General features: G+C 69.6%; 48 protein-coding genes and 1 tRNA gene (1 of these 49 cut by a window edge). 31 read left to right on the top strand and 18 right to left on the bottom strand.

From position 1 onward, the window contains the following. The 10 genes from AC06FP_RS12075 to AC06FP_RS12030 all read left to right on the top strand — a co-directional run. Positions 1–512: the 3' portion of a helix-turn-helix domain-containing protein gene (locus tag AC06FP_RS12075; protein ID WP_478075665.1), read on the top strand. The gene continues 346 nt to the left of window position 1, outside the view; 512 of the gene's 858 nt are visible here — the last part of the coding sequence; its start codon lies off the left edge, out of view; the stop codon is at positions 510–512. A gap of 58 nt (positions 513–570) precedes the next feature. Then, complete coding sequence (locus tag AC06FP_RS12070) at positions 571–1,212, top strand: YfgM family protein (protein WP_478075664.1); 642 nt, start codon at positions 571–573, stop codon at positions 1,210–1,212. Then, positions 1,212–2,408: an outer membrane protein assembly factor BamB gene (bamB, locus tag AC06FP_RS12065; protein ID WP_456116325.1), complete on the top strand. Its 1,197-nt coding sequence runs from the start codon at positions 1,212–1,214 to the stop codon at positions 2,406–2,408. Before AC06FP_RS12070 ends, bamB begins: the two co-directional genes overlap by 1 nt. Positions 2,409–2,420: 12 nt before the next feature. Beyond that, positions 2,421–3,821 carry a ribosome biogenesis GTPase Der gene (der, locus tag AC06FP_RS12060; protein WP_456116324.1) on the top strand — a complete coding sequence of 467 codons (1,401 nt, stop codon included), beginning with the start codon at positions 2,421–2,423 and terminating at the stop codon, positions 3,819–3,821. A 90-nt stretch (positions 3,822–3,911) separates the two neighbouring features. Next, a complete protein-coding gene (gene moeB / locus AC06FP_RS12055) occupies positions 3,912–5,051 on the top strand; it encodes a molybdopterin-synthase adenylyltransferase MoeB (protein WP_478075663.1) in 1,140 nt (379 codons plus the stop codon). Positions 5,052–5,132: 81 nt separating this feature from the next. Beyond that, positions 5,133–6,017, top strand: a complete 885-nt coding sequence (gene folD, locus AC06FP_RS12050) for a bifunctional methylenetetrahydrofolate dehydrogenase/methenyltetrahydrofolate cyclohydrolase FolD (RefSeq protein WP_456116322.1) — start codon at positions 5,133–5,135, stop codon at positions 6,015–6,017. 196 nt (positions 6,018–6,213) lie between these two features. Further along, positions 6,214–7,671, top strand: a complete 1,458-nt coding sequence (gene guaB, locus AC06FP_RS12045) for an IMP dehydrogenase (RefSeq protein WP_456116321.1) — start codon at positions 6,214–6,216, stop codon at positions 7,669–7,671. Between the two features lie 106 nt (positions 7,672–7,777). Beyond that, complete coding sequence (gene guaA, locus AC06FP_RS12040) at positions 7,778–9,343, top strand: glutamine-hydrolyzing GMP synthase (protein WP_478075662.1); 1,566 nt, start codon at positions 7,778–7,780, stop codon at positions 9,341–9,343. Positions 9,344–9,645: 302 nt separating this feature from the next. Then, a complete protein-coding gene (locus tag AC06FP_RS12035; RefSeq protein ID WP_478075661.1) occupies positions 9,646–9,795 on the top strand; it encodes a hypothetical protein in 150 nt (49 codons plus the stop codon). A 635-nt stretch (positions 9,796–10,430) separates the two neighbouring features. After that, on the top strand, positions 10,431–12,152 hold the full coding sequence (locus AC06FP_RS12030) for a 3-ketosteroid-delta-1-dehydrogenase (protein WP_478075660.1): 1,722 nt from the start codon (positions 10,431–10,433) through the stop codon (positions 12,150–12,152). A gap of 45 nt (positions 12,153–12,197) precedes the next feature. Here the strand turns inward: AC06FP_RS12030 and AC06FP_RS12025 are convergent, their stop codons facing one another. The 6 genes from AC06FP_RS12025 to amaB form a co-directional block, all read right to left on the bottom strand. Next, a complete protein-coding gene (locus AC06FP_RS12025; protein ID WP_478075750.1) occupies positions 12,198–13,061 on the bottom strand; it encodes a DMT family transporter in 864 nt (287 codons plus the stop codon). A 32-nt stretch (positions 13,062–13,093) separates the two neighbouring features. Beyond that, positions 13,094–14,134 carry a UDP-N-acetylmuramate dehydrogenase gene (gene murB, locus AC06FP_RS12020; protein ID WP_478075659.1) on the bottom strand — a complete coding sequence of 347 codons (1,041 nt, stop codon included), beginning with the start codon at positions 14,132–14,134 and terminating at the stop codon, positions 13,094–13,096. Further along, the gene (locus tag AC06FP_RS12015; protein WP_478075658.1) at positions 14,131–15,186 is read right to left on the bottom strand and encodes a quinone-dependent dihydroorotate dehydrogenase; all 1,056 of its coding nucleotides are present in this window, start codon (positions 15,184–15,186) and stop codon (positions 14,131–14,133) included. The genes murB and AC06FP_RS12015 overlap by 4 nt, the downstream gene beginning before the upstream one ends. 6 nt (positions 15,187–15,192) lie before the next feature. Beyond that, entirely contained in the window at positions 15,193–15,963 is a 771-nt protein-coding gene (locus AC06FP_RS12010) for a class I SAM-dependent methyltransferase (protein WP_456116314.1), read from the bottom strand. A gap of 7 nt (positions 15,964–15,970) precedes the next feature. Beyond that, a complete protein-coding gene (locus tag AC06FP_RS12005; RefSeq protein ID WP_456116313.1) occupies positions 15,971–16,258 on the bottom strand; it encodes a DUF4190 domain-containing protein in 288 nt (95 codons plus the stop codon). Positions 16,259–16,355: 97 nt separating this feature from the next. After that, positions 16,356–17,888 carry an L-piperidine-6-carboxylate dehydrogenase gene (amaB, locus tag AC06FP_RS12000; RefSeq protein WP_478075657.1) on the bottom strand — a complete coding sequence of 511 codons (1,533 nt, stop codon included), beginning with the start codon at positions 17,886–17,888 and terminating at the stop codon, positions 16,356–16,358. 152 nt (positions 17,889–18,040) lie between these two features. Between amaB and AC06FP_RS11995 the strand changes: the two genes are divergently transcribed. The 6 genes from AC06FP_RS11995 (at position 18,041) to thrC (ending at position 25,342) form a co-directional block, all read left to right on the top strand. Next, a tRNA-Arg gene (locus tag AC06FP_RS11995) sits at positions 18,041–18,117 on the top strand. 60 nt (positions 18,118–18,177) lie between these two features. After that, a complete protein-coding gene (locus tag AC06FP_RS11990) occupies positions 18,178–18,873 on the top strand; it encodes a helix-turn-helix transcriptional regulator (protein WP_478075656.1) in 696 nt (231 codons plus the stop codon). 83 nt (positions 18,874–18,956) lie between these two features. Next, a complete protein-coding gene (locus tag AC06FP_RS11985) occupies positions 18,957–19,889 on the top strand; it encodes a DMT family transporter (protein ID WP_478075655.1) in 933 nt (310 codons plus the stop codon). A 490-nt stretch (positions 19,890–20,379) separates the two neighbouring features. After that, a complete protein-coding gene (thrA, locus tag AC06FP_RS11980; RefSeq protein WP_478075654.1) occupies positions 20,380–22,884 on the top strand; it encodes a bifunctional aspartate kinase/homoserine dehydrogenase I in 2,505 nt (834 codons plus the stop codon). An 11-nt stretch (positions 22,885–22,895) separates the two neighbouring features. Beyond that, the gene (locus tag AC06FP_RS11975; RefSeq protein ID WP_478075653.1) at positions 22,896–23,846 is read left to right on the top strand and encodes a homoserine kinase; all 951 of its coding nucleotides are present in this window, start codon (positions 22,896–22,898) and stop codon (positions 23,844–23,846) included. A gap of 197 nt (positions 23,847–24,043) precedes the next feature. Then, complete coding sequence (thrC, locus tag AC06FP_RS11970) at positions 24,044–25,342, top strand: threonine synthase (RefSeq protein ID WP_478075652.1); 1,299 nt, start codon at positions 24,044–24,046, stop codon at positions 25,340–25,342. 130 nt (positions 25,343–25,472) lie between these two features. Here the strand turns inward: thrC and AC06FP_RS11965 are convergent, their stop codons facing one another. Both AC06FP_RS11965 and AC06FP_RS11960 read right to left on the bottom strand, forming a co-directional pair. Further along, positions 25,473–25,907, bottom strand: coding sequence for a hypothetical protein (locus AC06FP_RS11965; RefSeq protein ID WP_478075651.1), 435 nt, complete (start codon positions 25,905–25,907; stop codon positions 25,473–25,475). Positions 25,908–25,997: 90 nt separating this feature from the next. Further along, positions 25,998–26,756 carry a Crp/Fnr family transcriptional regulator gene (locus tag AC06FP_RS11960; protein ID WP_478075650.1) on the bottom strand — a complete coding sequence of 253 codons (759 nt, stop codon included), beginning with the start codon at positions 26,754–26,756 and terminating at the stop codon, positions 25,998–26,000. Between the two features lie 109 nt (positions 26,757–26,865). On the opposite strand from AC06FP_RS11960, the gene hisS reads away from it, so the two are divergent. The 11 genes from hisS (at position 26,866) to AC06FP_RS11905 (ending at position 37,461) form a co-directional block, all read left to right on the top strand. Further along, the gene (gene hisS / locus AC06FP_RS11955; RefSeq protein ID WP_478075649.1) at positions 26,866–28,272 is read left to right on the top strand and encodes a histidine--tRNA ligase; all 1,407 of its coding nucleotides are present in this window, start codon (positions 26,866–26,868) and stop codon (positions 28,270–28,272) included. Between the two features lie 133 nt (positions 28,273–28,405). After that, a complete protein-coding gene (locus tag AC06FP_RS11950) occupies positions 28,406–28,732 on the top strand; it encodes a YerC/YecD family TrpR-related protein (RefSeq protein ID WP_433851714.1) in 327 nt (108 codons plus the stop codon). Positions 28,733–28,741: 9 nt separating this feature from the next. Beyond that, complete coding sequence (hisG, locus tag AC06FP_RS11945) at positions 28,742–29,653, top strand: ATP phosphoribosyltransferase (protein ID WP_478075648.1); 912 nt, start codon at positions 28,742–28,744, stop codon at positions 29,651–29,653. Continuing rightward, on the top strand, positions 29,650–30,945 hold the full coding sequence (hisD, locus tag AC06FP_RS11940) for a histidinol dehydrogenase (RefSeq protein ID WP_478075647.1): 1,296 nt from the start codon (positions 29,650–29,652) through the stop codon (positions 30,943–30,945). The genes hisG and hisD overlap by 4 nt, the downstream gene beginning before the upstream one ends. Beyond that, positions 30,942–32,024 (top strand): histidinol-phosphate transaminase, encoded by a 1,083-nt coding sequence (hisC, locus tag AC06FP_RS11935; protein WP_478075646.1) that lies wholly within the window; start codon positions 30,942–30,944, stop codon positions 32,022–32,024. Before hisD ends, hisC begins: the two co-directional genes overlap by 4 nt. Beyond that, positions 32,021–33,094, top strand: coding sequence for a bifunctional histidinol-phosphatase/imidazoleglycerol-phosphate dehydratase HisB (gene hisB, locus AC06FP_RS11930; RefSeq protein ID WP_478075645.1), 1,074 nt, complete (start codon positions 32,021–32,023; stop codon positions 33,092–33,094). Before hisC ends, hisB begins: the two co-directional genes overlap by 4 nt. Then, positions 33,091–33,693: an imidazole glycerol phosphate synthase subunit HisH gene (gene hisH, locus AC06FP_RS11925; RefSeq protein ID WP_478075644.1), complete on the top strand. Its 603-nt coding sequence runs from the start codon at positions 33,091–33,093 to the stop codon at positions 33,691–33,693. Before hisB ends, hisH begins: the two co-directional genes overlap by 4 nt. Continuing rightward, positions 33,690–34,424 (top strand): 1-(5-phosphoribosyl)-5-[(5-phosphoribosylamino)methylideneamino]imidazole-4-carboxamide isomerase, encoded by a 735-nt coding sequence (gene hisA, locus AC06FP_RS11920; RefSeq protein ID WP_478075643.1) that lies wholly within the window; start codon positions 33,690–33,692, stop codon positions 34,422–34,424. Before hisH ends, hisA begins: the two co-directional genes overlap by 4 nt. Next, positions 34,418–35,194 carry an imidazole glycerol phosphate synthase subunit HisF gene (gene hisF / locus AC06FP_RS11915; RefSeq protein ID WP_478075642.1) on the top strand — a complete coding sequence of 259 codons (777 nt, stop codon included), beginning with the start codon at positions 34,418–34,420 and terminating at the stop codon, positions 35,192–35,194. The genes hisA and hisF overlap by 7 nt, the downstream gene beginning before the upstream one ends. Further along, the gene (gene hisIE / locus AC06FP_RS11910) at positions 35,184–35,819 is read left to right on the top strand and encodes a bifunctional phosphoribosyl-AMP cyclohydrolase/phosphoribosyl-ATP diphosphatase HisIE (RefSeq protein WP_478075641.1); all 636 of its coding nucleotides are present in this window, start codon (positions 35,184–35,186) and stop codon (positions 35,817–35,819) included. Before hisF ends, hisIE begins: the two co-directional genes overlap by 11 nt. 115 nt (positions 35,820–35,934) lie before the next feature. Next, positions 35,935–37,461 carry a calcineurin-like phosphoesterase C-terminal domain-containing protein gene (locus tag AC06FP_RS11905; RefSeq protein ID WP_478075640.1) on the top strand — a complete coding sequence of 509 codons (1,527 nt, stop codon included), beginning with the start codon at positions 35,935–35,937 and terminating at the stop codon, positions 37,459–37,461. A gap of 545 nt (positions 37,462–38,006) precedes the next feature. On the opposite strand, the gene AC06FP_RS11900 is transcribed toward AC06FP_RS11905, so the two are convergent. The 3 genes from AC06FP_RS11900 to AC06FP_RS11890 all read right to left on the bottom strand — a co-directional run bounded on the left by AC06FP_RS11900 (position 38,007) and on the right by AC06FP_RS11890 (position 44,514). Continuing rightward, entirely contained in the window at positions 38,007–42,119 is a 4,113-nt protein-coding gene (locus tag AC06FP_RS11900; RefSeq protein WP_478075639.1) for a HigA family addiction module antitoxin, read from the bottom strand. Positions 42,120–42,347: 228 nt separating this feature from the next. Then, positions 42,348–43,319 carry a C13 family peptidase gene (locus AC06FP_RS11895; protein ID WP_478075638.1) on the bottom strand — a complete coding sequence of 324 codons (972 nt, stop codon included), beginning with the start codon at positions 43,317–43,319 and terminating at the stop codon, positions 42,348–42,350. 94 nt (positions 43,320–43,413) lie between these two features. Next, the gene (locus AC06FP_RS11890) at positions 43,414–44,514 is read right to left on the bottom strand and encodes a GNAT family N-acetyltransferase (RefSeq protein WP_478075637.1); all 1,101 of its coding nucleotides are present in this window, start codon (positions 44,512–44,514) and stop codon (positions 43,414–43,416) included. Positions 44,515–44,543: 29 nt separating this feature from the next. Between AC06FP_RS11890 and AC06FP_RS11885 the strand changes: the two genes are divergently transcribed. Then, complete coding sequence (locus AC06FP_RS11885; protein WP_478075636.1) at positions 44,544–45,068, top strand: MarR family winged helix-turn-helix transcriptional regulator; 525 nt, start codon at positions 44,544–44,546, stop codon at positions 45,066–45,068. Here AC06FP_RS11885 and AC06FP_RS11880 read toward each other — a convergent pair. Further along, positions 45,006–46,274 (bottom strand): amino acid permease, encoded by a 1,269-nt coding sequence (locus AC06FP_RS11880; protein ID WP_478075635.1) that lies wholly within the window; start codon positions 46,272–46,274, stop codon positions 45,006–45,008. The genes AC06FP_RS11885 and AC06FP_RS11880 overlap by 63 nt on opposite strands. 170 nt (positions 46,275–46,444) lie before the next feature. Between AC06FP_RS11880 and AC06FP_RS11875 the strand changes: the two genes are divergently transcribed. Both AC06FP_RS11875 and AC06FP_RS11870 read left to right on the top strand, forming a co-directional pair. Then, entirely contained in the window at positions 46,445–48,301 is a 1,857-nt protein-coding gene (locus tag AC06FP_RS11875) for a DUF885 domain-containing protein (RefSeq protein WP_478075749.1), read from the top strand. A 240-nt stretch (positions 48,302–48,541) separates the two neighbouring features. Further along, the gene (locus AC06FP_RS11870; RefSeq protein ID WP_478075634.1) at positions 48,542–49,708 is read left to right on the top strand and encodes a metallophosphoesterase; all 1,167 of its coding nucleotides are present in this window, start codon (positions 48,542–48,544) and stop codon (positions 49,706–49,708) included. Positions 49,709–49,723: 15 nt separating this feature from the next. On the opposite strand, the gene AC06FP_RS11865 is transcribed toward AC06FP_RS11870, so the two are convergent. The 6 genes from AC06FP_RS11865 to AC06FP_RS11840 form a co-directional block, all read right to left on the bottom strand. Continuing rightward, positions 49,724–50,221 (bottom strand): MgtC/SapB family protein, encoded by a 498-nt coding sequence (locus tag AC06FP_RS11865; protein WP_478075633.1) that lies wholly within the window; start codon positions 50,219–50,221, stop codon positions 49,724–49,726. A gap of 217 nt (positions 50,222–50,438) precedes the next feature. Continuing rightward, on the bottom strand, positions 50,439–51,137 hold the full coding sequence (gene mtnC, locus AC06FP_RS11860) for an acireductone synthase (RefSeq protein WP_478075632.1): 699 nt from the start codon (positions 51,135–51,137) through the stop codon (positions 50,439–50,441). Positions 51,138–51,344: 207 nt separating this feature from the next. After that, positions 51,345–51,899 (bottom strand): 1,2-dihydroxy-3-keto-5-methylthiopentene dioxygenase, encoded by a 555-nt coding sequence (locus AC06FP_RS11855; protein ID WP_478075631.1) that lies wholly within the window; start codon positions 51,897–51,899, stop codon positions 51,345–51,347. 50 nt (positions 51,900–51,949) lie between these two features. Then, positions 51,950–52,594 carry a methylthioribulose 1-phosphate dehydratase gene (locus AC06FP_RS11850; RefSeq protein WP_478075630.1) on the bottom strand — a complete coding sequence of 215 codons (645 nt, stop codon included), beginning with the start codon at positions 52,592–52,594 and terminating at the stop codon, positions 51,950–51,952. Positions 52,595–52,611: 17 nt separating this feature from the next. Next, on the bottom strand, positions 52,612–54,051 hold the full coding sequence (locus AC06FP_RS11845) for an amino acid permease (RefSeq protein ID WP_478075629.1): 1,440 nt from the start codon (positions 54,049–54,051) through the stop codon (positions 52,612–52,614). Between the two features lie 58 nt (positions 54,052–54,109). Beyond that, positions 54,110–55,588 carry an amino acid permease gene (locus AC06FP_RS11840; RefSeq protein WP_478075628.1) on the bottom strand — a complete coding sequence of 493 codons (1,479 nt, stop codon included), beginning with the start codon at positions 55,586–55,588 and terminating at the stop codon, positions 54,110–54,112. Between the two features lie 179 nt (positions 55,589–55,767). Between AC06FP_RS11840 and AC06FP_RS11835 the strand changes: the two genes are divergently transcribed. Then, positions 55,768–56,325, top strand: coding sequence for an NUDIX hydrolase (locus AC06FP_RS11835; RefSeq protein ID WP_478075627.1), 558 nt, complete (start codon positions 55,768–55,770; stop codon positions 56,323–56,325). Positions 56,326–56,887 lie beyond the last annotated feature (562 nt).

Here is a 56,887-nt window from a genome sequence, read left to right as displayed (position 1 = left end):
ACGTGGTGATCACCGCCGTGCTGGCGGTGCCGGTCTGGTACGCCTTCCAGAGCAAGTTCGGCGATGTCCCGCCCAGTACCGCGTCGCTGGACGTGGTGCCGGATGCGGCGTCGGTGGCGGCCGCGCAGCAGGCCGGTGGCGCGGCGGCGGAAGCCGCGGCGCGTCCGGCGCCCGAGCGCGCGCCGTACATCGCTTCGATGGCGCCGCTCGCGCGGCAGGCGGCCGAACCCCAGGCCACGGCGTCGCCCGGCATGACCCTGGATTTCCGCGGCGACAGCTGGGTGGAAGTCTCCGCGCCGGATGGCTCCATCGTCGAGAAGGCCCTGATCCGGGCCGGCGAGAAGCGCAGTTACGCGGCCGGTCAGGTGGCGCGCATGAAAGTAGGCAACGCCTCGGAGGTCGACTTCCACCAGGGTGGTGGCAGCGTCGACCTGGCACCGTATACAAGCGGTAATAATGTGGCCCGCTTTACGGTATCCTCTGACGGCTCCGTGGCGCCGGTTTCGCACTGAAACAAGCGCAGAACAAAACAACAAGGCTCCCCCGGCAGGATTGGAGCGAGAGTTACGCATGGCGATTGACGACCTGCTCGACGAGCATGAACAAGGCGAACGTGTCCGCACCTGGCTGCGCCAGAACGGCGCTGGAATCATTGGCGGGATAGTGCTTGCGCTGGCCTTGATCGGCGGCTGGAAGTGGTGGCAGAACGAGCAGGTGGGCAGGCTGGCCCAGGCCAACAGCCGCTACGACGCCGTTTCCCGCAGCCTGCAGTCCAAGAACCTGAACGAGGCGGCCAAGGAAGTGGCAGCGCTGGAAGGCAGCAAGGCCGGCATCTATGCCGACCTGGCGGCGCTGGAGCTGGCCAAGGCGCAGGTCGAGGCCGGCAAGAACGAGGACGCGATCAAGACCCTGCGCGGGTTGAAGGTCGAGGGCGAGTTCAAGACGCTGATCGACCAGCGCATCGCCCGCCTGCTGATCGAGACCGGCAAGCCTGCCGAAGCGCTGGCGCTGCTCGGCAACGCCGACGACAGCGCAGGCCTGGAAATCCGTGGCGATGCCCTGGTGGCGCAGGACAAGCGCGAACAGGCGCGCGACCTGTACTCACAATCGCTGGCCAAGCTCGACGTGGCCGCCCCGCAGCGCCGCCTGCTGGAAATCAAGCTGATGGATGCCGGCGGTACCGTCGCCGATCCTGCAGCGGAGAAGATCTGATGAAACTCAAGCATGTCGCGGGCATCGCGCTGGTCGCGGTGGCGCTGAGCGGTTGCTCGACGGTGAAGGGCTGGTTCGCCGGCAAGGATGCCGAAGCCAAGAAGGCGCTGGAACCGGCCGAACTGGTCAAGTTCGAACCCACGGTCAAGGTCAGCCGCATCTGGTCGGCCAACGTCGGCAAGGGCGAAGGCCGCATCGGCGTGCGCCAGGGCCCGGCCGTGGCCGATGGCCGCGTCTATGCCGCGGCGGTGGAGGGCGGCGTGCACGCGCTCGACCTGCAGACCGGCAAGCAGATCTGGGAATACAAGCCGGCCAAGGAAAAGAAGAAGGCCAGGCTGCGCCTGTCCGGCGGCCCGGGCGTGGGCGATGGGCTGGTCGTGATCGGTACGCTGGATGGCCAGGTGATCGCGCTCGACGCGGCCGATGGCAGCGAGAAGTGGCGCGCGCGCGTGCCGGGCGAGGTGATCACCGCGCCGGCGATCGCGCAGGGCCTGGTGTTCGTGCGCAGCAACGACGGCCGCACCACGGCGCTGGACGCCGCCAGCGGCGAGCGGCGCTGGTTCAACTCCCAGGAACTGCCCTCGCTGACCGTGCGTGGCAACGCGCCGGTGGTGGCGGGTCCGGGCGTGCTGTTCATCGGCAATGACGACGGCACGCTCAGCGCGCTGGCGATGCAGGACGGCCGCCCGCTGTGGGAGCAGACCATCGGCACGCCGGAAGGCCGCACCGAGCTGGAGCGCATGGCCGACGTGGACGGCGCCCCGGTGCTGGAAGGCAACAACCTGTACGTGACCAGCTTCAAGAACGAGACCATGGCCATCGAAGGCCCGAGCGGCCGTCCGCTGTGGTCGCGCGATCATGGCGGCGGCGGTGGCCTGGCGGTCTCCTCCGGCAATGTGGTGGTGACCGACGGCAAGGGCACGGTCTACGGCCTGGACAAGACCTCGGGTGCGGCGATGTGGTCGCAGCAGGCCCTGGCGCGGCGTTCGGTGACCGGCCCGGCGATCCACGGCGACTATGTCGTGGTGGGCGATTACAAGGGTTACCTGCACTGGCTGCACATGGGCGACGGCGCCCTGGCGGCCCGCGAAAAGAGCGGGGGCGACCGGGTGGTCGCGCAACCCATCGTCGCCGACGGCGTCCTGCTGGTGCAGAACGTGGACGGCAAGCTGACCGCCTGGCGGTTGGCGAACTAAGGAGTCCAAGCGATGCTGCCTTTGGTCGCCCTGGTTGGACGGCCGAATGTCGGCAAGTCGACCATCTTCAATGCCCTCACGCGCACGCGTGACGCCCTGGTCCACGACCAGCCCGGCGTCACCCGCGACCGCAACTACGGCGTCTGCCGGCTCGACGAGGACAATCCGTTCCTGATCGTCGATACCGGCGGCATCGCCGAAGAGGAAGAAGGGCTTGCCGGCGCCACCGCGCGCCAGGCCCGCGCCGCCGCCGCCGAAGCGGACCTGATCCTGTTCGTGGTCGATGCCCGCGACGGCACCTCGGCGCTGGACGACGAGATCCTGGCTTGGCTGCGCAAGCTGTCGCGCCCGACCCTGCTGCTGATCAACAAGATCGACGGTACCGACGAGCCGTCGGTGCGTTCGGAATTCGCGCGCTACGGTTTCGGCGAGATGCTCACGGTTTCGGCCGCGCACCGCCAGGGGCTGGACGACCTGCTGGTGGAAATCGTCGAACGCCTGCCCGAAGAGGGCACGACCGAGACCCTGGACGACGACCCGGCGCGCGTGCGCATCGCCTTCGTCGGCCGCCCCAACGTCGGCAAGTCCACGCTGGTGAACCGCCTGCTGGGCGAGGAGCGCATGATCGCTTCGGACGTGCCCGGCACCACCCGCGATTCGATCTCCGTGGACCTGGAGCGCGACGGGCGCCTGTACCGCCTGATCGACACCGCCGGGCTGCGCCGCAAGTCGCGCGTGGACGAGGTGGTGGAGAAGTTCTCGGTGGTCAAGACGCTGCGCTCGATCGAAGAGTGCCAGGTCGCTGTGCTGATGCTCGATGCCAGCGAAGGCGTCACCGACCAGGACGCCAGCGTGCTGGGCGCCGTGCTCGATGCCGGCCGCGCGCTGGTGATCGCGATCAACAAGTGGGACGGGCTCACCGACTACCAGCGCGAGCAGGCCGAGACCCTGCTGTCGCTCAAGCTCGGCTTCGTGCCGTGGGCCGAGGTGGTGCGCATTTCCGCCAAGCACGGCTCGGGCCTGCGCGAACTGTTCCGCGCGGTGCATCGCGCGCACGCTTCGGCCACGCACGAGTTCAGCACCAGCGAAGTGAACAAGGCGCTGGAAATCGCCTACGAGAGCAACCCGCCGCCGAGCATCCGTGGGCATGTTTCCAAGCTGCGCTACGTGCATCCGGGCGGCACCAACCCGCCGACCTTCATCGTGCACGGCACGCGCCTGAAGGAACTGCCGGATTCGTACAAGCGCTACCTGGAGAACTTCTTCCGCAAGCGCTTCAAGCTGGTGGGCACGCCGGTGACCTTCCTGTTCCGCGAGGGCGCCAATCCCTACGAGGGCAAGAAGAACGTGCTGACCGAGCGCCAGGTCAAGGCCAAGCGGCGCCTGATGAAGCACGTCAAAGGCCGGAAGTGACCACGCAGGGGCGGCCGCAGGGCCACCCTTCCTGCTTGTGCGGTGCGGGCGGACGCCGCGTCCAGGCAGGGCATGGCCGATAATCCCGCCATGAACATCCCTGAGCTGACTCCGGAACAGGCCCGGGCCCGCCAGCTGGCCGGCGCGGTGGTGATCGACGTGCGCGAGGCGCACGAACGCGCCGGGGGCATGGCCGAAGGCGCGCGCGGTGTGGCCAGGGGCGAGCTGCTGGCCGATCCCGCCGTTTTCCTGCCGCAGCCGGAACAGGAGATCGTCCTGCTGTGCCAGAGCGGCAGGCGTTCGGCCGACGCGGCCGCGGCGCTGCTGGCCGCCGGCTACACCGACGTGGCCTCGGTCGTGGGTGGAACGGTGGCGTGGCGGGCGGCGGGCTTGCCGCTGGTGCGGCCCGAGCTGGATGCGGGCGAGCGCGATTTCCAGGAGCGATATTCGCGGCACCTGCTGTTGCCGCAGGTGGGCGAGGCCGGGCAGCGGCGCCTGCAGCGCTCGCGCGTGCTGCTGGTCGGTGCCGGCGGCCTGGGCGCGCCGGCGGCGTTCTACCTGGCCGCGGCCGGGGTAGGGCGCCTGCGCATCGTCGACGGCGACGTGGTGGAACGCAGCAACCTGCACCGCCAGATCCTCCACACCGAAGCGGCGGTCGGCACGGCCAAGGTCAAATCGGCGCGGGCGCGGCTGCTGGCCCTGAATCCGCACGTCGAGGTGGAGGCGGTCGCGCAGCGGGTGACGTCGGCCAACGTCGATGCGTTGATGGAGGACGTGGACGTGGTGCTCGACGGCTCGGACAACTTCCCGCTGCGCTACCTGCTCAACGACGCCTGCATCAAACACGCGCGGCCGCTGGTGTACGCGGCGATCGAACGCTTCGACGGCCAGGTGAGCGTGTTCGACGCCGGCCGCCGGCGCGGGCAGGCGCCATGCTACCGCTGCCTGTTCCCCGAGCCGCCGCCGCCGGCGTTCGCGCCCAACTGCGCCGAGGCCGGCGTGCTCGGCGTGCTGCCGGGGCTGGCGGGAGTGCTGCAGGCCACCGAGGTGCTCAAGCTGCTGCTGGACATCGGCCAGCCGCTGGCCGGGCGCCTGCTGCGTTTCGATGCGTTGGGCATGCGCTTCCGCGAGACCCGCGTGCATCCGGATCCCGATTGCCCGGTCTGCGCGCCGGGCCGCGCGTTCCCCGGCTATATCGACTACGCCGCGTTCTGCGCCCATCGCGGCTGATCGCGGCCGCCGGGCGCGCGGCGGGATGTCGTGCCGCGCCGAATCGGGGACAATAGCCGGCCCGTTCCCGCCCCCACGCCCATGACCCTGCCTGCCGACGCCTCCGCGGCGACCTCCCGCATCCTCGACGGCCGCCGCATCGCCGAAGAACTGCTCGACGACCTGAAGCTGCGCGTGGACGCGCGCCTGGCGGCCGGGCGCGCGCGGCCGGGGCTGGCGGTGGTGCTGGTCGGCGGCGACCCGGCTTCGGCGGTATACGTGCGCAACAAGCGCCGCGCCGCGGAAAAGGTCGGCATCGAGGCGTTCGATTACGACCTGCCCGAAGGCACCACCGAGGCGCAGCTGCTGGAGCTGATCGACCAGCTCAACGCCGACCCGAAGATCCATGGCATCCTGATCCAGCTGCCGCTGCCGGGCATCCCCGACGCCAACCGGCTGATCCAGCGCATCGACCCGCGCAAGGACGTGGACGGCTTCCACCCGCAGAACGTGGGGCACCTGGCGCTGCGCGAATTCGGCCTGCGCCCGTGCACGCCGCGCGGCATCATCACCCTGCTGTCGCATACCGACCAGCCGGTGCGCGGCCGCAACGCCACCATCGTCGGGGTCAGCAACCATGTTGGCCGGCCGATGGGGCTGGAACTGCTCATCGCCGGCTGTACCGTCACCAGCTGCCACAAGTTCACCCCGCGCGACGAGCTGGAGCGTGCGGTGCGCAATGCCGACATCCTGGTGGTGGCGGTGGGCATCCCGCAGCTGGTGCCGGGCGAGTGGGTCAAGCCGGGCGCGGTGGTGATCGACGTCGGCATCAACCGCCTGGACGACGGCCGCCTGGTCGGCGACGTAGGCTTCGAGGCGGCGTCCCGCCGCGCCAGCTGGATCACCCCGGTGCCGGGCGGCGTCGGCCCGATGACGGTGGCCACGCTGATGCAGAACACCATCGAGGCGGCCGACGCGGCGGGCTGAGCCGTCTCCGGCGATGCCGGCCGCCAGCCGGCAACCGGCGGGCCATGCCGGCGTCCAGCGATGGCTGGTCGGCAACGGCTGCTCCCCGTACCCCTGAACGGCATATGCCGGCGCGACACTGCGTCGCACCGGCCCCCTGCCATCGGCGCCCGAACAAGGGTAAAATGACGCGCTTCCCCACATCTCGGGTATGCCGATGCTGCGCATCCAGGCTGAAGCACTGACCTACGACGACGTCTCGCTCGTCCCCGCCCACTCCACGATCCTGCCCAAGGATGTCGATCTCGGCACGCGGCTCACCCGCGGCCTGCGGCTGAAGCTGCCGATCGTCTCGGCGGCCATGGATACGGTCACCGAAGCGCGCCTGGCCATCGCCATGGCCCAGCTCGGCGGCATCGGCATCATCCACAAGAACCTGTCGCTGGAGCAGCAGGCGGCCGAAGTGGCCAAGGTCAAGAAGTTCGAGTCCGGCGTGATCCGCGACCCGATCACGGTCGGCCCGGAAACCAGCATCCGCGAGGTGCTGGCGCTGACCCGGGCGCACAACATCTCCGGCGTGCCGGTGGTGGGCAGCGACGGCCTGCTGGCCGGCATCGTCACCCACCGCGACATGCGCTTCGAGACCGAGCTGGACGACCCGGTCCGCCACATCATGACCAAGAAGGACCGCCTGGTCACGGTGAAGGAAGGCGCGGCTTCGGACGAAGTGCTGTCGCTGCTGCACAGGAACCGCATCGAGAAGGTGCTGGTGGTCAACGACGCGTTCGAACTGCGCGGCCTGATCACCGTCAAGGACATCCAGAAGAAGACCGACAACCCGAACGCGGCCAAGGACGCGGCCACGCGCCTGCTGGTCGGCGCGGCGGTGGGCGTGGGCGGCGATACCGATCGCCGCGTCGAGGCGCTGGTCGCCGCCGGCGTGGACGTGCTGGTGGTCGATACCGCGCATGGCCATTCGCAGGGCGTGCTGGACCGCGTGAGCTGGGTGAAGAAGCACTTCCCGCACGTGCAGGTCGTCGGCGGCAACATCTGCACCGGCGAAGCCGCGCTGGCGCTGCTGGACTGCGGCGCGGACGCGGTCAAGGTCGGCATCGGCCCGGGCTCGATCTGCACCACGCGCGTGGTCGCCGGCGTCGGCGTGCCGCAGGTCACCGCGATCGACCTGGTGGCCGAGGCGCTGCAGGACCGCATCCCGCTGATCGCCGACGGCGGCATCCGCTATTCCGGCGACATCGGCAAGGCGCTGGCCGCCGGCGCGTCGACGGTGATGATCGGCGGCCTGCTGGCCGGCACCGAGGAATCGCCGGGCGAGACCGAGCTGTTCCAGGGCCGTTCCTACAAGAGCTACCGTGGCATGGGTTCGCTGGCGGCGATGGAGAAGGGCTCCAAGGACCGCTACTTCCAGGACGCGGCCAGCGCCGACAAGCTGGTGCCCGAGGGCATCGAAGGCCGCGTGCCTTACCGTGGACCGGTCGGCGGCATCATCCACCAGCTGGTCGGCGGCCTGCGCGCGACCATGGGCTACGTGGGCTGCGGCACCATCGAGGAGATGCGCAGCAAGCCGAAGTTCGTGAAGATCAGCGGCGCCGGCCAGCGCGAGAGCCACGTCCACGACGTGCAGATCACCAAGGAACCGCCGAACTACCGCGCCTGACGCGGAACGAGCGAAGAGGAACGAGGACCGCTGTCCCGTTCCTCTTTCTCTATACGCCGCCGGCATCCGCATCGCCCCCGTTTTCCGACTCATCGTTCCAGGCCCCATGACCAACATCCACAACGACAAGATCCTCATCCTCGATTTCGGCGCCCAGTACACCCAGCTGATCGCGCGCCGCATCCGCGAGTTCGGCGTGTATTGCGAAATCTGGGCGTGGGACCACGATCCGGCCGAGATCGCCGCGTTCGGCGCCAAGGGCATCATCCTGTCCGGCGGCCCGGAATCGACCACCGAGGCCGGCGCGCCGGCCGCACCGCAGGAGGTGTTCGACAGCGGCCTGCCGCTGCTGGGCATCTGCTACGGCCTGCAGACCATGGCCAAGCAGCTGGGCGGCGGCACCGAGGCGGCCGACCAGCGCGAGTTCGGCCACGCCGAAGTGAAACTGCTGGGCAACGACGGCCTGCTGGGCGGGCTGTCCGACCACAACGGCGAGCCGCGCCTGGACGTGTGGATGAGCCATGGCGACCACGTCACCCACGTGCCGCCGGGCTTCGCCATCACCGCGGTGACCGACCGCATCCCGGTGGCGGCGATGGCCAACGAGGAAAAGCGCTGGTACGGCGTGCAGTTCCACCCGGAAGTGACCCACACCAAGCAGGGTTCGGCGCTGCTCAAGCGTTTCGTCACCGAAATCTGCGGCTGCGCCACGCTGTGGACCGCGGCCAACATCATCGATGACCAGATCGCCCGCGTGCGCGAGCAGGTCGGCAGCGACGAGGTGATCCTGGGCCTGTCCGGCGGCGTCGATTCGTCGGTGGTGGCCGCGCTGCTGCACAAGGCCATCGGCCAGCAGCTGACCTGCGTGTTCGTCGATACCGGCCTGCTGCGCTTCCAGGAAGGCGACCAGGTCATGCAGATGATGGCCGAGAACATGGGCGTGAAGGTGGTGCGCGTGAATGCCGCCGACCGCTATTTCAAGGCGCTGGAAGGCGTTGCCGACCCGGAAGCCAAGCGCAAGATCATCGGCAACCTGTTCGTCGAGATCTTCGACGAGGAATCGGCCAAGCTGAAGAACGCCAAGTGGCTGGCGCAGGGCACGATCTACCCGGACGTGATCGAGTCGGCCGGCAGCAAGACCGGCAAGGCGCATGTCATCAAGAGCCACCACAACGTGGGCGGCCTGCCGGAAGACATGAAGCTCAAGCTGGTCGAGCCGCTGCGCGAGCTGTTCAAGGACGAAGTACGCCGCCTCGGCGTGGAGCTCGGCCTGCCGCGCGCCATGGTCTACCGCCACCCGTTCCCGGGCCCGGGCCTGGGCGTGCGCATCCTCGGCGAAGTGAAGCGCGAGTACGCCGAACTGCTGGCCAGGGCCGACGCCATCTTCATCGAGGAACTGCGCGCGGCCGACCTGTACGACAGGACCTCGCAGGCCTTCGCGGTGTTCCTGCCGGTGAAGTCGGTGGGCGTGGTCGGCGACGCGCGCGCCTACGAATGGGTGATCGCGCTGCGCGCGGTGGAGACCATCGACTTCATGACCGCGCACTGGGCGCACCTGCCGTACGACTTCCTCGGCCGCGTGTCCAACCGCATCATCAACGAACTGCGCGGCGTCTCGCGCGTGGTCTACGACATTTCCGGCAAGCCGCCGGCGACGATCGAGTGGGAGTGAGTCGACGTCCTTCGCGGACTGTCGTCCGCTATCGAAGAACTGCCGTGGCGCTTTGACTGTTGGGTCAATCCGTCGCGGTAGCTGTCGGGGGCTATCCGGCAGCTATTGCCGGCCAGCAGGAAAGGTCGGCGGGAGAGCTGGTGGTAAAAGAGGCCAGACTAGGACACTCTCGTTCACTTCGGGCTTTTACCGCCTTTGACGGTAAAAGCCTTCCCGGAGAAGCCTGTTTTGTGGGGGCTTCCGGACATCAACAGGTCTCCGGGTCGCTGATGGTGTAACCGTCAAGGCCGGAGGAAACCTCGGTGCTGACCGACACCGCACTGCGCAATCTGAAGTTCAAGTCCCGGACATGGGAGGCTTCTGGCCGGGAGGGTACCTGCGCGACGGTATCGTCCAGCGGTACCGTCGCTTTCCGCTACGACTACCGGTTCAACGGCCGCCGCGAACGTTGACCCTCGGGTGCACAGGCTCGGGCGATATGCCTTGGGCGATGGCGCGCGGACTGCTGGTCGATGCGCGCGGGAGCGTTCTCAATCCACGTCCCCAGCTTCGCGCAAGAAGATGGCTTCCATCACGAGAAGCGATGTTTCGGCCCCGACAGCGAGATTAGGCTGTCACAGGTGCAGGATCAGCCCGTGCACGGCCCGCCGCTTCGCTTCATCGGCCGGCCAGCATGAGGTACCAGCTCCTGTCCAGGCCTGATGCGGCCTTCGGACAGTCGACGTCGAATTTCCGCAGGTGCAGGTAGTGCATGAGTGGTGACAGGAGAATGACTGCATGTGCGTCCGCGTCTTCGCCTGTGGGAACGACATGGGTTTCGATCAATGCCTGCGCACGGAGATCGGTGCCGGGCAGCGGACCGGGAACACCCGGATCGAGCGGTTCCGGATCGCCATCGATGCCTCGCGCACGCGCGCAGGGAGTTTTCGATCTGTGGCCACTCCCGCTTCCCTTGAACATCCCGGCCGTGAGTGCGGCTTCGTCCGGACGGCTGCCAATTCCCGGAGCTGGCCGCAAGGCCGCACGGGGTGCGTCGCTGCCCGGGACTTCGCGTGTTGTTGAATGCCAAGACCTGTGAGGCAACGCAATGAATGCATTGGAACACCAAGACAGCCCGCTGACCGTCGACGTGCTTGTCGTCGGCTCAGGAACTGGCATGGCGGCCGCGCTGGCGGCCCATGAGAAGGGACTGTCCGTACTGGTGGTCGAGAAAACGGACCTTGTCGGGGGCTCGACGGCGCGCTCGGGCGGTGCGTTCTGGATTCCCGGCAACGGGGTGCTGAAGCGCGATGGCGCTGTGCTACCTCGCGCACAGGCCGAGACCTACCTGGATTCGGTGGTCGGCGACAGCGCGCCGCGCGAGCGCTACCTTTCCTTTCTCGATCATGGCCCGGCAGCGGTGGAGATGCTGGAGCGCACCACCGCGCTGCGTTTCTTCTGGGACAAGGGCTACGCGGACTATTTCCCCGACGTACCCGGCGGCGACGACGAGGGCAGCACCTGCGAGGCCAGGCCGTTCGATCTGCGGCGGCTGGGCGAGGAGCAGGCACGCCTCCGCCGCGGCGATGTCGAGAGTCCGCTGCCGATGCCCGTCACCGGTTTCGACTACAAATGGGTCAACCTGATGATGAAGACGCCGCTGAAAAGCTGGCCGATCATCCTCAAGCGGCTGGTGCAGGGCGTCGGCGGGCTGCTGCTCGGCAAGCGTTATGTCGCGGGCGGCCAAGCGATCGCGGCGGGCATGTTCGATGGGCTGATCCGGGCCGGCGTGCCTGTCTGGACGGAAACCGAGGTAACCGGCCTGGTCGAGACGAACGGCCGGGTGACAGGCGCCACCGTGCGGCGGCAGGGACGGCGCATCGGCATCCTGGCGCGGCGCGGGGTGATCCTGGCCGCGGGCGGGTTCGATCACAACATGCGGATGCGGGCATGCTACCAGTCTCCGTCGCTGACCGAAGACATGAGCCTGGGGGCGCGGGGCAATGTCGGCGATGGCATCCTTCTGGGGCAGGACGTGGGTGCCGACCTGCGATCCATGCACGAAGCCTGGTGGTTCCCTGCCGTGCGGCCTATCAGGGGCTATCCGCCCATCCTGCTGGCCGAGCGTTTTCTGCCTGGCTCGCTGATCGTCAACGGCCGCGGCCGACGCTTCGTCAACGAGGCACTGGGCTACATGGCCTTTGGCCAGACCGTGCTGCGGCTCGAGCGCGACGGCCATGCCGTTGGCCAGATGTGGCTGGTCTTCGACCAGGAATACCGCAACAGCTATGTGCTTGCCGGCTCCATCTTTCCCCGACAGAAGATCCCGCAGGACTGGTATGACGCGGGTATCGCGGTGAAGGCAGAGACGCCCGAGCAACTCGCCCTGGCGGCCGGATTGCCGGCCTCTGCTTTCGTCGACCAGCTCCAGCGGTACAACAGGATGGCAGTGGCGGGCGTAGACACTGAATTCTCGCGCGGTGGCAATGCCAACGACCGCTACTACGGAGACCCGACGGTCAAGCCGAATCCCAACCTGCGCGCCCTGTCCGGCACGCTGTATGCGGTCAAGCTCGTGCTGTCCGACCTGGGGACCTGCGGCGGCCTGGCCGCCGACGGGCGGGCCCGGGTCCTGCGCCCGGACGGTACGCCGGTCCGTGGTCTGTACGCGATCGGCAACAACGCCGGCAATGCATTCGGGCGCGCCTACCCGGGCGCCGGCGGCACGATCGGCCAGGGCATCACCTTCGGCTACATCGCGGTTGAAGACATGTTCACCGATAGATCCTGGCAGACATGTGCACGTCCGGAAGAGGGCGCGCGCAGTTGAGTGGGGGCGAGTCGGCTTGAGCGGCGGTGCCGACCGGCCCGGCTTTCAGGGCGCCGGCGTCGACGCCCGGCGTGCCAGCACCGCCTCGCGGTGGGCGATGTAGGCGTTGGCGGCGAGGATGATGGCCGCGCCCAGCAGGGTCCAGCGGTCCAGTGTTTCGCCGAACAGCAGCCAGCCCAGCGCCACCACCAGCGGCAGCTGGGTGAAGCTGATCGGGGTCAGTGCCGAGACCTCGCCCAGCCGCAGCGCGCGCGTCCACAGCAGTTGCCCGACCGTGCCCAGGAGGCCGGTGGCGCCCAGCCACGCCCATGCGATACCGGTCGGCCAGGTCCATACGAACAGCGCCGGCACCAGCGACAGCGGTACCCAGAACACATAGGTGTAGAACACCACCGTATCCGGGCCGTCGATGCGGGTGAGCTGCTTGATCTGGATCGACACCAGCGCGCTGAGCATGGCCGCCGACACCGCGATCAGGCTGCCGGCCTGGAAGCCGTGCGAACCGGGCCGCACGATCACCAGCACGCCGATGAAGCCGGCGATCACCGCCGCCCAGCGGCGCACGCGCACGATCTCGCCCAGCCACAGCACCGCGGCGATGGTCACGAACAGCGGCGTCGAATAGGACAGCGAGACCGCCTGCGACAACGGCAGGTGGCCCAGCGCCCAGAAGCCGCACAGCATCGAGGCCAGGCCGATCGCGCTGCGCAGCAGGTAGCGCGGCAGCTGTCGCGTGCGCAGCGGCGCGTGGCCGGGGCGCAGCAGCATCGGCAGCAGGGCCAGCAGGCCGAAGGCGTTGCGGAAGAACGCCACTTCCTGGGTCGGCACGTGGGTGGTCGCCAGGCGGATGGCGATGGCCATCAGGCCGAAGGCCATGGCGCTGCCGAACATCAGCAGCGCCGCGCGCAGCGGGGCAGGGGCGGTGGCGGCCGCGGCGGCGTTCACCAGCGCGCGCCGACCAGCCGCGGTTCGGGCTCGATCGGCACGCCGAAGGTTTCCAGCACCGAGGCGGAGATGCGGCGGGCGAGGGCCAGCAGTTCGGCGCCCGTGGCGCTGCCGTGGTTGACCAGCACCAGCGCATGATCCGGCGACACGCCGGCATCGCCCTCGCGCCGGCCCTTCCAGCCGCAGGCCTGGATCATCCACGCTGCCGACAGTTTGCGGTTGTTGTCGTCGTCTCCGGGGAACACCGGCAGCGCCGGGTGCTGCCGGGACAGCACCTCGGCCTGCTCGCGCGGCAGCATCGGGTTCTTGAAGAAGCTGCCGGCGTTGCCGAGCACGTCCGGGTCGGGCAGCTTGCGGCGGCGGATGGCGATGACCGCGTTGGCCACGTCGGCGGCCACCGGCAGTTCCACGCCCATCGCCTGAAGTTCCTCGCCGATGCCGGCGTAGTCCAGGCGCAGCTCGTGCAGCAGCGGTAGGCGGAACTGCACCGCGGTGATCAGGTAGCGGTCGGCCTCGTGCTTGAACACGCTGTTGCGGTAGCCGAAGCGGCAGGCCGCCTGGTCCAGCTGCACCCATTCGTGCCGCACGGTATCCCAGGCCTCGACCAACTGGATGAACTCGCCGACCTGGGCGCCGTAGGCGCCGATGTTCTGGATCGGCGCGGCGCCGACGGTGCCGGGGATCAGCGCCAGGTTCTCCAGCCCGGACAGGCCTTCGGCCAGCGACCACATCACCAGCTCGTGCCAGACCACGCCGGCGCCGGCGCGGACCACGGCATGGTCGGCGCGGTGCTCGAGGATGGCGACCTCGCGGTTGTCGAAGCACAGCACGGTGCCTTCCGGATCGGCGGCGAGCAGCACGTTGCTGCCGCTGCCCAGCACCAGCAGCGGCGACGGCGCCACCGCCGCCAGCGCCTCGGGCAGGGCGGCCGCGTCGGCCACGCGCAGCAGGCGCGGCGCGCGCGCGGCGACGTGGAAGGTGTTGAGGGAATGCAGCGGGGCGTTTTCGGTCAGCGACCAGGGTGCAGCGGTTGTCATAGCGGGGCGACGGCGCCTCGGGAAGGTGCCTCGCGGCGGCGGCGGATGGCGTCCACGCATTCGCCGATCAGCGCCGGGCCGCGGAAGATCAGGCCGCTGTAGCACTGCACCAGAGTGGCGCCGGCGGACATCTTCGCCACCGCGTCGGCGCCGGACTGGATGCCGCCCACGCCGATCAGCGGGATGCGTTCGGGCAGGCGCGCGCGCAGGCGGCGCAGCACCAGGGTGGACTGGCCCAGCAGCGGCGCGCCGGACAGGCCGCCGGTCTCGGCGGCGCGCGGGTCGTGCTCCACGCCTTCGCGGCCGATGGTGGTATTGGTGGCGATCACGCCGTCCACTTCCAGTTCGCCCAGCACGCGCGCGGCCGCCTCGATGTCGCGGTCGCTCAGGTCGGGCGCGACCTTGACCAGCATCGGCACGCGCCGGCCATGCTGCGCGCCCAGGCGCTCCTGCGCCTCGCGCAGGCCGCCGACCAGCCGCCGCAGCGCCTGTTCTTCCTGCAGCTCGCGCAGGCCGGCGGTGTTGGGCGAGGAGATGTTGACGGTGATGTAGTCGGCCAGCGGGTACACCTTCTCCAGGCAGGCCAGGTAGTCGGACAGCGCGTCCTCGTTGGGCGTGTCCTTGTTCTTGCCGATGTTGATGCCCAGCGGGCCAGTGCGCTGGCGGCTGCGCTCGACGTTGCGCACCAGCGCATCGACGCCGGCGTTGTTGAAGCCCATGCGGTTGATGATGGCCGCGTGCCGAGGCAGCCGGAACAGGCGCGGCTTCGGGTTGCCGGCCTGCGGGCGCGGGGTGACGGTGCCGATCTCGACGAAGCCGAAGCCCAGCGCGAACAGCGCGTCGATGTGCTCGCCGTTCTTGTCCAGGCCGGCCGCCAGCCCGACCGGGTTGGGGAAATCCAGGCCGAACGCGGCGGTCGGCATGGGCGCTGGCCGCGCCGCGAGCAGCGGCGTGGTGCCGGTGCGCCAGGCCAGTTCCAGCGCGGACAGCGCCAGGCCATGGGCGCGCTCGGCGTCGAAAGCGAACAGGAAGGGGCGGGCAAGCGGATACATGCTGTTTCAGTCCAGCGTGCCGACGAAGGCACGGGTTCGGTATTCGAAGGCGACCCGTCCGTCCACCGCGTGGGCGTCGAACAGGGCGCGCAGGGCTTCCAGCATCGGCGCGTGGCGCGGATGGCCGGCCTGCGGCGCATAGGAGGAAGACAGGAGGCGGCCGCGCAGGCCGTCGAAGTCCAGGTGCTGGGTGTTCGGCAGCTGGACCATGCCGCGCAGGCCGTCGCCGAACCAGGCGCGCATCGTCGCATCGTCCTGGTAGCGTTCGGCCACCGCGCCGTAGTCGGTGCCGTAGTCCTGCAGCAGCTGCTCGTAGGCCGACAGGAACGGCGAGACGTCGAGCAGGCGCGAGTTCCAGTACACCAGCGCCATCCCGCCCGGGCGCAGGATGCGCCGCCATTCCGGCCGCACCGCTTCGGTGTCGAACCAGTGGAAGGCCTGGGCGGCGCTGATCAGGCCGACGCTGGCGTCGGCCAGCGTGGTGGCCTCGGCGGTGCCGGCGGCGAAGGCGAGCTGCGGATGATCGTGGGCCAGCCAGCGCTCGGCGGCCTGGCGCATCGCGGCGTTGGGCTCGACCGCGACCACCGGGTGGCCGGCGTCGAGGAACAGGCGGGTGGAGATGCCGGTGCCGGCACCGATGTCGGCCACCGGCGTGGTGGCCGGCACGCCGATGTCGCGATGCAACCAGTCCAGCAGCGCCGGCGGGTAGCCGGGGCGGTAGCGGACATAGTCCGCCACCCGGTTGCTGAAGCGTTCGGTCGGATCGGTGGGCTGCACGCCGGCCTCAGGAATTCAGCGCGGCCAGCCAGGCCAGACCGCCGAAGAACAGGATGAAGGCGAGGATGCCGAGCACCCACAGCGCCACCGACACCCAGCCCAGCACCAGTCCGGTGATGGCCAGGCCGTCGCCGTCGAGCTGGCCGTTGCTGCGGCGGATCTCGCCGCGCGCCATGTGGCCGAAGATGATGCCGCCGATGCTGCCCAGGAACGGCAGCAGGGTCCAGCCGAGGATGCCGGCAACCAGGGCGATCACGGCATAGCTGCTGGTCTGGCGTGGTGCGGGAATGCTCATCGCTGGGACTCCATCGGGAAGGTGGTGGGCCGCAGCAGCGCACGTCGCTGCGCTGCTGCAGGAAAGAAGGCTCCCGCGGGGCGGGAGCCGGTCGCCATCACAGGTCGAACTTGATGCCCTGGGCCAGCGGCAGCGAATCGGAGTAGTTGATGGTGTTGGTCTGGCGGCGCATGTAGACCTTCCACGCGTCCGAACCGGACTCGCGGCCGCCGCCGGTTTCCTTCTCGCCGCCGAACGCGCCGCCGATCTCGGCGCCGGAGGTGCCGATGTTGACGTTGGCGATGCCGCAGTCGCTGCCGGCCGCCGACAGGAACTTCTCGGCCGACTTCAGGTTGGTGGTGAAGATCGACGAGGACAGGCCCTGCGGCACGCCGTTCTGCATGTCGATGGCTTCGTCCAGGGTCGTGTACTTCATCACGTACAGGATCGGGGCGAAGGTCTCGTGCTGCACGATCCCGTCGCTGTTCTTCAGGCCGGTGACGATGGCCGGCAGCACGAAGTTGCCCGGGCGGTCGATGGCGGTGCCGCCGGTCTCGACGGTGCCGCCGGCGGCCTTGGCCTTCTCGATCGAGGCCAGGAACTGCTGCACGGCCTCGGGGCTGTTCAGCGGGCCCATCAGGTTGGCCGGGTCGGTCGGGTCGCCGATCTTGCCTTCGACCTGCTTGTACGCCTTGACCAGGGTGGCCAGCACGTTGTCGTAGATCGATTCGTGCACGATCAGGCGGCGGGTGGTGGTGCAGCGCTGGCCGGCGGTGCCGACGGCGCCGAACACGATGCCCGGCACGGCCAGCTTCAGGTCGGCGGTCTCGTCCAGGATGATGGCGTTGTTGCCGCCCAGCTCCAGCAGGCAGCGGCCCAGGCGACGGGCGACGCGCTCGTTGACGATGCGGCCGATCTGGGTCGAGCCGGTGAAGGAGATCAGCGGCACGCGCTTGTCGTCGACGAGCTTCTCCGATAGCGCGGTGCCTGCGTCGTTGATCAGGAAGAAGATGTCCGGGAAGCCGCCTTCCTTCAGCGCCTCGTTGCAGATCTTCATCGTGGCGATGGCGGTGAGCGGGGTCTTGTTGGACGGCTTCCAGATGCACACGTCGCCGCAGATGGCGGCCAGGAACGCGTTCCAGCTCCACACCGCGACCGGGAAGTTGAAGGCCGAGATGATGCCCACCAGGCCCAGCGGGTGGTACTGCTCGTACATGCGGTGGCCGGGGCGCTCGGAGTGCATGGTATAGCCGTACAGCATGCGGCTCTGGCCCAGCGCGAAGTCGGCGATGTCGATCATCTCCTGCACTTCGCCGTCGCCTTCCGGCTTGGACTTGCCCATTTCCAGCGCGACCAGCGAGCCCAGCGCGTCCTTGTGCCGGCGCAGCGCCTCGCCGCACAGGCGCACGGCCTCGCCACGGCGCGGGGCCGGGGTGGTGCGCCACGCCTTGAAGGCTTCCTGCGCGCGGGCGATCACGGTCTCGTAATCGGCTTCGGTCGTGGCCTGCACCTGCGCGATGACCTCGCCGGTGGTCGGGTTGCGCGGCGAGAGCACGCCCGCGCCGGTGGCGGTGGACCATTGCCCATTGCCCAGATAGGTGCCAGCGTTGGAAGCGTCGAGGCCGAGCGCCTTGAGCATTTCGAAGGACATGAAATCTCCTGATTGCTTTGCGTTGGGGGGCGCAGCCGCTGGCAGCGGTGGGGTGCGGCATGCAGAAACGCGATTTTAGCAGAGCCGCGCCGGCTTCTTGGCGCGGGGTGGGTGCCGGATGCGGGTGCGGCATGCCACAATACGCGCCCTCAGGCCCCGTAGCTCAGCTGGATAGAGCGGTCCCCTCCTAAGGGACAGGTCGCACGTTCGAATCGTGTCGGGGCCGCCATCGTTTTCGTCTGCCGCGCGATGCTTGCGGCGACCGCCGCCGCCTGCGCAGACTGCGCGCATGTCCGCCAGCATTCCCCACCTGCGCCGTTACCTCGGGCCCACCGGGCTGGAGCGCCACGACCATGCGCAATGGGTGCTGCCGGTGCGCGGCGAGCTGCAGTTCGAAGTGGGCGGCGCCGGCGGCCACCTGGACCGGCTGCAGGGCGCCTTCGTCGCGCCCGGCCAGGGCCATGACCTGGAGGTGCTGGGCGAGAACTGCTGCCTGATCGTCGATTGCCCGGTCGGCGCGCTCGACGACGACACGCTGGAGCACCTGTACCGCAGGCCCTGGCTGGCGCTGCCGCTGGACGTGCGCCAGCGCCTGCAGGAACTGCCGGCCGGCGGGCTGCTGGGCGACCCGCTGCCGCGCCTGCTGCGGCATTTCGCCCCGGCCGGCAGTGGCGCGCGGCTGCATGGCGTGTGCATGGCCGTAGGCTCGGCGCCCGGGCTGGACTGGTCGGTGGCGCGCATGGCGGCCATGGCCGGGGTCAGCGGTAGCCGCCTGCATGCGCTGTTCGTGCGCGAGTTCGGGGTGCCGCCGCTGGCCTGGGTAGGCGCCGCGCGCCTGCGCTGGGCCAAGCGGCAGCTGCTGTGCGGCGATGCCAGCATCAGCGACATCGCCCAGCGTGCCGGTTATTCCGAGCAGAGCGCGTTCACCCGCGCGCTGCGCCGGGAGAGCGGGCGCACGCCGCGGCAGTGGCGCGCCCGGCAGTAGTTTCGGTCAAGACGCGCCGCCGGTGCGGTGCCTACACTGCGCGCCTTTCTGCATGGCGGAGTGCGGCGGGCGTGAGTCGTTCGATGAGTGTCGGGATCGCCAACGGCGTGGCCTCCGGGGCGATGTGGGGCGTGGTATTCCTGGCCCCGGCCATGCTGGCTGGATTCGCGCCGCTGCAGCTGGCGGCCGCGCGCTACCTGGTCTACGGCGCCATCGCGCTGGTGCTGCTGGTGCCGCGCTGGCCGGCGCTGCGCCAGCGCATCGGCCGCGCCGAATGGGGCGCGCTGGCCTGGCTCAGCCTGCTGGGCAACCTGCTGTATTACGTGCTGCTGTCCATTTCGGTGCAGTGGAGCGGCGGCGCGGCGGCATCGCTGATCGTCGGCATGGTGCCGGTGCTGGTGGCGGTCACGGCATCGCGCGAGCCGGGCGCGGTGCCGCTGTCGAAACTGGCGCCGGCGCTGGCCCTGTGCGTGGCCGGGGTGGTGCTGATGGGCTGGGCGGCGATGGCGTCCTCGCATGTGCACACCGGCACCGGGCAGCGCCTGGTCGGCCTGCTGTGCGCGGTCGGCGCGCTGGTTTCGTGGACGGTGTATTCGGTGGGCAATGCGCGTTGGCTGGCGCGCTGCCCGGACGTGTCCGGGCATGACTGGTCGCTGCTGACCGGCGTGGCGACCGGCGGCCTGGCGCTGCTGGTGGCGCCGGTCGCGTTCGCCGGCGGCGGACAGGGGCGTCCGGCGGGCGAGTGGGGGCAGTTCTGGCTGGTCGCGGCGGCGGTGGCGGTGCTGGCTTCGATCCTCGGCAACGCCTGCTGGAACCGCGCCAGCCGCGCGCTGCCGCTCACCCTCGGTGGGCAGATGATCGTGTTCGAGACCCTGTTCGGCCTGCTCTATGGTTTCCTCTGGCAGCAGCGCTGGCCGTTGCCGCTGGAGCTGCTGGCCGCCGGCTGCCTGCTGGCTGGCGTGGTGCTGGGCGCGGCCGCGCACCGGCCGGCGTCCGAGGCGCTGGCGCCGCATTGAGCGGGAATGAAGGCGCGCGCTTTGCGCGATTCCGCAACACCGCGCTTTCCAGATGGCGTCGCGTAGGCAGCCGCTCCGCCGGGGCGACAGCCGCCGGCCGTGGACAAGGAAACCGCGTTTTTGCCGAGGCTTGCCGGCTGGATGGGCGATGATCGCCGTTGATGACATTTGCAACCGATAAGCGCGCGTTCGCCGACGATGACTGCAGGTGAGGTTTTGCATCGCAGCACTTGACAGCGCATTCACCGCTGGTGTCCTCTTGGGCGCATGCACACGCCGTCGCCCCTTTCCGCCATCGCCCAGCCGCCTTCAGGCGCGCTGCCGGGCAACCGCGGCCGCGTGTCCATTACCACCACCATTACCGTCACCACTCGCCCGGTGCGGCCCGTCGTCTTCGCGTAATTTCCGAAAACCACGGCCCCGCACCCGGATCAGGATGCGGGGGCTCCCATCCTGATGCGTGTCGGGGCCTCCAGCCGAGGTCCATCCGATGTCGCCAGTTGCCGCTCCACCCCTCGCTCCCGTCGCGGACGCCGCCGTGCGCAGCGTCGTCCACAAGTTCGGCGGCACCTCGGTGGCCGACGCCGACCGCTACCGCCACGTGGCGCAGCTGCTGCTGGCGCGCGAGGAGGACGTGCAGGTCACCGTGGTCTCGGCGATGAAAGGCGTCACCGATGCGCTGATCGACCTGGCCCGGCTGGCGGCCGCCGCCGATGCGGCCTGGGACGAGCGCTGGCACGAGCTGCGCGCCCGCCACCGCGCGGCGGCGGTGGCGCTGCTGGCCGAAAAATCCGGGCCCACCATCGAATGGCTGGACGCGCGCTTCGGCCGCCTGCGCGAGATCCTGGCCGCGCTGGCGGTGATCGGCGAGCTGCCGCGGGAAGTGCTGGACCGCGTGCAGGGCCTGGGCGAAGTGTTTTCCGCGCACCTGCTCGGCCACCACCTGCAGGCGCTGGGCGAGGACGCCGACGTGCTGGACGCACGCGAGGTGCTGGTGGTCAACCACGGCGAACTCGGCGTGGACGTGGACTGGAAGGCCAGCGCCGCCCGGCTGGCGCTGTGGCGGCAGTCGCATCCGGCGCGGCGGCTGGTGGTCACCGGATTCGTCGCCCGCGACCGCAAGGGCAACATCACCACGCTCGGCCGCAACGGCAGCGATTTCTCCGGCGCGATCTTCGCCGCGCTGTTCGCCGCCGACGAACTGCACATCTGGACCGACGTGGACGGCGTGCTTTCGGCCGACCCGCGCGTCGTGCCCGAGGCGGTGCAGCTGGAGGCGCTGAGCTACGACGAAGCCTGCGAGCTGGCCTATTTCGGCGCCAAGGTGGTGCACCCGCAGACCATGTCGCCGGCGATCGAGCGCGGCCTGCCGATCATCATCCGCAACACCTTCCAGCCCGAGCACCCCGGCACCCGCATCACCGCAGTCAGCGCCGGCCGCGGGCCGATCAAGGGCCTCACGCTCAGCCCCGACCTGGCCGTGCTGAACGTGGAGGGCACCGGCCTGATCGGCGTGCCGGGCACCGCCGAGCGCGTGTTCGCCGCGCTGCGCAACGCGCAGGTGTCGGTGGTGATGATCTCGCAGGGCTCGTCCGAACATTCGATCTGCTGCGTGGTGCGCCAGGCCGAGGCGGCGCGCGCGCGCGATGCGCTGGCGCAGGCGTTCGCGCACGAACTGGCCGCCGGCCAGGTGCAGCGCGTGCAGCTGACCGAGGGCGTGAGCGTGCTGGCCGCGGTGGGCGACGGCATGGCCGGGCAGCCGGGCGTGGCCGCGCGCCTGTTCGAGGCGCTGGGGCGGGCGCAGGTCAACATCCTGGCCATCGCGCAGGGCTCGTCCGAGCGCAACATCTCGGTGGCCATCGACGCGCGTGATGCCACCAAGGCGCTGCGCGCCGCGCATGCCGGGTTCTGGCTGTCGCCGCAGACCTTCTCGGTGGGCGTGATCGGCCCGGGCAATGTCGGCGGCGCGCTGCTGGAACAACTGCGCGCCGCCCAGCCGCAGCTGCTGGCGCGGGCGAAGCTGGACCTGCGCCTGCGCGCGGTGCTGTCGCGCAACGGCATGCTGCTGGACGCGCGCGGCGTGCAGGGCGACTGGAAGGCCGCGTTCGCGGCCGCCGCGCAGCCGGCCGACCTGGAGCGCTTCACCGAGCACCTGCTGTCCGCGCGCCTGCCGCACACCCTGATCATCGACTGCAGCGGCAGCCCGGACGTGGCCGACCGCTATGCCGGCTGGCTCGCCGCCGGCATCCACGTGGTCACGCCGAACAAGCAGGCCGGCTCCGGCCCGCTGGCGCGCTACCAGGCCATCGGCGAGGCGGCGCTGGCCACCGGCGCGCGTTTCCGCTACGAGGCCACGGTCGGCGCCGGGCTGCCGGTGATCACCACGCTGCGCGACCTGGTCGACACCGGCGACGAGGTCACCGCGATCGCCGGCATCTTTTCCGGCACGCTGGCCTGGCTGTTCAACAAATACGACGGCACGGTGCCGTTTTCGCAGCTGGTCGCGCAGGCGCGGGCGATGGGCTACACCGAGCCGGACCCGCGCGACGACCTGTCCGGCGTGGACGTGGCGCGCAAGCTGGTGATCCTGGCGCGCGAGGCCGGGCACGAGCTGAGCCTGGAGGACGTGGCGGTGGAGGGATTGGTACCGGAGGCGCTGCAGCAGGCCAGCGTGGACGACTTCATGGCGCGCCTGCACGAGGTCGACGCCGGTTTCGGCCAGCGCCTGGCGCAGGCGCGGGCGCGCGGCAACGTGCTGCGCTACGTCGCGCGCTTCGCGCCGGGGCAGCGGCCCACGGTGGGCCTGGTGGAGCTGCCCGGCGACCACGCCTTCGCCCACCTGCGCCTGACCGACAACGTGGTGCAGTTCACCACCCGCCGCTACTGCGACAATCCGCTGGTGGTGCAGGGGCCGGGCGCCGGCCCGGAAGTGACGGCCGCCGGTGTGTTCGCCGACGTGCTGCGGGTGGCCGCGGGGGAGGGCGCACGACTGTGAGCGGGCAGGCAATGCGGGACGGCGCCGCGAGGCGCGAGGCGCTCGCCTTCGCTCCGGCGTCGGTGGCGAACGTGGCGGTCGGTTTCGACCTGCTCGGCTATGCCGTGGCTGGCGTCGGCGACACGGTGACGGTGCGGCGCATCGACGCGCCCGACGGCGATGGGCCCGGTGTCCGCATCGCGGCGATCCGCGGCACGACGGCGGAACTGCCGAAGGAGGCCGCCGGCAATACCGCCGGCGCGGCGTTGATCGCGCTGCGCCGGTCGCTGGCGCTGCCGTTCGGTTTCGAGATCGAGATCGACAAGGGCATACCGCTCAGTTCCGGCATGGGCGGCTCGGCCGCCTCGTGCGTGGCCGCGCTGGTCGCGGCCAACGCCCTGCTGGAGGCGCCATTGAGCCGGGAGCAGTTGTACCTGCATGCGCTGGACGGCGAGGCGGTGGCCAGCGGCAGCCGCCATGGCGACAACCTCGGGCCGATGTTCCTGGGCGGGCTGGTGCTGTCCACGCTGGAGCGGCTGGTGCCGGTGCCGGTGCCGGCGCACTGGCACAGCCTGCTGGTGCATCCGGACGCGCGGCTGGAAACCCGGCGCGCGCGTGCCGCCCTGCAGGGCAGCTACGCGTTGAAGGAGTTCGTCGCGCAGAGCAGCAACCTGGCGCTGGTGCTGGCCGGCTGCCATGCCGGCGATGCCGGGCTGGTGCGCGCCGGCCTGCGCGACGTGCTGGTCGAGCCGCGCCGCGCGCCGCTGATCGCCGGCTTCGACGCGGCCAAGCAGGCCGCCCTGGACGCCGACGCGATGGGAGCCAGCATTTCCGGCGCCGGTCCCAGCGTGTTCGCCTGGTTCGAGACGCGCGAGGCGGCGGAGGCTGCCGCGCCGAAGGTGCGGGCGGCGTTCGCCGACGCGGGCTTCGACAGCCAGAGCTGGGTCACCCCGCTGGACAGCCCGGGCGCGCACCTGCTTTGAAGCCCTGAAGCCCTCTCCCATCGGGAGAGGGGTTGGGGTGAGGGCATGGGCGAAGTCGTGCGCCCTTACCCTCATCCACAAAATCCACAAATTCGGGGCACCTTGTAGCTCACCCTTCGGGCCCCTGCCGGACTGCTCCCGAAGGCACAAGGGCAGACACGGCGCCCCACAGAACAGTCCCATCCGGAATCCTTCCCATGCACTTCATCTCCACCCGCAACAACGCCCCCGCCGCCACGCTCAGCCAGGCCATCGCCGCCGGCCTGGCGCCCGACGGCGGCCTGTATGTGCCGCAGCAGATGCCGCCGGCGCGCGCCCTGCAGGTGGGCGACACGCTGGCCGACACCGCGGCCACGCTGCTGCAGCCCTTCTTCGCCGGCGACGGCCTGGAGGCGGAACTGCCGCGGATCTGCGCCGAGGCCTTCGACTTTCCGGCGCCGCTGCAACGCCTGGCAACCCGCAACGACCACGTGCTGGAGCTGTTCCACGGGCCCACGGCGGCGTTCAAGGATTTCGGCGCGCGCTTCCTCGCCGCCAGCCTGTCGCGGCTGCGCGCCGGCCAGGCGCGCCCGTTGACGATAGTCGTCGCGACCTCGGGCGATACCGGCGCCGCCGTGGCCGCCGCCTTCCACGGCCAACCCAACCTGCAGGTGGTGGTGCTGTATCCGGATGGGCGCGTATCGCCGCGGCAGGCGCACCAGCTGGGCTGCCTGGGCGGCAACATCCGCGCGCTGCGCGTGGCCGGTTCGTTCGATGACTGCCAGGCCATGGTCAAGCAGGCATTGAACGACGCCGAGCTGCAGGCGCAGCTGCCGCTGAGTTCGGCCAACAGCATCAGCCTGGGCCGCCTGCTGCCGCAGATGAGCTATTACGCGCAGGCGGCGCTGGCCCACCATGGCGCGCACGGCGCGCTGCTGAACATGGTGGTTCCCACCGGCAACCTCGGCAACGCGATGGCGGCGGTCATGGCGCGTGCGCTCGGCGTGCCGCTGGGGCGGATCGTGCTGGCCACCAACGCCAACCGCGTGCTGCCGGATTACTTCGCCGGCGGCGACTACCAGGCCCGTACCAGCGTGGCCACGCTCGCCAATGCGATGGACGTGGGCGCGCCCAGCAACTTCGAGCGGCTGCGCTGGCTGTACGCCGGCGACGATGCGGTGCTGCGCGCGCAGTTCACCGCGCGCGCGGTGGGCGACGATGCCATCCGCGACACCATCGTCGCGCGCCATCAACGGCATGGCGAAGTGTTCTGCCCGCACACCGCCACCGCGGTACGGGTGCTGGAGCAGCTGCGCGCCAGCGGCGAGGCCGCGGCGCACGAGCACTGGGCGGTGGCGGCGACGGCGCATGCGGCCAAGTTCGAGACGGTGGTCGAACCGTTGATCGGCCGGCAGGTGCCGGTACCGCCGGCGCTGGCCGAACTGTTGCGGCGCCCGGCCCACGCCGAGCCCTGCGCGCCGGAGTACGCGGCGCTGCGCGAAGTCCTGCTGGGCTGACACGGTCGCCGCGTTGTCCACAGCGGATGTGGAGCGCGGTGCGGAAAGCCTGTGGACAAGTGCGCGCCGGGCCAATGCCGGCGGGCATCGGCGCCGGCCTGGTCAAAATGACGCCAGGCCGGTGCCCGCGCTAGGCGGCGCGTGGGCGCGGCAGGTCGCCGGAGCGGCCGCGCCCGGGCAGGCTGAGCAGCCAGGTCGCCACCGGCAGGGCGGCCAGCATCAGCAGCCAGCCGGCGACGATGAAGCCACCGGCGGAGAACACCGGCAGGCCCGCCGCGGCGGTGAAGGCGGTGGCGAAGGTCAGCGTGGCCAGCGCGCAGTGGAAGCGGAGCCGGCCGCGTCCCAGCTTCAGCAGCAGCCAGGCCGCGGGCAGGGCGAGCAGCAGGTTGACCGCGAAATCCTGCAGCACTGTCGCGCCATACCAGGCGGGGCCGGACAGCCCGGCCTGCGCAAGCTGCACGGGAACCGTGTTGTGGGCGGCGATCAGCGGCCAGGCGTAGAGGACCAGCAGCACGAAACCGATGCCGATGGCGATGGAGAGCAGTGGGGCCAGAGCACGCGACATGGGGCCTCCCGGGTCTGCCGCCGGCGGTATCGCGGCGGTCGCGCCCAGCTTGCAGGGCCGGGGCCGGGGCGTCAAACGCGGGGCCGGCGCTCAGTCCAGGTCGTCGTTGGCCAGTTTCTGCAGGCCGGCGAAGTCGAGGATCTCGACTACGTTCAGATGCGGCAGGGCGATCAGCCCCTGCTGGCGCAGCTTGGTGAAGGTGCGGCTGACCGTTTCCATGGTCAGGCCCAGGTGGTCGGCGATGTCGCCGCGGCCCATCGGCAGCGCCACGCGGCTGCCGACCTGGCCGAGCCTGGCCTCGCGCGCGGCCAGGCGCAGCAGGAAATCGGCCAGCCGCTCCGGCGGCTGCAGCCGCGCCAGCGCCAGGGCGTTGTCCTGGGCGGCGTCCAGCTCCTGGCAGGCGCGCTGCAGCAGCTTGCGTTCCAGGTGCGGGAAGCGCTGGCGCAGGTCGCGCATCTGCGCGGTCGGCACCCGGCACACGCGGCTGCCGGCGATGGCCTCGATGTCGTAGCGGTGGTGGTCGCTGCCGCTCAGGCCGACGTAGTCGCCAGGCAGCACGAAGCCGCTGACCTGGCGGCGGCCGTCGGCCAGCGTGCGGACCAGCCGCAGCGCGCCCTCGGTCACGGTGAACACATGCGCGCGGGGCTCGCCGCTGCGTACCAGGGTGGCGCCCATCGGCACCGGCAGGGACACGGTGATCTGCTCCAGCGCCTGTACTTCGTCGCAGGACAGCGCCGAACACACCGACAGGTGGCGTACCGAGCAGTGCAGGCACTCGCGCGCGCCGCTTCCTTCGGAAACGGGGGGCGGGGTGGAGTGCGGCTCGGAACCGGAGGCAGGCCGGGTCATGGCTTCGGGGCGGAGGGCGTGCGCACATGATACTTCATGCGGTCGGCACGGGCGGCGTGGCGCTAGAATTGGCGTCCGCTCACCCCCACCGTTTGCAGGAGTTTCGCCCGTGATCAAGCCCCGTACGCCGCCCGGCATCATGGAATTGCTGCCGCGCGAGCAGATTGCGTTCCAGCGCATGCTGGACGTCATCCGCCGCAACTACGAGCGCTTCGGGTTCCTGCCGGTGGAGACGCCGGTGTTCGAGCTGTCCGACGTGCTGCTGACCAAGTCCGGCGGCGAGACCGAGCGCCAGGTGTATTTCGTGCAGTCCACCGGTGCGCTGGCCAACGCCGCCGAGTCCGGCGAGAAGGGCCTGCCGGAGATGGCGCTGCGCTTCGACCTGACCGTGCCGCTGGCGCGCTACGTGGCCGAGCACGAGCATGAGCTGACCTTCCCGTTCCGCCGCTACCAGATGCAGCGCGTCTACCGCGGCGAGCGCGCCCAGCGCGGCCGTTTCCGCGAGTTCTACCAGTGCGACGTGGACGTGATCGGCAAGGATGCGCTGAGCATCCGCTACGACGCCGAGGTGCTGGCGGTGATCCACGCGGTGTTCTCCGAACTGCGCATCGGCAGCTTCGCGGTGCAGCTGAACAACCGCAAGCTGATGCGCGGTTTCTTCGAGGCGCAGGGCGTGTCCGATCCGCAGCAGCAGGCGCTGGTGCTGCGCGAGGTCGACAAGCTCGACAAGCGCGGCGCCGACTACGTGCGCGAAACCCTGGTTGGCCCGGACTTCGGCCTGCCGGCCGAAGCGGTGGAGCGCATCCTCGCCTTCGTCGAGGTCCGCTCGCAGTCGCACGCCGACGCGCTGGCGAAGATCGACGCGGTGCTGGCCGAGGCCGGTGCTGCGGCCAGCGAATCGCTGCGCGCCGGCGCCGCCGAGCTGCGCGAGGTGCTGGAACTGGTCAAGGCGCTGGGCGTGCCGGAAAACGCGTACTGCCTGAACTTCTCCATCGCCCGCGGCCTGGATTACTACACCGGCACCGTCTACGAGACCACGCTGCTGGACCACCCGCAGATCGGCTCGATCTGCTCCGGTGGCCGCTACGAGGACCTGGCCAGCCACTACACCAAGTCCAGGCTGCCGGGCGTGGGCATTTCCATCGGCCTGACCCGCCTGTTCTGGCAGCTGCGCGAGGCCAACCTGATCGACGGCATCGCCGAAAGCAGCGTGCAGGCGATGGTGGCGCTGATGGACGAGGCGGCGATGCCGCAGTCGCTGGACATCGCCCGCCGCCTGCGCGCCGGTGGCATCAATACCGAGGTGCAGATGGAGCCGAAGAAGGTCGGCAAGCAGTTCCAGTACGCGGCCAAGGCCGGCATCCGCTTCGTGGTGCTGGCCGGCGAGGACGAACTGGCGCGCGGCGTGGTCGCGGTCAAGGACCTGCTGCGCGAACAGCAGTTCGAGGTCGCCCGCGACGAACTGGCGTCCACCCTGCAGGTGGAACTGGAACAGACCCGCGCCATGGCGCGCTGAACCTCCGTTCCAGCCCGAACCGAAGGCCCCGCGGCGCGGGGCCTTTTCTTTTGCCGTTGGCCGGCCGCGGCGGGCGTTTGACCGGGCGTTCCTGTCTGGGCTAATGTATTAGCACGCTATTACATTGGTACATATGAAAACGCGCCCCGACTCCGACCGCGAAAAGGCTTCCGACGCTTCCCTGAAGGCATTGGCGCGCGCGTTCGCCGCGCTGGAGCGGCCGCAGGACGTGCAGGCCTTCCTGCGCGACCTGTGCACGCCGGCCGAGCTGGAGGCGATGGCCGACCGCTGGCGGGTGGTGCCGCTGCTGCGCAAGGGCGTGCCGTACCGCGAGATCTACGACCTGACCGGGGTGAGCGTGACCACCATCGGCCGGGTGGCGCGCTCGCTCGAGCATGGCGCCGGCGGTTACGCCGCCGCCATCGAGCGCCTGTCCGCGCGCAAAGCCGAATCCAACTGAGACAAGACCATGAGTGCTTCCACCTCCGCGCCGGCCCGCGACCGGCTGCGCATCGCCATCCAGAAGAGCGGGCGCCTGGCCGACCCGGCGCGCAGCCTGCTGGCCGCCTGCGGGCTGAGCTGGCGGCAGAGCCGCGACAAGCTGTTCTGCTTCGGCGAATCGCTGCCGGTGGACCTGCTGCTGGTGCGCGACGACGACATCCCGGGACTGATCGCCGACGGCGTCTGCGACCTGGGCGTGGTCGGCCTCAACGAGCTGGACGAGCAGGCCAAGGCGCGCCGCCAGCTGGGCCTGGCCGATGCCTACCAGCCGCTGCGTGGCCTTGGTTTCGGCCAGTGCCGGCTGATGATCGCCGTGCCCGAGGACTGGGAATGGCAGGGGCCGGCGCAGCTGGCCGGCAGGCGCATCGCCACCAGCTACCCGGCCATCCTCGCCGCCTGGCTGAAGGACCAGGGCGTGGACGCGCAGGTGGTGGAACTGTCCGGCTCGGTGGAGATCGCACCGAAGCTGGGCACCGCCGACCTGATCTGCGACCTGGTCTCCAGCGGCGCCACGCTCGCGGCCAACCAGCTCAAGCCGGTGGAAACGCTGCTGGACAGCGAGGCGGTGCTGGCCGGCCCGGTGCACGAGCTGGACGACGCCCGCGCCGGCTTGATGGCGATGCTGCTGCGCCGCCTGGACGGCCTGAGCAGGGTGCAGGACCGCAAGCTGCTGATGTTCTCCGCCGACGAGGAGCGCGTGGATGCGCTGGCGCGGCTGCTGCCCGACGCCGAACCGCTGCTGCGCCTGCCCGGCGACGGCGGGGCGGTACGCCTGCAGACCATGTGCAACGGCGCGCTGAGCTGGCAGCGGCTGGAGGAGCTGGAGCGCGCCGGCGCGCAGGGGCTGATGGTGCTGGCGGTGGAGAAGTCGCTGGCATGAACATCCTCGACTGGAACGCCCTGGACGCTGATGCGCAGGCGCGCGCGCTGACCCGGCCGGTACAGGCGGTGGCGGCGCAGACCCGCGCTTCGGTCGCGGCGCTGATCGAACAGGTGCGCGGCGTCGGCGACCTCGCCCTGCGCGAGATCACCGCTCGTTTCGACGGCGTGGCGCTGGAACGCTTCGAGGTGGGCGAGGCCGAGTTCGCCGCCGCCGAACGGGCGGTGCCTGCGGAACTGCGCATCGCCCTGCAGCAGGCGGCCGGACGCATCGATGCCTACCACCGCGCCGGCATGGCGCAGCCGTATTCGCTGGAGACCGCGCCGGGCGTGGTCTGCGGCAAGATCATCCGGCCGATCGGACGCGTCGGCCTGTACGTGCCGGCCGGCAGCGCGCCGCTGCCCTCGACCGCGCTGATGCTGGGCGTGCCGGCGAAGCTGGCCGGTTGCCGCGAGGTGGTGCTGTGCACGCCGCCGCGCAACGACGGTACGGCCGATCCGGCGGTGCTGGTGGCCGCGCGCCTGACCGGCGTGCACCGGGTCTACAAGATCGGCGGCGCGCAGGCCATCGCGGCGATGGCCTGGGGCACCGAGACCGTGCCTTCCTGCGACAAGCTGTTCGGGCCGGGCAACAGCTACGTGACCGAGGCCAAGCAGCAGGTGGCGCAGGCCGGCGCCGCGGCCATCGACATGCCGGCCGGACCGTCGGAAGTGCTGGTGATCGCCGATGCCGGCGCCAACCCGGCCTTCGTCGCCGCCGACCTGCTGTCGCAGGCCGAGCACGGCCCGGACTCGCAGGTGCTGCTGCTCAGCGACGATGCCGCGCTGATCGCCGCGGTGCAGGACGAGGTGGAACGGCAGGTGGCACGGCTGCCGCGCGAGGCCATCGCCCGCCAGGCGCTGGCGGCCTCGCTGCTGCTCAGGGTCGAATCGATCGAACAGGCGTTGGCCATTTCCAACCGCTACGCGCCCGAGCACCTGATCCTGGCGCTGCGCCAGCCGCGCGGCTGGCTGGACCGCGTCGAGGCCGCCGGCTCGGTGTTCCTGGGCGACTACACGCCCGAAGCGCTCGGCGATTACTGCTCGGGCACCAACCACGTGCTGCCCACCGCCGGCGCCGCGCGCGCCTACAGCGGCGTCAGCGTCGCCAGTTTCCAGAACCAGATCAGCGTGCAGGCGGCCAGCGCGGAGGGCATCGCCGGCATCGGCCCGTGCGCCCTGGTGATGGCCCGCGCCGAAGGACTGGACGCGCACGCCAACGCGGTCGCGCTGCGGCTGGGAGCGGCGCCATGAGCGGCGTGCTCGACCTGGTGCGCGAGGATCTGCGCGGCTTTGCCGGCTATTCCTCCGCGCGCAGCGCCAAGCTCGAAGGCGATATCTGGCTCAACGCCAACGAATCGGCGTGGCCGAACCCGGGCGACGCGGCGGCCACCTGCCGGCGCTACCCCGAGCCGCAGCCGCAGGCGCTGCGCGAACGGCTGGCCATGCTCTACGGCTGCACAGCCGAGCAGTTGCTGATCGGCCGCGGCAGCGACGAGGCCATCGACCTGCTGGTGCGTGCGCTGTGCGTGCCCGGCCGCGATGGCGTGCTGTACACGCCGCCGGTGTTTGGCATGTACGCGGTGAGCGCGCGGCTGCAGAACGCGCCGGCGCTGGAAGTGCCGCTGCGCGACGACGAGGCCGGCTTGGTGCCTGACATCGAGGCCATCATCGCCACCGCCCGGCAGGGCAACGCGCGGCTGGTGTTCCTGTGTTCGCCCTCCAATCCCGGCGGCCGGAGCATCCCGCTGGCGCAGGTCGAACAGGTGGCCGCGGCCCTGCGCGGGCAGGCGCTGGTGGTGGTGGACGAGGCGTACGCCGAGTTCGCCGATGAAGCCTCGGCGGTGAGCCTGCTGCCGCGCCACGACAACATCGCCGTGCTGCGCACGCTGTCCAAGGCGCATGCGCTGGCGGCCGCGCGCATCGGCTGCGTGATCGCCGACGCCAACCTGATCGCGGTGCTGCGCCGCTGCCAGGCGCCGTATCCGGTCCCGGCGCCGTGTTCGGCGCTGGCCCTGGCCGGGCTGGACGATGCGGCGCTGGCGCGCACGCGCGAGCGCATCAACCTGGTGCGCGCCGAGCGCGAACGCCTGCGCGCCGCGCTGGCGGCCCTGCCCGGCGTGCGCCGGGTCTACGCCTCCGATGCCAACTTCCTGCTGGTGCGCTTCGTCGATGCCGAGGCCGCGTTCCAGCGCCTGCTGGTCGCCGGCGTGGTGGTGCGCGACCAGCGCGCCGCGCCGCTGCTGCACGATGCGCTGCGCATCACCCTCGGCACCCCCGAACAGAACGCGCGCGTGCTGGGCGTGCTTGCCACCCTGGAGCCTGCCGCATGACCCCCATCCTGTTCGTCGACCGCGACGGCACCCTGATCGAGGAGCCGGCCGATTTCCAGATCGACGCCTACGAGAAGATCCGCTTCGTGCGCAACGTCATCCCGGCGATGCTGCGCCTGCGCGACGCCGGCTACCAGTTCGTCATCGTCTCCAACCAGGACGGGCTGGGCAGCGACAGCTACCCGCAGGCCAGTTTCGACGGCCCCAACAACCTGATGCTGCAGATCTTCGCCAGCCAGGGCATCGAGTTCCGCGACGTGCTGGTCGACCCGAGCTGGCCGGCCGACAACAGCCCCAACCGCAAGCCGGGCATCGGCATGATGCTGCCATACCTGCAGGACCGTTCCATCGACTGGGCGCGCTCGGCGATGGTCGGCGACCGGCCCACCGACATCCAGTTCGCCGACAACATGAAGATCCGCGGCTTCCAGCTGCGCACCGCGCAGTTCGGCGGCGAGTGGGACTGGGACGGCATCGCCCATGAACTGGCCGACGCGCCGCGCCGCGCCACCGTGCAGCGCGATACGAAGGAAACGCAGATACGGGTATCGGTCGATCTGGACAGGGTTGCCGCGTCGAAGATCGACACCGGCCTGCCGTTCTTCGACCACATGCTCGACCAGATCGGCCGCCATGGCGGGTTCGCGCTGGAAATCCAGGCGCGCGGCGACCTGCACATCGACGAACACCACACCATCGAGGACACCGGGCTTGCCCTGGGCCAGGCCCTGCGCGAGGCGCTGGGCGACAAGCGTGGCATCGGCCGCTATGGCTTCACCCTGCCGATGGACGAGACCCTGGCCAGCGCCGCGCTGGATTTCAGCGGCCGCCCGTACTTCGTGTTCGAAGGTGCGTTCAGGCGCGAGCGGGTGGGCGACATGCCGACCGAACTGGTGCCGCATTTCTTCCGCTCGCTGTGCGATGCGGCCGGGCTGAACCTCAACCTCAAGGTCGAAGGCGACAACGACCACCACAAGGTCGAGGCCTGCTTCAAGGCGCTGGCGCGGGCCCTGCGCCAGGCGATCCGCCGCGAAGGCACCGAGCTGCCTTCGACCAAGGGGGCGCTGTGACCACGGTCGGCCTGATCGACGCCGGTGGCGCCAACCTCGGTTCGGTGCGTTATGCGCTGGAACGGCTGGGCGTGGCGGTGCGCATGGTGCGCGGGCCTTCCGACCTCGACGCGGCGTCGCGGGTGATCCTGCCGGGCGTCGGCGCGGCGGCCGAGGGCATGCGCCGCCTGCACGCGCAGGGGCTGGTGCAGCCGCTGCGCGAACTGCAGCGGCCGCTGATGGGCATCTGCCTGGGCATGCAGCTGCTGTTCGAGCGCTCGGAGGAGGGCAGCGTGGACGGCCTGGGCCTGCTGCCGGGCGTGGTGCGCCGCCTGCATCCGGCGGTGGGCGTGCGCGTGCCGCACATGGGCTGGAACAAGCTGCTGGCGCTGCGCGAATCGCCGCTGCTGGACGGCGTGCCGGCCGGTTCCAGCGCGTACTTCGTGCACAGCTACGCCGCGCCGGTCACCTCCGACACGGTGGCGGCCTGCCACCACGGCGGCCTGTTCACCGCGGTGGTGCAGCGCGGCCGGCTGTGCGGCGCGCAGTTCCATCCTGAACGCTCGGCCGGGCCGGGCGCGCGCATCCTGCGCAACTTCATCGAGACCGACTTTTCATGAGCTTCGTCATCTATCCCGCGCTCGACATCCGCAACGGGCAGGTGGTGCGCCTGCTGCAGGGCGATTACGCGCAGCAGACCACCTATGGCGACGACCCGCTGCCGCGCGCGCAGGCCTTCGCCGCGGCCGGCGCGCGCTGGATGCACCTGGTCGACCTGGACGCGGCCCGGGCCGGTGGTTATACGTTGGCGCCCTTGCTTGCGCGGATCGCATCGACCACCGCGCTGGAGGTGCAGACCGGCGGCGGCGTGCGCGGCCGCGACGACGTGGCGCGCATCCTCGACGCCGGCGCCAGCCGCGTGGTGATCGGTTCGCTGGCGGTGCGCGAGCCCGAGCGCGTAATGGCCTGGCTGCGGGAATTCGGCGCGGAACGGCTGACCATCGCGTTGGACACGCGCCAGGGCGAAGATGGCGTGTGGCGCCTGCCGGTGCATGGCTGGACCGAGACCGCCGACGTCACCTTGGACGCGCTCGCCGTGCGTTATGCGCAGGCCGGCATGAAGCACCTGCTGTGCACCGACATCGCCCGCGACGGCATGCTCTCCGGCCCCAACCTGGACCTGTACGCGCACCTGTCGCGGCTGCTGCCCGGCGTGGCGGTGCAGGCTTCCGGCGGCGTGCGCGACGTGGCCGACGTGGCCGCGGCGCGCGCGGCCGGCTGCGCCGGCGCGGTGCTGGGCAAGGCCCTGCTCGAAGGCCGGCTGCAACTGCAGGAGGCGCTGGCATGCTGAGCCGCCGCCTCATTCCCTGCCTGGACGTGCGCGAGGGCCGCGTGGTCAAGGGCGTGCGCTTCCGCGACCACGTCGACATGGGCGACATCGCCGAGCTGGCGCTGCGCTACCGCGACGAAGGCGCCGACGAACTGGTGTTCTACGACATCTCCGCCAGCCCGGAAGGGCGTTCGGTGGACCGCGCCTGGATCGAGCGCGTGGCGCGCCTGGTCGACATCCCGTTCTGCGTGGCCGGCGGCATCCGTGACGTGGAGACCGCGCGCGGCATCCTCAACGCCGGCGCCGACAAGATATCGATCAATACGCCGGCGCTGGAGCGGCCGGCGCTGATCGGCGAGCTGGCCGAGGCGTTCGGCCAGCAGTGCGTGGTGGTCGGCATCGATTCCGTCCGCGAGCCGGACGGGCAGTGGCGGGTGCGTTCCTACACCGGCGACCCGGCAAAGACCCGCGCCGAAGCGCGGCTGACGCTGGACTGGCTGCGCGAGGCGCAGCAGCGCGGTGCCGGCGAGATCGTGCTCAACTGCATGGACAGCGACGGCGTGCGCATGGGCTACGACATCGCCCAGCTGCGCCAGGCCCGCGCCCTGTGCGGCGTGCCGCTGATCGCCTCCGGCGGCGCCGGCGAGCCACGGCATTTCGCCGACGTGTTCGAGCAGGCCGACGTTGACGGCGCGCTGGCGGCCAGCGTGTTCCACTCCGGCGCCATCGCCATTCCGGAACTCAAGCGCTTCCTGCGCGGACAACAGATCGAGGTACGCGATGTCTACTGAAACTCCCTTCGACCCGGCCGCGCTGGACTGGGACAAGGTCGGCGGGCTGATGCCGGTCATCGTGCAGGACGCGGCCACGCTGCGCGTGCTGATGCTCGGCTACATGGACCGCGCCGCGCTGGAGCGCACGCTGCAGGGCGGCAAGGTCGCTTTCTTCAGCCGCAGCCGGCAGCGCCTGTGGACCAAGGGCGAGACCTCGGGCAACCACCTGCAGCTGGTGGCGGTCCGCGCCGACTGCGATGCCGACACCCTGCTGGTCACCGCGCGCCCGCACGGGCCGACCTGCCACACCGGCAGCACCAGCTGTTTCGGCGATGCGCCGGGGCAGTTCCTGGGCGCGCTGGATGCGCTGGTGCGGCAGCGCGAGCACGACCGCCCGCTCAACAGCTACACCACCAAACTGTTCGAGAAGGGCACGCGCCACATCGCGCAGAAGGTGGGCGAGGAGGGCGTGGAGACCGCGCTGGCCGGCGTGGTCCAGCGCGACGACGAGCTGCTGGGCGAATCGGCCGACCTGCTGTTCCACCTGATCGTGCTGCTGCGCGCGCGCGGCCTGTCGCTGGACGACGCGGTGGCGGTGCTTGAGCAGCGCCACGCGCGGGCGGCGGAGAAGGCGGCGGGCTGAGGCGCGGGCGCGCTGGCCTGCCGCCGATCCGCCGTCCAGGGCAAACCCGTCGCCATGCGCGTGCCGCATGGCGGCGCGATAATGGCGGCCTGTCCGTTCGCCTGACGAGGCCTCCATGCGCCATTCCCTGCTCGCCGGCCTGCTGCTGGCCTGCGCACCGTTCGCCGCGGCCGCTTCCTGCGTGGAGGGCCTGGTATTCGATGACGCCAACGGCAACGGCGTGCGCGACGCGGGCGAGCAGCCGCTGCCGGGCATCCGCGTTTCCGACGGCGAGCACATCGCGATCACCGACCGCGACGGCCGTTACCGGCTGCCGGATTCGGCGCAGCCCACGGTGTTCGTCATCAAGCCCGCGGGCCGTCGCGCCGTGTCGCGCGCCGACGGGTTGCCCGACATCTGGCGCCCACGCGCGGGCGACAGCGAAGGCGGGCAGTGCCAGCCGTTCGCGCTGGCGCCGCAGCCAGATGCGCCTGCGAGCTTTCAGGCGCTGGTGATGGCCGACAGCCAGACCGCCAGCGCGCTGGACGTGGGCTACTTCGAGCGCGACATCGTCGCGCCGCTGCGCGGCCGCCATCAGGCGCGGCTGGGCATGACCCTGGGCGACATCACCAACGACGACCCGGCGCTGTACCCGCTACTGGTCAAGGCGGTGACCTCGCTCGGCGTGCCGTGGCTGCACGTGCCCGGCAACCACGACATGGACCTCGGCGCGCAAAGCGACGCCGCGTCGCTGGACAGCTTCCACCGCCAGCTCGGCCCGGACACCTATGCCTGGGAAGAACCGTCGATGGTGTTCATCGGCCTGGACGACGTCGTTGCCCGGCCGGGGCAGAAGCCGGCCTATGTCGGTGGCCTGCGCGAGGACCAGTTCGCCTTCCTCGAACGCTATCTGCCGACGCTGCCGAAGGACCGGCTGGTGGTGCTGGGCCTGCACATCCCGCTGTTCGACCATGTGTTCCGCGCCGAAGACCGCGCGCGCCTGTTCGCGCTGCTGGAAAAGGTGGAGCACCCGCTGGTCCTGAGCGGCCATACCCACAACCAGAACCAGGTGTTCTGGAACGCGGCGCAGGGCTGGAACGGCGCGCGGCCGCTGCACGAATACAACGTCGGCGCGGCCTGCGGCGCGTTCTGGTCCGGGGTGAAGGACGCGCAGGGCATTCCCGACACCACCATGTCCGACGGCACGCCCAACGGCTACGGCCTGCTCAACGTGCAGGCGCAGGGCCGCTACAGCGTGGAATACCGCGCCGCGCGCGCGCCGGAGGACGAGCAGATCGCCCTGCATGCGCCCAGGGTGCTGCGCCGTGGCGCCTATCCGGCCTGGGGCGTGTACGCCAACGTCTACATGGGCCATGACGGCCTGCCGGTGGAATTCCGCGTCGATGGCGGCGACTGGCAGCCGATGAAGCGTGTGGAGCAGCCCGACCCGCGCCTGCTGGTCGAGAACGTGGCCGACGACCAGGCCGGCAGCCTGCGCGGCTACGACCGCTCGCCCGAGGCCACGCCGTCCTCGCACCTGTGGCGTGCCGCCTTGCCGACGAAGCTGGAGGTGGGCGAGCACAGCGTCGAGGTGCGCACCACGCTCAACGGCAGGGAATACCGCAGCCGCACCACTTACCGGTTGCAGGACGCGCAGCCGTGAGCGAACCCCGGCAAGCGCCGGGCGTGGGCGTGGGCGACGGCAGGCGCGCGGCGAGCCGCATCCGGCTCTGCAGAGTGGCGCCGCCCACCGACGGGAATCGTGATGCCTGCGATGGTCTCGGCAAATGGCGCAGCCGTTTCTTCAAGCCGGCGGCCTGAAGTACCGCCCGCGACGCGCCATCGATCAGCGCCGCGTGCGGTTGTCCGGAAGGGCGGTACGGTGAGTGCAGCGACCAATCCAACCCGTTGCACCCGGGGAAAGTTATTAGCGTACCGGCGGTCCGATCGGTTGCTCACGGCTGCTTCCGGCCAGAAGCGGACACCCGTGGAAAGAAGTCGGGCCGGACTTTCGGCTCCGACTCAGCGTGCTACTCAATAGCGGGGGCGACGACCCAAGAACCAGCGTTGTGCTGGCGTTACGGCTTCCCCTGCAGGAGGCGCGTCCCCCTCTGGAGCGACGTGCTGTAGTTCGCACGCCGACCACTGTGTGGGTACTACGCTCGACCTTTGCGGCAATCGCGCTGGATATACCTTGGCATTTCAATCTCAGCGCAGTCGTCGACGCAAAGTGGAGGCCGTGTCCTCTCGGCTCGCCTCCCGCTCGTACGTCTTGGCCATGCCCATGAGCAGGCTGGAGGAGACAAACGGGTGCGAAATCTGAAGAGCGTTGGCCCAAGTCCGGTACTTTTCCGCCAATTCCCGTTCCTGGTCACCACCCTCTCCGCGCCAATGCGCTCCGCGCGAGTTGTACAAGCCCGTATGCGCCCCACGCATCACATCGTCCAGCTGCAGTTCCTCCATGACATCTCGGACGGGCGCGCACGGCCAGGCGCCATCCTCTCCGACAGGAGCGTTCGCCAGCAATCTCCCAATGGAAACATCGGCGACTTCCACTCGATCGAGCTCTGCGGCCATTTTCCGAACCGCAGCAATCCACTTTGCTAGTCGGCGTGCATCCAAGTTGCCCAAGTCATCGTGGCCAGGAATTCGATGAATTGCTTCCAAAAGGTGATGGCCCCGCTTCGCCATGTCCTTCAATCGGTCAGGTTCGACCCGGAAGGGTTCGGGATCCGATTGCTTATCTCCCCGGCGGTACGTCCAAACGAGCGCACGGACGTACATTTCCGGATTGGCCTCAATATGCCGCTCCAGATTAGGGATGCCGTAACCCTTGTCCTCGCCCCAAAGCTTTCGGAGGACCTCCATGTAGGCAAACTCAAGCGCCGCCATCTGGTCAACATCAAATCGCCCACACGCATCGAGACGCTTGAAGGCTTCCTCGATGTAATATGAGTCGAGCTGGTACTCGCCCGGCTTGTCGTTGCCATCCTTCGCGATCGCCGACATGAGATTGAAGAGCATCTCATCGTCAAGCACCTCGAGCTCGTGGTTCACACTGCAGAACGCAGCGCGGGGCCGCCGGGCAGCAAGTAGTCGCGTTACGCCCTCCTGCTTTTCGTCGGCATCTCCCCGAAGGATGTTCGGTTTGACGTCGTCCCAATAGGACTTCGCGGCTGTCTCCCCCAGACCGTCCACCAGTTTCCACGTGCCTCGCCCGAAGGGGGCAAGCGTGAGTAATCGGGCCAAATCTGGCTCGGAACGCCCGTTAGAGACCGCGAAAATCACAGCATCACGCTCCCTATCATCTCCGATTGCATGAAGCGCTCCGCTTACCATGTTGTTAAATGAAGGGGCCTCATCAACACCCCTTATCACTGCATCAAACGCCAAAGTGAGGAGGTCTGCCAGATCTTTCCTGGTTTCTATTGCCTCGGGCGTCAGCAATCCTACAATCCATGACGCGCGCCCCCGACTGGCCAATTCCAGCAAACCCGCAGACCCCGCAGCCTGGTGGACCTCCTTCAAGGCGCATACACGCAGTCTGCTGATTCTCTTCTCACGCTCTCGATAATCGAGCTTGTCGAGATCTTCCAGTTCATCGGCGGATTCATCGACCCAGTGGTCTTTGAACAGCCACAAGTTCCGGTTAACGACCCCGATCGGCTCGAGTGCATGAAAGGCCGTCTTGGCCGCGGCAATCAGCGCTGCGTCGCCGCCTTTTTTCTTATGCAGCGCCGCTCGCCTGGACAAAACAGAAGTACGCACTTTTTCTCTAAGCTTGGCTCGTTCTGAGTCACTCGCCGAACCACTCCCCCAAGTCGAGATGAGTTCCCAGGCACGAGCCTGATGTTCTGGGGACAGGAATTGCATTCGGTCTACCAAGTCGGAAAGCGTTTCGAGTGAATGCTCCGGCCAGGAAAGGGCGAGCTCGATCACCTCTCGCTGGAAGGCATGGACGGGCCCCCATGTTGGGAATGGCTCACCAAAGCCGTAGCCCTCGGAGCGCCAGCGCGGCTTGTGGCTGTAGTGTCCCGACTGGTGATGGCCGAACTGGTCCATGCAGACCTTCCAGGCAATAGCCGGGAACTTCCGTGCCAGCAACCTCACGACTGCGACCCGCGTATCGAGGTCGGCCGCAGTTTGCGGCATCCATGCGCGAAAGATCGATTGCAGCGAATTGATTGGCTTATTGCCCCAGTTATCGTTGATTTCAATGCTGGCAAGTCGTGCAAGCACCAAAGCGGTCCGAGGAAGCAAGCCTGGGTTCCAAGCCAGGCCTTCCAACGCCCAAAGCAAACCCGTCCGCACAGGACTGCTGAAGAAGTCCCCACCTACGGGCCTCATCAAGCCCATGGATGCAGGTGAGCTCGATCGGAGATCGCGTTCGATGATTTCCAAAAACTCTTCCGGAGCCGCCTCTGCATACAAAGGCAGGTCGCGGTCGTTGGATTCAAGGGCGCGGGTCGTCAGCGGGTTGGGAAGCAATTCGCGTACGACTTGCGCAGCCTCCCGTTCGGGGTCTATCCCAAGTCGGTGCCTGAAAGGCGGGGCACCGTGTACGGCGAGCAAGACCAGGGTTTCAGAAATTCCATCCCGGAACGCTCCGGAAAACTGACGCGTTTTGCCGTGCATGGAAGCCGCCCAACGCTCATTTTCCTCCAGATCGAGTGAGGGGTCATCTTCACCCAGCACGCGTCGCGCAACTTGGAAGAATGTCTTGAGATCATTTTGAGTCACAACGCCCGCGATCGCGTGCAACAAGTCGAGCTTGGAGACGACGCCGCGGAACGTGCCGATCGACCACAAAGGTGGGTCCTCCCGCAAGGCCAGGGCCTGGCAATCCTTCTCCAGCTCCTCATAACTCATGCCTCCCGCGAGCTCCGACAAGGCACTCCTGTCGGCTTCGTTGGTGCTGTCCCACGCGCCGACGAGGAGGAAAGGAATTAGCTTTCTTGCCAATTGCGGATCGCCTGCCCACTGCGGCACTCGGATAGCAGGAACCGTCGAAAGAAGTCGACGCAGGACCGTCAAGGATCGGCCTGAGTCGGAGGATAGCCGACTGATCTCATCCCGGTTCTTCCCCATCGCTTCCAACGCGGCGCTGAAGATCTCATGGCTCGCAGGCTCAAGAAGCACATCGGGCTTTCCCGGAGTGGCATTGCGGGGGTAGATCACGATGGTCTGAAGGCTCTTTGCATGAGGCGCGAACTCGCGCTCAACGTCGCGCGAGTGCGTGACGGCAATAAATCTTCGCGCTGCACCTGCCAACTCGGGAAATACACCCGGTTTGTCAAAAACCAACACCCGATCCCGCAAGGCTCGGCGCTCCTCGTCCCCGGCTAACAACTGCGCAAGAAATGCCAACGCCTCTTCATGCGAGTCGGCGGCCAGCAGAATGGGGTCTTCGCTCGGCTCGGAAATTCGCGCCAGGATCGTTCGCTTACCCGCCTCGATTGCGGAATTGAAGAGCAGTCCCGACAACGGAGGCGATGCGACATTTGCCCAGTCGGCCCAGCAGCTGTCGAGCGTGCGCACATGCCGGGCTGGCTGGTTGGTTTCATTGGCAAACCAGGCTTGGCCTTGGAGGGACTGTTCAAGCCACTGCTCCAGATCGCTCGCGTCATAGACCAAGACATCTTTCCACTGCTCCAAACGCTTCTTTTCCTGGAGCCATGCGATCTTGCCAGTCCAGCGGCGGGGTGAGACGAAAACGAAGATCGTCTCGGCTCGCTCATCCTCGACAATTGCCTCGACACTCTTATTGAAATCCTTGTTGGCCTTTCGTCTGACCTCCTCGTCAGTTCCGAACTCCCAAACCGACTTGCCGCTAGGCACCCAAGGAGCGCCTTCGTTTGCTTCCACCACGCCGTCGCAACCTTTTCTTTGCGAATCGTCGTTGCCCGGAAAATCGACTTTCACCAGTCCGCGCCCTGTCGAGTGCACCAAAGTGCGGAGAAGCACGGCGAGGCGGGAGCGCGCTTGAAGGTTGTCGATCACCCAACCCTCGATGTCGTTGGCCTTGATCTGAAGAAAGGGCGGCACGTACACCAAAGTGTTGGCGGGCGCACCGCGCCTCTGGGTTTGCGCCGCGTCATAACGCGCCTGCATCTCGATCAACTCGGCCCTAGAAACCTGAAAAGTCTTTTCGAGGCGGGAGGCCATCTCCGCCGAGAGGGAGGCATTGCCATTCAGGAGGTTGGAGAGCGCGGGGCGGCCCACTCCCATGAGCTGGGCGGCCTTCGTGACCGACATGCCTCTGGGAATGACCTTGGAGCGGATCCAAGTGCCCGGATGAGGGGCATCGTTGGGAGATGGCATTTCGGCCTCCAGCAAGCTCGATGGAGGGACTGTAGCGTGCAGCGATACAGGATACAACGTGAGAGTTGGCTCGCTGCAATACGGTCTGGGCCTTTGTTCCTGTGAGACGGGAAAGGCTGCGCCCTCCTCCCTGCTCTGAGCAGCTTTGGTACTTAGGGTCCGCTTTGGGTCGTAACCAACCGATGACATTCGGTTAAGTGATTAGACTGTCGATTCGCCGATCACGAATTAGAGGTTCAGGTCATCGGGTTGATAGGGGGACTCAGTACGGCTGCTGTTGCCCTCCGCGGGCGCGTGGACGAACGGGTAGGGCACCGCCGGGCTTTCCGGCAGCCCGGCGCGCCAGCGCGCCAGCACCGGCGCGATCACCTTGCCGGCGAAGAACTGCGGCTGCGACGGCAGTTCGCCTTCCTGCTTCTCGCGCCGGCGCACGGTATCGCGGGCCATGCCGAAGGCGGCAGCGAAGTCGTGGGTGGTGTTCAGCGCCTCGACCAGGAAGGCGCGGCCGAACCAGGTGGCGCTGTCGGTGTTGCCGCAGCCGAAGGACGGGCGGTCGCTGCGTGCGGCGGTGATGACCATGCGGTTGGGCGCCTTCAGTAGCGGCACGAAGCCGCCGGAATAGCAGGCCGATATCACGATCACCGCGTTGCCGATCTTCGCCTCGTCCAGCAGCTGCGCCAGGTCCTCCGGCGCCAGGTAGTCCTCCTGGCCCGGGCCGGTATGCAGGTAGAAGCTGCTGTCGTCCAGGCCGTGGCTGCTCAGGTACAGGAACAGCACGTCCTCGCGCGGGTCCAGCACCTGTCCCAGCCCGTCCAGTGCATGGCCGATGCTCTCGTAGGTGGCCAGCGGCAGTGCGCCCTCGCTGGCGAGCGGATCCGGCTGATTGGCCAGCGCCAGCATGCGCCCGGCCGCACCCCAGCGCTGCGCCGACAACTGGCGCAGGTAGGCGACCTCGTTGCGGAACACGTCCTCGTCGGCATCGCCGGCCACGCCCAGCACGTACAGGTCGGTCACGCCCGGCCGCTGCGGCGGCAACCGCGCGAGCGCGGCATCGAGCAGGGCCCGTTGCGCGCCTTCCAGTGCCGGCGTGGTCGGCTGCCAGGGCGGGGTGTCCGGCGTCTGTGCCAGTGCCGGCCAGATGCAGGAGAGCAGGGCCAGCACGGGCGCCATCGCCCTGCAGCGTCGGGCGATGCGCGTCATGGCGGAGGGTGCGGGCGTCATCGGTGCGGGCGCGAAGGAGGGCGGGACGATTCTAGCGCGGCCATGGCGGGCGACCGCCCGTGCTGGCGGTGGCTCAGTGGCTGGCCGCCACGCCAGCTGTCGGCGCCGTCCGCCGCAATGGCCTGGCCAGATGGGCGACACTGCCGCCTTCCGTGCCGGGCACCGGCGCGTAGCCTTCGCTCAGGTACAGGCGGATGTTCTGCGCGCTCCGGGCACCAGTCTCCAGCGTTGCCAGGGCGCATGCGGGCTCGGCCCTGTCTTCCACCTGCTTCAGCAGCCAGCGCCCGATGCCGCTTCCGCGCATGTGCGGCGCCACGGCCAGGCGGCCGACGTTCCATGCCTCGCCATCGCGCCGGGCGCGGACCATGCCGAGCAGCTTGCCGTCGCGCCACAGGCCGAGCGCGGTCCACTGCCCGAGCCAGTCGCGCACCGCGTCGAGGTCCTCGTGCAGGGCCGGGATGTCCAAGGTCTGGTTGGCAAGGGCCTCGTCCACCCAGCAGCAGCGCTGGAGGACGATGACGTCGGGCGCGTCCGCCGGGGTCAGGCGCCGGGCATGGGAGCCGGCGACCGGCCCGGCCTGGGTCGAATCCTGCAGCGGTTCGCGCATGGGCCGCAGCGCATGGGCCAGCCTGACGGTCTCCGCCAGCAACCGGGCGGCGAGGCTGTCCAGTCGCGCGTCCTGGCGCACCTGTCCCTCCACGATGCTGTCGCCGATGCGCAGGGACACCGTCGCGCCGGTCGGGACGAGCCTGAGCGCGGACGCACTCTGTTTGGCGTGTTGCACCGACCGGGTACCGGCGGAGGTATGCCCGTAGCTGACGAAGCCGGCCGGCTTCCACGCCCATTCGCGGCCGAGGTAGTCGAGCGCGTTCTTCAGGACGGCGGGCATGCCGTGGTTGTACTCGGGGGTGACGAAGACGAAGCCATCGACGCCGTCGACCAGCGCGCTCCAGGCCAGTGTATGCGGCTGCCGGTAGACGCCGGACGCGGGATGCTCGGGCTCGTCCAGGAATGGCAGGCCCAGGTCGGCCAGCGAGACGGGCAGCAGTTCGATGCCCAGTATCTCCGCTTGCGGCGCGGCTGCGCGCATGAACCAGTCTGCGACTGCCGGCGCCAGCGCGCCGGGGCGGGTGCTGCAGGCGAGCACCATGATGCGGGGCTTTTTTGTTGACATGTAAACGAGATTGCGGAATATTCGTTTACATGTCAACAAAAAACAGAACGGCCACCTCGGACTGGCTCGACGGCGACGAGGAGGAGGCATGGCGCGCCTTCCGGCGCATGACGGTCGGCGTGCGCACGCGGATCGGGCAGGCGCTTGCCGCCACGGGGTTGTCCGAAGCGGACTACGAAGTGCTCAGCACGCTGGTCGAGCGCCCGGACACGACCAGCACCCTGTACCTGCAGGCCGCCAAGATGGGCTGGTCGCGCAGCCGGCTCTCGCGGCACGCCTCGCGCATGGAGGCGCGCGGGCTCATCGAGCGCGCGCCCGACCCGGCGGATGGCCGCGGCTGCCTGCTGGTGCTGACCCGCACGGGGCGCGACGCGCTGCGCGCGGCGACGCCGCAGCACCTGGAGTCCGTCCGCCAGCATTTCGCCGACCTGCTTGATGCCGACGACCTGCGCGACCTGCAGCGGATCGCAGGGAAGCTCTGCGCGGCTGGTTCAGCCGCGCCGCAGCCAGAAATAGATCGGCAGGCCGGCGACGATGAGGCCGGCGCCCCATAGCAGCGCCTCGGCGCCGATGCCGCCCAGCGCGTACAGGCTGAAGGCCAGCGCACCGGCGGCGGCCAGCCGCGAGCCGCGGCCGTTGCCGCGCCACAGCCAGGCGGCGGCGCCAGCGAGGTAGGGCAGCAGGGTGGCGGCGGTGGACAGCAGTACCGAGAACTTGAACAGGTCCACCAGCGAGCGGTTGTAGTTGCTGATCACCAGCACCGTGGCCAGCAGGCAGCTGACGATGACGCCGAACGCCGGCGCGCCGCGGCGGTTCTCGCGGGCGAAGGCGCGCGGCAGCACGCCGTCGCGGGCGGCGGCCATCGGCAGCTGCGCCGAGAGCAGGGTCCAGCCGTTGAGCGCGCCCACGCAGGACACGGCCATCACCACCGCCAGCAGCCTGCCCGCCGCCGGCCCCCACAGCGCGGCGGCGGCGTCGGCCATCGGCGCGCTGGAGCGGGCCAGCACGTCGGCCGGCAGCAGGCCGAGCACGGTGGTGCAGGCCAGCACGGTGGCGATGCCGGCGATGGCGGTGCCGGCCACGGTGGCGCGGGCCACGGTGCGCGGGGCGTCGTCCACCGATCCGGCCGGCACGGTGGCCGCCTCCAGGCCGATCATCGCCCACAGCGTCAGCGCCACGGTGGCGCCGGCCACGGCGCCCAGCGATTCCCCGCTGGGGTTGAACGGCACGTAGCGGCCGGTGTCGACGAACCACAGCGCCACCAGCCCGAACAGCAGCAGCGGCACCACCTTCAGCACGGTGGTCAGCAGCTGCAGGCGGCCGGCCTCGCGCAGGCCCGCCAGGTTCACGCCGGCGCACAGCCACAGCACGACCAGGCCGCAGCTGGCCGCGCGCGCCGGGGTGGCGGTCAGCGCCGGGAAGAGGGCGCCGACGCTGCCGGCGAAGGCCACCGCGATGGCGGCGATGGCGCACCACATCGAGATCCAGTAGCTCCACGCCACCACGAAGCCGGGCAGTTCGCCGAAGGCGTTGCGCGCGAACACGTACGGGCCGCCGGTCTGCGGCCAGCGCCGCGCCAGCCGGGCGAAGGTGACCGCCAGCAGCAGCGCGCCGCACAGGGTGATGGCCCAGCCGACCAGGGTGGCGGCGCCATAGGGCGCCAGCGTGGCCGGCAGCAGGAAGGTGCCCGAGCCGATCATGCTGCCCACCACCAGGGCGGTGGCGGACCAGAAGCCCAGCGGGCGGTGCGAGGTAGTCATGGAAAACCGTGGCAGGGGCGCGGTCGCGGCGGGCGCCGGAGCGGGCGGACAGGGGGAGGGCGGCTGCCGGGCGGCGCCGGAATGGGCGCGGATTATGACGGTTTGCCGACCGGCCCGCGACGGCAGCGGCCGGACAATGACCTATGGCCCTTTCCGCCCCGCCGCCACGCATGGACGCTGGCGGCTTCGTCCCACTGCCGGATTCCTCCATGAAACTGCGTCCGCTGGCCCTGTCCGTTTCCCTGTCGCTGGCCGTCGCGCTGGCCGCCTGTTCCCCCTCCGCGCCGCCTGCCGGCGGCGATGCCGCCCGACCGGCGGCGCAGGCCGACAAGGCCGCGCAGCTGAACCAGCTGTATGCCGACTACTGGGAAGGCGTGCTCAAGCTCAATCCGGTGCAGGCCACCTACCAGGGCGACAAGCGCTACAACGACCAGCTGCCGGACATGGGCTCGGCCGAATACCGCAAACAGGTGCACGACTTCACCGTGCAATGGCTGGACAAGGTGCAGAAGATCGGCGACGCCGGGCTGCAGGGCCAGGACCTGCTGAGCTACCGCATCTTCGTCGAGGAGCAGAAGCAGTCGCTGGAAGGGGAGAAGTTCCCGGGCTGGATGATGCCGGTCAACCAGATGGGCTCGATGGTCAGCTACGCGGTGATGTTCGGCTCGGGCCAGGGCGCGCAGCCGTTCAAGACGGTGAAGGACTACGACGACTGGCTCAAGCGCGCCGCGCGCATCCCGGTGCTGCTGGACACCGAGATCGCCAACATGCGCGAAGGCATCAAGGCCGGCGTAGTGCAGCCGCGCGTGCTGATGGAGAAGGTGGTGCCGCAGTTCGACGCGATCATCGCCGCCAGGCCGGAAGACAGCCAGTTCTGGGGGCCGGTCACGTCGATGCCGGCCGATTTCCCGGCCGCCGACAAGGAGCGCCTGACCGCCGCGTTCCGTACGCTGATCGCCGAACAGCTGATGCCGGCGATCCGGAAGCAGCGCGATTTCATCGCCAACGAATACCTGCCGGCCACCCGCGACAGCGTGGGCCTGGACGCGCTGCCCGACGGCAAGGCGTGGTATGCCTTCAACGCCAGGCAGAGCACCACCACCGAGCAGACCCCCGAGCAGATCCACCAGATCGGCCTGCAGGAAGTCGAGCGCATCCACGGCGAGATGCGCAAGGTGATGGAGCAGGTGGGCTTCAAGGGCTCGCTGCAGGACTTCTTCAAGTTCATGCAGCACGACCGGCAGTTCGAGTTCGCATCCGAGGACGCGCTGCTGGCGCACTACCGCGGGCTGGAGAAGACGATCGAGGCCAACGTGCCGAAGCTGTTCTCGCTGACGCCGAAGGCCGGCTTCGAGATCCGCCCGGTCGAGGCGTTCCGCGCGCAGTCGGCCGCCGGTGGCGAGTACATGTCGCCCAGCGAGGACGGCAGCCGCCCGGGCATCTTCTACGTCAACACCTATGACCTGCCGACCCGCAAGACCTGGGATGCGGAGGACCTGTTCCTGCACGAGGCGATCCCCGGCCACCACTTCCAGATCGCGCTGCAGCAGGAGCTGCAGGGCGTGCCGGCGTTCCGCCGCTTCGGTGGGCAGACCGCCTTCATCGAGGGCTGGGGTCTGTATGCCGAAAGCCTGGGCAGGGACCTGGGCGTCTACACCGATCCGTACAGCTACTTCGGCCGCCTGCAGGGCGAGTTGTGGCGCGCGGTGCGGCTGGTGGTGGACACCGGCCTGCATGCCAAGGGCTGGACCCGCCAGCAGGTGCTGGACTACATGTTCGCCAACTCCTCGGTCAGCGAACCGGACGCCATCGCCGAAGCCGAGCGCTACATGGCCTGGCCGGGCCAGGCGCTGGCCTACAAGACCGGCGAACTGAAGATCCAGGCGCTGCGCCGGCGCGCCGAGCAGAAGCTGGGCGGCAAGTTCGACATCCGCCAGTTCCACGCCGAAGTGCTGAAGGACGGCTCGGTGCCGCTGGACGTGCTGGAAGAGAAGGTCGACCGCTGGATCGCCACCCAGGGCGGCTGAGCGCGGGCGCATGCACGGGGCCGGCGTTGCGGCGCCGCCCCGTGCCACCTCGATGGCGCCCGCCATGGGAGGCGCCATCGCCTTGCCCATGCGGTGCGCGCCCATGGAAGGAACGCACCGGTGCAGCCGGGGCGTCCGTGTCGCGGCGGGGCTGTGTCACAGTACCCGCCATCCCCTTGAACGACGTTCCGCCAGCCGGTGCGTGGCGCGCCCGCGTACGCCTGGCTGCGGCCTCCGCAGATGACCCTGATCGTATCGTTGATCCTGCCGCTGCTGGCCCTGTGGCTGTGGTGGCCCGTGCAGTTCCCTGGCCGGCGGCAGCGCCGCTGGCACCTCGGCATCACCGTTCTGCTGGCCCTGCTGGGAACGGGCTTCGCCGCGCTGTGGCGCATGGACGTGCTTGCCTACGCGGCCGAGGCCTGGATCCAGCTGGTGTTCGGCTGGGTGCTGGCGATGTTCGTGATGCTGCTGGTGTTCCTGGTGCTGCGCGAGGCCGGCTGGCTGCTGTCGCGCCTGGCGCCGCGCACGTCCGCACTGGCCAGGCCGTGGCATGGCGTGCGTGGCAACCAGGCCGCCGCCGCGGTCATCGTGCTGCTGGCCACGCTCGGCATCTGCAACGGTCTGAAGCCGCCGCGGGTGCATGAGCGCGAACTGGTGGTGCCGGGGCTGCCGCGGGAGCTGGACGGCCTGCGCATGGCGGTGCTCGCCGATGTGCATGCCAGCCCGGTCAAGCGCAGCTGGCGCACGCAGCGCATCGTCGACGCGGTGATGGCCGCGCGGCCCGACCTCATCGTGCTGCCCGGCGACATGGTGGATGGCGAGGTCGAGGATTCGGCGGCGTTCGTCGCGCCGCTGGCGGAACTGGCCGCGCCCTACGGCGTGTGGGTGGCGCCGGGCAACCACGAGTACTACCACGGTTACCGGCGCTGGATGGCGCACTTCCGCGGCCTGGGCCTGGGCGTGCTGGAGAACCAGACCGCGAAACTGCGGATCCATGGCCGCACGCTGGCGGTGTCCGGCGTGGGCGACCTGGCCGCGCTCCGGCCTGGCGCCTACATGCGCGGCGGGCCCGCCCCCGACCTGCCGGCGGTGATCGCCGCGGCCAGGGGCAGCGATGCGCACATCCTGCTCGCCCACCAGCCCAAGCAGGCGCGCGAAGCGGCGGCGAGCGGCGCATTCGACCTGCAGGTATCCGGCCATACCCATGGCGGCCACATGCTGGGCTTCGACCGCTGGGTGGTGGCGCCGGCCAACGACGGCTATGTGCGCGGCGACTACCGGGTCGGCGCCATGACCCTGTTCGTCAGCAGCGGCGCCGGGCAGTGGGACGGTTTCAGCGTGCGCCTGGGCGTGCCGTCCAGCATCGACGTGCTGGTGCTGAAGCGCGCGCCCGCGCCCGGCCGTTGAGGGGCCGCACCCGCTTCAGCCTTCGCCGGCCATGCTGTCGGGCTTCCTGTCGGGCATGAGCCGCGGCAGCGCGCTTACCACCGCCAGCGCGGCCACCGTGGTGGCCAGCGCCACCATCTGCATGCCCATGCCGGCGGCCATGCCGATCGCCGCCGTCATCCAGATGCCGGCGGCCGTGGTCAGGCCCTGCACCCGTTCCTTGCGGTCCTGCTTCAGGATGGCGCCGGCGCCGAGGAAGCCGATGCCGGAGACGATGCCCTGCATGACGCGGGTGACGTCGGCGCCGCTGATGCCCATCTGCAGCGGCGCCAGCACGAACAGCGCCGAGCCCACCGACACCAGGATGTGGGTCTTCAACCCCGCCGCGCGGCCCTTGCTCTCGCGTTCCAGGCCCAGCAGGCCACCGAGCACGATGGCGGTGAGCAGGCGCGCGGCGACGACGGCCAGCGTGCCCGCGTCGGGAAGGGTGAACTCGGCGGCCAGCGCCTGGCCGACCTGTGCGGTGATGCTCATCGGGTGCCTCCGGCGCGGATGGACAGCGGGTCGACGACGTCGTCCCGCCGCACGCTAGCATCGGGCCTATGCGCTTCGGGTGAGGGCCGCATCAGCGCCGAGGCGGCGAGGCGTTGGCGGCCGATGGCGCGACCGCAGGCAGCAGGACGCGCAGACGGCGACGGCCCCGGAAGGGGCCGTCGTCGCTTTCATGCGCCGCCACCGCGCGGCGGCGGCTTCAGAGCACGATCTGCTCGAAATTCTCCACGCGCGCATGCCCGTGCGTGGCCTCGCCGGTGCGCGGCATCGGGTAGTCGTCGCGGCGGTCCAGCAGCACCGTGCGCAGCCCGGCCTCGCGCGCGGCATCCAGCTCCTCGACGATGTCGGACAGGAACAGGATCTCGTGCGGCGCGAGGCCGATGGCCGCGGCGATGCGCGCGTAGCTGGCGGCCTCGCGCTTGCCGCCGATCTCGGTATCGAAGTTGCCGGAGAACAGGCCGTTGAGGTCGCCGGCGTCGCTGTAGCCGAAAAACAGCTTCTGCGCCGGCACCGAGCCGGAGGAATACACGTACAGCGGGATGCCGGCGGCGTGCCAGCCGCGCAGCACCGCGGCCACCTCGGGGTACAGGTGCGCGGTGTAGTCGCCGTTGCGGTAGCCGGCGTCCCAGATCATGCCCTGCAGCGCCTTGAGCGCGGTGTGCTTGCGGTCCTGGTCGATCCAGCCCTGCAGCGCCTCGACGATGACCTCGTCCTGGCAGGCGCTGGCGGCGATCTCGGTGGCCACGGCGTCGAGCCAGCGCCGCACTTCCGGCTCCTGGCCATGCGCGCGCACGAAGCCGGGCAGGGCGTCGCGGGCGTAGGGGAACAGCACTTCCTTGACGAAGGAGATGCTCGAGGTGGTGCCTTCGATGTCGGTGAGGATGGCGCGGGTGGTCATGGCGGTGCCTTTGTTTTCCTTCTCCCTGCGGGCGACAGGTCGACAGGACGGTCGATCTGCACGGCGAAGCTGCCCGAAGGGTGGGGCACAGGATGTGCCGGATGCAGCTGCCCCGCAGGGGGCGGATGGGGGGTATGGCGGGACAGCAGGGTGAAGAGAGTGATCGGTCACCCCGCTCCCTCTCCTGCAAGGAGAGGGGCACGAAGCTCAGGCGGTGCCCGGCTCGTAGCGCGGGAAGCGCCGCGCGATGTCGGTGCCGGTGAAGTGGCCGACCCAGCCGTCCGGCTCGGTGAAGAAGCGGATCGCCACGAAGCTCGGCTCGGCGCCCATGTCGAACCAGTGGGTGGTGCCGTCCGGCACCGAGATCAGGTCGTCCTTGACGCATTCCACCTCGTAGACCCGGTCGTCCACGTGCAGGGTGAACAGGCCCGAGCCGGCGACGAAGAAACGTACCTCGTCCTCCTTGTGGTAATGCTCGTCGAGGAACTTCAGGCGGATCTCGGCGCGGTTGGGGTTGTCCGGCGCGATCGAGGCCACGTCCACGCTCTTGAAACCGTGCGTGGCGACCAGGCGGTCGATGTCCTCGCGGTAGGCGGCGAACACTTCCTCCTGGCTGGCGCCCGGCGCGACCGGGTGTTTGGCCTGCCAGCGCTCGAAGGTGACGCCGATCTTCTTCAGCTCGGCGCTGATGACCTGGCCGTCGCGGCTGTCCAGCAGCGGGGTGGCGGGATCGGTGTCGTTGAAGATGCGCAGTCGGCTCATGGCGGCGGCTCGAGGCGTGGGGGACGGAAAGGGTAGCAGGCGCGGCCGCTTCAACCGGCGCGCAGCCGGCGCAGTTCCAGTTCGCAGTGGAGCAGGAACTCGAAGGCCTCCAGGTGGCGGCGCGCCTCGGCCATGTCGCGGCCCCAGGCGTACAGGCCGTGGCCGTCGATCAGGTAGCCCCACATCGGGCCCTTGTCCAGTTCGGCCTCCACCTGCGCGGCGAGCACGTCCATGTCCTGGGTGTTGGGGAACACCTTCAGCTCCACCGCGGTCTCGTGGGTGGAGTTGCCGTGCAGCGCCTTGAGCAGCTCGTAGCCCTCCAGGCGGACATGGCCGTCGCCGCCGTACAGGCGCGAAGCGATGGTCTGCACCGGGGAATGCGTGTGCAGCACGCAGTTCACGTCCGGGAAGCGCGCGTAGAGCTGGGTGTGCAGCAGGGTCTCGGCCGACGGGCGCAGCGGCCGGCCCACGGCCCTGCCGTCAAAGTCCACGACCATGATGTCGGCCTCGACCAGCCGCCCCTTGTCCTTGCCGGACACGGTGATCGCCGCGTGGCGTTCGTCCAGGCGGTGCGAGAAGTTGCTGCTGGTGGCCGGCGTCCAGCCGGCGCGGGCCAGTTCGCGCACGTTGTCGATCAGCAGCTGGGCCAGTTCGCTCAGGCGCTGGGCGTCATAGGGAGCAGTGGGGGCGTTCATGCCCCCATTCTACGGTCTCAGCCCTGCCTGTTGGGCTCGCGCAGCTTGCTGTGGCGATGGCTGTAGGTGAAATAGATGACGAAGCCGGTCAGGGTCCACAGGCCCATCAGCATCCAGTTGTGCAGGGTCATGGCGGTGAGCAGGGCCACGCAGCTGAGCACGCCCAGGCTGCACAGCAGCCAGGCCGCGGGCATGCGGAACGGACGCGGCAGTTCCGGGTGGGTGCGGCGCAGCACCAGCACGCCGGCGCAGACCGCGGCGAAGGCGATCAGCGTGCCCATCGAGGTCAGCTCGCCGAGGATGTCCAGCGGGAACAGCGCCGCCAGCAGGGCGATGCCGATGCCGGTGATGACGGTGTTGATGTGCGGCGTGCGGTACTTCGGGTGGATGCGGGTGAACACCGGCGGCAGCAGGCCGTCGCGGCCCATGATCATGAAGATGCGCGGCTGGCCGATGATCATCACCAGCACCACCGAGGACAGGCCGATCAGCGCGCCAACCTCGACGATGATGCGCAGCCAGCCCAGCTGCGGATGCGCGGCCACCGCGGTGACCACCGGCTCGGCGGTGCCCAGCAGCTTGTATGGCACCAGGCCGGTCATCACCGCGGCCATGGCGATGTACAGCACGGTGCACACCACCAGCGACAGCAGCATGCCGATGGGCATGTCGCGCTGCGGCTTGTGCGATTCCTGCGCCGCCACCGATACCGCCTCGAAGCCGATGTAGGCGAAGAACACCATCGCCGCGCCGCGCAGCACGCCCTCGAAGCCGTACTTGCCCGGGCCCTCGTTGGCCGGGATGAACGGCGTCCAGTTGCCCGGGTCCACGTATTTCCAGCCGGCGACGATCACCAGCACGATCAGCCCGGTCTTGAGGATGACCATGGCCATGTTCATCGCCGAGGACTTGCGGATGCCCACATAGCAGAGCCAGGTCAGCAGCAGCACCAGGCCGGCGGCCGGCAGGTTGGCGATGGCGCCGGTCGGGCGCAGCTGCGCGTCCAGCGGCGCGTTGACCAGCGCCGCCGGCAGGTGGACGTCGAAATGGCTGAGCAGGCTCAGGAAGTAGCCGGTCCAGCTCACCGCCACCGCCGAGGCGGAGACGCCGTACTCGAGTACCAGCATCCAGCCGATGAACCAGGCCGACAGTTCGCCAAAGGTGGCGTAGGTATAGGTGTAGGCGCTGCCCGAGACCGGCACCATCGCCGCGAACTCGGCGTAGGCCATGGCGCAGAACGCGCAGCACACCGCGGCCAGGATGAAGGACAGCATGATCGCCGGGCCGGCGTGGTTGGCCGCGGCCTGGCCGGTGATGACGAAGATGCCGCCGCCGATCACCGCGCCGATGCCCAGCGCGGTCAGGCCCCACGGGCCCAGGGTGCGGCGCAGGCTCAGGCCGTTGGCCTCTTCATGGGCGGCGTGCGGATGTTTGGTGGCCCACAGTTGCTTGAACATGGTGCGTCTTCGCTCGTCGTGCGTGCAGGAACGGCCGGCGCGTGCCGGCCGGAGAGGATCAGGCGTTCCGGTTCAGCTTGCTGTGGCGCATGCCGTAGCCCAGGTAGATGGCTACGCCCAGCACGTTCCAGAGCACGAACACCAGCCAGTGGGCGGCGAAGGCCATCGCGAACAGGCCCAGGCAGATCAGCGCGCCCAGCGGCGCGACCAGCCACACCGCCGGCACGCGGAAGGCGCGCGGCATCTCCGGGCGGGTGCGGCGCAGGATCAGCACGCCGATGCAGACCGTGGCGAAGGCCAGCAGGGTGCCCATCGCCACCAGTTCGCCCAGCACGTTCAGCGGTACCAGGCCGGCCAGCGCGGCGGCGACCGCGCCGACGATCACCGTGCTCAGGTGCGGCGTGCGGAACTTCGGATGCACCTTGCCGAACACCTGCGGCAGCAGGCCGTCGCGGGAAATGGTGTAGGCGATGCGGGTCTGGCCCATCATCATCACCAGCACCACCGAGGACAGGCCGGCGATGGCGCCGATCTCCACCCAGGTCTTCAGCCACGCCAGACTGGCGTAGGCTTCCAGCGCCGTGGCCACCGGCTTGTCGGTGCCCAGCTTGCTGTAGTGCATGAGCCCGGTCATCACCGCGCAGACCACGATGTAGATGAGGGTGCACACGGCCAGCGAGCCGAGCAGGCCGATCGGCATGTTCTTCTGCGGGTCCTTGGTCTCGCCGGCGGCGGTGGAAACCGCGTCGAAGCCGATGTAGGCGAAGAACACGATGGAGGCCGCGCGGAACACGCCGCTCCAGCCGAACTCGCCGAACACGCCGGTGGTGTTGTCGGGGATGAACGGCGTCCAGTTCTCCGGATTGACGTACATCGCGCCGAAACCGACGAACAGGCAGATCACCGCCACCTTGATCGCGACGATCACCGCGTTGACGAAGGTGGACTGGGTGACGCCGACGTACAGCAGCCCCGAGATCACCGCGATGATGAGCACCGCCGGCAGGTTGAGCAGTTTGCCGGAGGCGACGAACTGGCCATTCTCCCAGGCGATCGGCGCGGCGGTCAGCGCGTCGGGGAAGGGCAGGTGCAGGGTGCTGGTGAGGAAGCTGAGCAGGTATGCCGACCAGCCCACCGCCACCGAGGAGGAGGCGAACAGGTATTCCAGTACCAGGCACCAGCCGATGAACCAGGCCATGCCTTCGCCGAGGGTGGCGTAGGAATACGAATAGGCGCTGCCGGAGACCGGCATCATCGCCGCGAACTCGGCGTAGCACAGGCCGGCGAAGGCGCAGGCCAGGCCGGCGAGCACGAACGAGAGCATGATCGCCGGGCCGGCGTGGTGGGCCGCCGCCTGCCCGGTGATGACGAAGATGCCCGCGCCGATCACCGCGCCCATGCCCAGCAGGATCAGGTGCCTGGCCGTGAGGGTGCGCTTGAGCGTGGCTTCGCCCTGCAGGCTGCCTTCCACCGGTTCGCCGGCATCCACGTGTGCGGTCGGCTCGACCGGTTTGACCCTCAACAGTGTTTTGAGCATTCGCTGTTTTCCAGACCTGGGTGTTTCCACGCCTCCGCAGGGGAGGCGCAGGGGACGATGCAAGCTGAACCGCCGGCAACGGCCTACCTTGCCAAAGGCGAGGGAAACCGACAAGCGCAGGTGCAGCATGGACGGCGATAATGGGCGCCGGATCGGACCGATGGGATGTGCCTGCAGTCATGCACGAACACGAGGGGAGCCTGCGCGCCGCGCTGCAGGACTATGCGCGGCGGGTGCCGGAGCATGCGGCGGTGGCCGATGAATTCCGGCAGCTGCTGGACGAGGGCGGCGAGGACCCGTTCGCGCGCGCGCGCCTGGCCGGCCACTTCACCGGCAGCGCCTGGCTGGTCAGCGCTGATGGCCGCCGCGTGCTGCTGACCCACCACCGCAAGCTGGACCGCTGGCTGCAGCTCGGCGGCCATGCCGATGGCGACCGCGACCTGGCCGCGGTGGCGCTGCGCGAGGCGGAGGAAGAATCGGGCCTGCCCGGGCTGCGCCTGGAATCGCAGGCGCCGTTCGACCTGGACCGGCACTGGATTCCCGAACGCGGGCAGGTACCGGGCCACTGGCACTACGACGCGCGCTACGTGGTGCGCGCCGGAGCGGACGAGCGTTTCGTGGTCAGCGGCGAGTCGCTGGACCTGGCCTGGCGCGACATCGCCGCCATCGCCGCGGACGCGCAGGCCGACGAATCCCTGCGGCGCATGGCACTGCGCTGGCAGGCCGCCACGCGTTGAGGCCCGTTGCCGTAGGAGCGGCTTCAGCCGCGATGCCCTTCGCGGCGATGCCGAGAGCCTTCGCGGCTGAAGCCGCTCCTGCAAGGGCTGCCCTGCAGGCGTCGTTCGGTCGGGACGGTTGCGCGGCGGACGGATCCCTGCGGCACATGGCGTTGCTGATGTGCGCTGGGACACCACACCGCGTCTCCATGCCGTAGGAGCGGCTGCAGCCGCGATGCCCTTCGCGGCGATGCCCGGGAGCCTTCGCGGCTGAAGCCGCTCCTGCAAGGGCTGCCCTGCAGGCGCCGTTCGGTCGGGACGGTTGCGCGGCGGAAGGATCCCTGCGGCACATGGCGTTGCTGATGTGCGCCGGGACACAACACCGCGTCTCCATGCCGTAGGAGCGGCTTCAGCCGCGATGCTCTTCGCGGCGATGCCCGGGAGCCTTCGCGGCTGAAGCCGCTCCTACAAGGGCTGCCCTGCAGGCGTCGTTCGGTCGGGACGGTTGCGCGGCGGAAGGATCCCTGCGGCACATGGCGTTGCTGATGTGCGCTGGGACACAACACCGCGTCTCCATGCCGTA

The sequence above is a fragment of the Stenotrophomonas sp. Steno-Z2 genome (genome assembly GCF_056393235.1).
Note: the sequence above shows the minus strand (reverse complement) of the source record. Positions and strands in the feature narration are given on the sequence as shown.

What these genes read in the sequence shown, in the direction of transcription:
- hisC (WP_478075646.1), top strand. Translation starts at nt 30,942, where the DNA reads ATGAGCGGCGTGCTCGACCTGGTGCGCGAGGATCTGCGCGGCTTTGCC.
- amaB (WP_478075657.1), bottom strand. Translation starts at nt 17,888, where the DNA reads ATGTCCTTCGAAATGCTCAAGGCGCTCGGCCTCGACGCTTCCAACGCT.
- AC06FP_RS11850 (WP_478075630.1), bottom strand. Translation starts at nt 52,594, where the DNA reads ATGAACGCCCCCACTGCTCCCTATGACGCCCAGCGCCTGAGCGAACTG.
- murB (WP_478075659.1), bottom strand. Translation starts at nt 14,134, where the DNA reads ATGACAACCGCTGCACCCTGGTCGCTGACCGAAAACGCCCCGCTGCAT.
- folD (WP_456116322.1), top strand. Translation starts at nt 5,133, where the DNA reads ATGACCCTGCCTGCCGACGCCTCCGCGGCGACCTCCCGCATCCTCGAC.
- hisIE (WP_478075641.1), top strand. Translation starts at nt 35,184, where the DNA reads ATGTCTACTGAAACTCCCTTCGACCCGGCCGCGCTGGACTGGGACAAG.
- hisF (WP_478075642.1), top strand. Translation starts at nt 34,418, where the DNA reads ATGCTGAGCCGCCGCCTCATTCCCTGCCTGGACGTGCGCGAGGGCCGC.
- AC06FP_RS12070 (WP_478075664.1), top strand. Translation starts at nt 571, where the DNA reads ATGGCGATTGACGACCTGCTCGACGAGCATGAACAAGGCGAACGTGTC.
- hisA (WP_478075643.1), top strand. Translation starts at nt 33,690, where the DNA reads ATGAGCTTCGTCATCTATCCCGCGCTCGACATCCGCAACGGGCAGGTG.
- mtnC (WP_478075632.1), bottom strand. Translation starts at nt 51,137, where the DNA reads ATGACCACCCGCGCCATCCTCACCGACATCGAAGGCACCACCTCGAGC.
- AC06FP_RS11965 (WP_478075651.1), bottom strand. Translation starts at nt 25,907, where the DNA reads ATGTCGCGTGCTCTGGCCCCACTGCTCTCCATCGCCATCGGCATCGGT.
- AC06FP_RS11845 (WP_478075629.1), bottom strand. Translation starts at nt 54,051, where the DNA reads ATGTTCAAGCAACTGTGGGCCACCAAACATCCGCACGCCGCCCATGAA.
- AC06FP_RS12005 (WP_456116313.1), bottom strand. Translation starts at nt 16,258, where the DNA reads ATGAGCATTCCCGCACCACGCCAGACCAGCAGCTATGCCGTGATCGCC.
- AC06FP_RS11840 (WP_478075628.1), bottom strand. Translation starts at nt 55,588, where the DNA reads ATGCTCAAAACACTGTTGAGGGTCAAACCGGTCGAGCCGACCGCACAC.
- AC06FP_RS11990 (WP_478075656.1), top strand. Translation starts at nt 18,178, where the DNA reads ATGTCCGCCAGCATTCCCCACCTGCGCCGTTACCTCGGGCCCACCGGG.
- AC06FP_RS11870 (WP_478075634.1), top strand. Translation starts at nt 48,542, where the DNA reads ATGACCCTGATCGTATCGTTGATCCTGCCGCTGCTGGCCCTGTGGCTG.
- AC06FP_RS12030 (WP_478075660.1), top strand. Translation starts at nt 10,431, where the DNA reads ATGAATGCATTGGAACACCAAGACAGCCCGCTGACCGTCGACGTGCTT.
- AC06FP_RS11835 (WP_478075627.1), top strand. Translation starts at nt 55,768, where the DNA reads ATGCACGAACACGAGGGGAGCCTGCGCGCCGCGCTGCAGGACTATGCG.
- thrA (WP_478075654.1), top strand. Translation starts at nt 20,380, where the DNA reads ATGTCGCCAGTTGCCGCTCCACCCCTCGCTCCCGTCGCGGACGCCGCC.
- AC06FP_RS11890 (WP_478075637.1), bottom strand. Translation starts at nt 44,514, where the DNA reads ATGTCAACAAAAAAGCCCCGCATCATGGTGCTCGCCTGCAGCACCCGC.
- AC06FP_RS11885 (WP_478075636.1), top strand. Translation starts at nt 44,544, where the DNA reads ATGTCAACAAAAAACAGAACGGCCACCTCGGACTGGCTCGACGGCGAC.
- bamB (WP_456116325.1), top strand. Translation starts at nt 1,212, where the DNA reads ATGAAACTCAAGCATGTCGCGGGCATCGCGCTGGTCGCGGTGGCGCTG.
- der (WP_456116324.1), top strand. Translation starts at nt 2,421, where the DNA reads ATGCTGCCTTTGGTCGCCCTGGTTGGACGGCCGAATGTCGGCAAGTCG.
- AC06FP_RS11895 (WP_478075638.1), bottom strand. Translation starts at nt 43,319, where the DNA reads ATGACGCGCATCGCCCGACGCTGCAGGGCGATGGCGCCCGTGCTGGCC.
- hisD (WP_478075647.1), top strand. Translation starts at nt 29,650, where the DNA reads ATGAACATCCTCGACTGGAACGCCCTGGACGCTGATGCGCAGGCGCGC.
- AC06FP_RS12015 (WP_478075658.1), bottom strand. Translation starts at nt 15,186, where the DNA reads ATGTATCCGCTTGCCCGCCCCTTCCTGTTCGCTTTCGACGCCGAGCGC.
- guaA (WP_478075662.1), top strand. Translation starts at nt 7,778, where the DNA reads ATGACCAACATCCACAACGACAAGATCCTCATCCTCGATTTCGGCGCC.
- AC06FP_RS11905 (WP_478075640.1), top strand. Translation starts at nt 35,935, where the DNA reads ATGCGCCATTCCCTGCTCGCCGGCCTGCTGCTGGCCTGCGCACCGTTC.
- AC06FP_RS11960 (WP_478075650.1), bottom strand. Translation starts at nt 26,756, where the DNA reads ATGACCCGGCCTGCCTCCGGTTCCGAGCCGCACTCCACCCCGCCCCCC.
- AC06FP_RS11875 (WP_478075749.1), top strand. Translation starts at nt 46,445, where the DNA reads ATGGACGCTGGCGGCTTCGTCCCACTGCCGGATTCCTCCATGAAACTG.
- hisG (WP_478075648.1), top strand. Translation starts at nt 28,742, where the DNA reads ATGAGTGCTTCCACCTCCGCGCCGGCCCGCGACCGGCTGCGCATCGCC.
- AC06FP_RS11985 (WP_478075655.1), top strand. Translation starts at nt 18,957, where the DNA reads ATGAGTGTCGGGATCGCCAACGGCGTGGCCTCCGGGGCGATGTGGGGC.
- AC06FP_RS11950 (WP_433851714.1), top strand. Translation starts at nt 28,406, where the DNA reads ATGAAAACGCGCCCCGACTCCGACCGCGAAAAGGCTTCCGACGCTTCC.
- guaB (WP_456116321.1), top strand. Translation starts at nt 6,214, where the DNA reads ATGCTGCGCATCCAGGCTGAAGCACTGACCTACGACGACGTCTCGCTC.
- AC06FP_RS11975 (WP_478075653.1), top strand. Translation starts at nt 22,896, where the DNA reads ATGCGGGACGGCGCCGCGAGGCGCGAGGCGCTCGCCTTCGCTCCGGCG.
- moeB (WP_478075663.1), top strand. Translation starts at nt 3,912, where the DNA reads ATGAACATCCCTGAGCTGACTCCGGAACAGGCCCGGGCCCGCCAGCTG.
- AC06FP_RS11880 (WP_478075635.1), bottom strand. Translation starts at nt 46,274, where the DNA reads ATGACTACCTCGCACCGCCCGCTGGGCTTCTGGTCCGCCACCGCCCTG.
- AC06FP_RS11900 (WP_478075639.1), bottom strand. Translation starts at nt 42,119, where the DNA reads ATGCCATCTCCCAACGATGCCCCTCATCCGGGCACTTGGATCCGCTCC.
- AC06FP_RS11865 (WP_478075633.1), bottom strand. Translation starts at nt 50,221, where the DNA reads ATGAGCATCACCGCACAGGTCGGCCAGGCGCTGGCCGCCGAGTTCACC.
- AC06FP_RS11855 (WP_478075631.1), bottom strand. Translation starts at nt 51,899, where the DNA reads ATGAGCCGACTGCGCATCTTCAACGACACCGATCCCGCCACCCCGCTG.
- thrC (WP_478075652.1), top strand. Translation starts at nt 24,044, where the DNA reads ATGCACTTCATCTCCACCCGCAACAACGCCCCCGCCGCCACGCTCAGC.
- hisB (WP_478075645.1), top strand. Translation starts at nt 32,021, where the DNA reads ATGACCCCCATCCTGTTCGTCGACCGCGACGGCACCCTGATCGAGGAG.